The sequence below is a fragment of the Bacteroides sp. FSHCM14E1 genome (genome assembly GCF_019633785.1).
In the GTDB taxonomy this organism is placed as follows: Bacteria; Bacteroidota; Bacteroidia; order Bacteroidales; family Bacteroidaceae; genus Bacteroides; species Bacteroides hominis.
This window is the reverse complement of sequence record NZ_JADKYL010000013.1, coordinates 57672-115342: the sequence shown is the minus strand read 5'-3', so window position 1 is coordinate 115342 and position 57671 is coordinate 57672. Positions and strand designations below refer to the sequence as shown.

47 protein-coding genes and 3 tRNA genes (2 of these 50 cut by a window edge) are annotated in these 57671 nt (G+C 44.7%); 7 read left to right on the top strand and 43 right to left on the bottom strand.

The window, feature by feature from the left end; all coding sequences use genetic code 11:
- Positions 1–1392 carry the 3' portion of a M56 family metallopeptidase gene (locus ISX59_RS17675; protein ID WP_032531440.1) on the top strand. 330 nt of this gene lie to the left of the window's left edge, so 1392 of the gene's 1722 nt are visible here — the last part of the coding sequence; its start codon lies beyond the left edge, outside the window; the stop codon is at positions 1390–1392.
- Positions 1393–1431: 39 nt separating this feature from the next.
- Entirely contained in the window at positions 1432–3333 is a 1902-nt protein-coding gene (locus ISX59_RS17670) for a TlpA disulfide reductase family protein (RefSeq protein WP_220576114.1), read from the top strand.
- A gap of 90 nt (positions 3334–3423) precedes the next feature.
- On the opposite strand, the gene ISX59_RS17665 is transcribed toward ISX59_RS17670, so the two are convergent.
- From ISX59_RS17665 to mnmA, 8 genes are read right to left on the bottom strand one after another with little or no spacing between them, the layout of a single operon-like run.
- Positions 3424–4530, bottom strand: a complete 1107-nt coding sequence (locus tag ISX59_RS17665; RefSeq protein ID WP_005782459.1) for an Mrp/NBP35 family ATP-binding protein — start codon at positions 4528–4530, stop codon at positions 3424–3426.
- Between the two features lie 8 nt (positions 4531–4538).
- The gene (gene trmB / locus ISX59_RS17660; protein WP_005782457.1) at positions 4539–5297 is read right to left on the bottom strand and encodes a tRNA (guanosine(46)-N7)-methyltransferase TrmB; all 759 of its coding nucleotides are present in this window, start codon (positions 5295–5297) and stop codon (positions 4539–4541) included.
- Between the two features lie 9 nt (positions 5298–5306).
- A complete protein-coding gene (locus ISX59_RS17655) occupies positions 5307–6113 on the bottom strand; it encodes an MBL fold metallo-hydrolase (protein ID WP_005782455.1) in 807 nt (268 codons plus the stop codon).
- A gap of 11 nt (positions 6114–6124) precedes the next feature.
- Entirely contained in the window at positions 6125–7144 is a 1020-nt protein-coding gene (locus tag ISX59_RS17650) for a branched-chain amino acid aminotransferase (protein ID WP_005782453.1), read from the bottom strand.
- A gap of 45 nt (positions 7145–7189) precedes the next feature.
- Positions 7190–7402, bottom strand: coding sequence for an exodeoxyribonuclease VII small subunit (gene xseB / locus ISX59_RS17645; RefSeq protein WP_005782452.1), 213 nt, complete (start codon positions 7400–7402; stop codon positions 7190–7192).
- Between the two features lie 8 nt (positions 7403–7410).
- Positions 7411–8655, bottom strand: a complete 1245-nt coding sequence (gene xseA / locus ISX59_RS17640; protein ID WP_220576113.1) for an exodeoxyribonuclease VII large subunit — start codon at positions 8653–8655, stop codon at positions 7411–7413.
- A gap of 3 nt (positions 8656–8658) precedes the next feature.
- Entirely contained in the window at positions 8659–10014 is a 1356-nt protein-coding gene (locus ISX59_RS17635) for a S8 family serine peptidase (RefSeq protein ID WP_005811149.1), read from the bottom strand.
- Between the two features lie 23 nt (positions 10015–10037).
- Positions 10038–11126 (bottom strand): tRNA 2-thiouridine(34) synthase MnmA, encoded by a 1089-nt coding sequence (mnmA, locus tag ISX59_RS17630; RefSeq protein ID WP_220576112.1) that lies wholly within the window; start codon positions 11124–11126, stop codon positions 10038–10040.
- Positions 11127–12125: 999 nt separating this feature from the next.
- Between mnmA and ISX59_RS17625 the strand changes: the two genes are divergently transcribed.
- Positions 12126–12986 carry a hypothetical protein gene (locus ISX59_RS17625; protein ID WP_032536206.1) on the top strand — a complete coding sequence of 287 codons (861 nt, stop codon included), beginning with the start codon at positions 12126–12128 and terminating at the stop codon, positions 12984–12986.
- Here ISX59_RS17625 and ISX59_RS17620 read toward each other — a convergent pair.
- The 4 genes from ISX59_RS17620 to ISX59_RS17605 form a co-directional block, all read right to left on the bottom strand.
- Complete coding sequence (locus tag ISX59_RS17620; protein WP_220576120.1) at positions 12983–13948, bottom strand: metallophosphoesterase family protein; 966 nt, start codon at positions 13946–13948, stop codon at positions 12983–12985. The two genes, ISX59_RS17625 and ISX59_RS17620, sit on opposite strands and share 4 nt — an antisense overlap.
- 74 nt (positions 13949–14022) lie before the next feature.
- Positions 14023–14502, bottom strand: a complete 480-nt coding sequence (gene ispF / locus ISX59_RS17615) for a 2-C-methyl-D-erythritol 2,4-cyclodiphosphate synthase (RefSeq protein WP_005782445.1) — start codon at positions 14500–14502, stop codon at positions 14023–14025.
- Positions 14503–14541: 39 nt separating this feature from the next.
- Positions 14542–15156, bottom strand: a complete 615-nt coding sequence (locus ISX59_RS17610) for a fumarylacetoacetate hydrolase family protein (protein ID WP_005782444.1) — start codon at positions 15154–15156, stop codon at positions 14542–14544.
- A 3-nt stretch (positions 15157–15159) separates the two neighbouring features.
- Positions 15160–15822: a redox-sensing transcriptional repressor Rex gene (locus tag ISX59_RS17605; RefSeq protein ID WP_005811161.1), complete on the bottom strand. Its 663-nt coding sequence runs from the start codon at positions 15820–15822 to the stop codon at positions 15160–15162.
- 176 nt (positions 15823–15998) lie between these two features.
- On the opposite strand from ISX59_RS17605, the gene ISX59_RS17600 reads away from it, so the two are divergent.
- Positions 15999–16349, top strand: a complete 351-nt coding sequence (locus tag ISX59_RS17600) for a translation initiation factor (RefSeq protein WP_005782442.1) — start codon at positions 15999–16001, stop codon at positions 16347–16349.
- A 136-nt stretch (positions 16350–16485) separates the two neighbouring features.
- Here the strand turns inward: ISX59_RS17600 and tsf are convergent, their stop codons facing one another.
- The 4 genes from tsf to rplM all read right to left on the bottom strand — a co-directional run bounded on the left by tsf (position 16486) and on the right by rplM (position 19409).
- Positions 16486–17478, bottom strand: a complete 993-nt coding sequence (gene tsf / locus ISX59_RS17595; protein WP_032531434.1) for a translation elongation factor Ts — start codon at positions 17476–17478, stop codon at positions 16486–16488.
- Positions 17479–17600: 122 nt separating this feature from the next.
- Positions 17601–18437 carry a 30S ribosomal protein S2 gene (gene rpsB, locus ISX59_RS17590; RefSeq protein WP_005782438.1) on the bottom strand — a complete coding sequence of 279 codons (837 nt, stop codon included), beginning with the start codon at positions 18435–18437 and terminating at the stop codon, positions 17601–17603.
- Positions 18438–18554: 117 nt separating this feature from the next.
- Positions 18555–18941, bottom strand: a complete 387-nt coding sequence (gene rpsI / locus ISX59_RS17585) for a 30S ribosomal protein S9 (protein ID WP_005782436.1) — start codon at positions 18939–18941, stop codon at positions 18555–18557.
- Between the two features lie 6 nt (positions 18942–18947).
- A complete protein-coding gene (rplM, locus tag ISX59_RS17580; protein ID WP_005782434.1) occupies positions 18948–19409 on the bottom strand; it encodes a 50S ribosomal protein L13 in 462 nt (153 codons plus the stop codon).
- An 18-nt stretch (positions 19410–19427) separates the two neighbouring features.
- Here rplM and ISX59_RS17575 point away from each other — a divergent pair, with 18 nt between their 5' ends.
- Positions 19428–19664, top strand: a complete 237-nt coding sequence (locus tag ISX59_RS17575) for a hypothetical protein (RefSeq protein ID WP_005811169.1) — start codon at positions 19428–19430, stop codon at positions 19662–19664.
- A gap of 82 nt (positions 19665–19746) precedes the next feature.
- On the opposite strand, the gene ISX59_RS17570 is transcribed toward ISX59_RS17575, so the two are convergent.
- The 10 genes from ISX59_RS17570 to yaaA all read right to left on the bottom strand — a co-directional run bounded on the left by ISX59_RS17570 (position 19747) and on the right by yaaA (position 29344).
- Positions 19747–20235 (bottom strand): DUF4488 domain-containing protein, encoded by a 489-nt coding sequence (locus tag ISX59_RS17570; protein WP_005782431.1) that lies wholly within the window; start codon positions 20233–20235, stop codon positions 19747–19749.
- Positions 20236–20392: 157 nt separating this feature from the next.
- The gene (gene asnS / locus ISX59_RS17565) at positions 20393–21796 is read right to left on the bottom strand and encodes an asparagine--tRNA ligase (RefSeq protein ID WP_005782430.1); all 1404 of its coding nucleotides are present in this window, start codon (positions 21794–21796) and stop codon (positions 20393–20395) included.
- A 107-nt stretch (positions 21797–21903) separates the two neighbouring features.
- Positions 21904–23304 (bottom strand): pseudouridine synthase, encoded by a 1401-nt coding sequence (locus tag ISX59_RS17560; protein WP_005782428.1) that lies wholly within the window; start codon positions 23302–23304, stop codon positions 21904–21906.
- Between the two features lie 81 nt (positions 23305–23385).
- Positions 23386–24732, bottom strand: a complete 1347-nt coding sequence (gene purB / locus ISX59_RS17555) for an adenylosuccinate lyase (RefSeq protein ID WP_005821980.1) — start codon at positions 24730–24732, stop codon at positions 23386–23388.
- Positions 24733–24959: 227 nt separating this feature from the next.
- Complete coding sequence (locus tag ISX59_RS17550; RefSeq protein ID WP_220576111.1) at positions 24960–26846, bottom strand: beta-galactosidase family protein; 1887 nt, start codon at positions 26844–26846, stop codon at positions 24960–24962.
- 168 nt (positions 26847–27014) lie between these two features.
- A tRNA-Val gene (locus ISX59_RS17545) sits at positions 27015–27089 on the bottom strand.
- Positions 27090–27139: 50 nt separating this feature from the next.
- A tRNA-Val gene (locus tag ISX59_RS17540) sits at positions 27140–27214 on the bottom strand.
- A 29-nt stretch (positions 27215–27243) separates the two neighbouring features.
- A tRNA-Val gene (locus ISX59_RS17535) sits at positions 27244–27318 on the bottom strand.
- Positions 27319–28004: 686 nt separating this feature from the next.
- Positions 28005–28565: a sugar O-acetyltransferase gene (locus tag ISX59_RS17530; RefSeq protein WP_044301749.1), complete on the bottom strand. Its 561-nt coding sequence runs from the start codon at positions 28563–28565 to the stop codon at positions 28005–28007.
- Positions 28566–28570: 5 nt separating this feature from the next.
- A complete protein-coding gene (yaaA, locus tag ISX59_RS17525) occupies positions 28571–29344 on the bottom strand; it encodes a peroxide stress protein YaaA (RefSeq protein ID WP_220576110.1) in 774 nt (257 codons plus the stop codon).
- A gap of 121 nt (positions 29345–29465) precedes the next feature.
- Between yaaA and ISX59_RS17520 the strand changes: the two genes are divergently transcribed.
- Positions 29466–31685, top strand: a complete 2220-nt coding sequence (locus ISX59_RS17520) for a beta-N-acetylglucosaminidase (RefSeq protein ID WP_220576109.1) — start codon at positions 29466–29468, stop codon at positions 31683–31685.
- A 194-nt stretch (positions 31686–31879) separates the two neighbouring features.
- Here the strand turns inward: ISX59_RS17520 and ISX59_RS17515 are convergent, their stop codons facing one another.
- From ISX59_RS17515 to carB, 11 genes are all read right to left on the bottom strand, one after another.
- Positions 31880–32263 carry a hypothetical protein gene (locus ISX59_RS17515; RefSeq protein WP_220576108.1) on the bottom strand — a complete coding sequence of 128 codons (384 nt, stop codon included), beginning with the start codon at positions 32261–32263 and terminating at the stop codon, positions 31880–31882.
- 14 nt (positions 32264–32277) lie between these two features.
- Positions 32278–33936: a FimB/Mfa2 family fimbrial subunit gene (locus ISX59_RS17510; RefSeq protein ID WP_220576107.1), complete on the bottom strand. Its 1659-nt coding sequence runs from the start codon at positions 33934–33936 to the stop codon at positions 32278–32280.
- 35 nt (positions 33937–33971) lie between these two features.
- Positions 33972–36623 carry a BACON domain-containing protein gene (locus ISX59_RS17505; protein WP_186993687.1) on the bottom strand — a complete coding sequence of 884 codons (2652 nt, stop codon included), beginning with the start codon at positions 36621–36623 and terminating at the stop codon, positions 33972–33974.
- The gene (locus ISX59_RS17500; protein ID WP_220576106.1) at positions 36562–39024 is read right to left on the bottom strand and encodes a Calx-beta domain-containing protein; all 2463 of its coding nucleotides are present in this window, start codon (positions 39022–39024) and stop codon (positions 36562–36564) included. The genes ISX59_RS17505 and ISX59_RS17500 overlap by 62 nt, the downstream gene beginning before the upstream one ends.
- Before the next feature lie 23 nt (positions 39025–39047).
- Positions 39048–40898: an OmpA family protein gene (locus tag ISX59_RS17495; RefSeq protein ID WP_220576105.1), complete on the bottom strand. Its 1851-nt coding sequence runs from the start codon at positions 40896–40898 to the stop codon at positions 39048–39050.
- 24 nt (positions 40899–40922) lie between these two features.
- Positions 40923–41519, bottom strand: a complete 597-nt coding sequence (locus ISX59_RS17490; RefSeq protein ID WP_005811199.1) for a DUF3575 domain-containing protein — start codon at positions 41517–41519, stop codon at positions 40923–40925.
- Positions 41520–41548: 29 nt separating this feature from the next.
- Positions 41549–42460, bottom strand: coding sequence for a FimB/Mfa2 family fimbrial subunit (locus ISX59_RS17485; RefSeq protein WP_220576104.1), 912 nt, complete (start codon positions 42458–42460; stop codon positions 41549–41551).
- A gap of 112 nt (positions 42461–42572) precedes the next feature.
- Positions 42573–43826 (bottom strand): FimB/Mfa2 family fimbrial subunit, encoded by a 1254-nt coding sequence (locus ISX59_RS17480; protein ID WP_220576103.1) that lies wholly within the window; start codon positions 43824–43826, stop codon positions 42573–42575.
- A gap of 394 nt (positions 43827–44220) precedes the next feature.
- Complete coding sequence (locus tag ISX59_RS17475) at positions 44221–45165, bottom strand: Tsr15 family tyrosine-type DNA invertase (protein ID WP_005811206.1); 945 nt, start codon at positions 45163–45165, stop codon at positions 44221–44223.
- Between the two features lie 216 nt (positions 45166–45381).
- The gene (locus ISX59_RS17470) at positions 45382–45810 is read right to left on the bottom strand and encodes a polymer-forming cytoskeletal protein (RefSeq protein ID WP_005811209.1); all 429 of its coding nucleotides are present in this window, start codon (positions 45808–45810) and stop codon (positions 45382–45384) included.
- 198 nt (positions 45811–46008) lie between these two features.
- Entirely contained in the window at positions 46009–49230 is a 3222-nt protein-coding gene (carB, locus tag ISX59_RS17465; protein WP_005811211.1) for a carbamoyl-phosphate synthase (glutamine-hydrolyzing) large subunit, read from the bottom strand.
- Positions 49231–49553: 323 nt separating this feature from the next.
- On the opposite strand from carB, the gene trpS reads away from it, so the two are divergent.
- Positions 49554–50645 carry a tryptophan--tRNA ligase gene (trpS, locus tag ISX59_RS17460; RefSeq protein WP_220576102.1) on the top strand — a complete coding sequence of 364 codons (1092 nt, stop codon included), beginning with the start codon at positions 49554–49556 and terminating at the stop codon, positions 50643–50645.
- Positions 50646–50712: 67 nt separating this feature from the next.
- Here the strand turns inward: trpS and ISX59_RS17455 are convergent, their stop codons facing one another.
- The 6 genes from ISX59_RS17455 to ISX59_RS17430 form a co-directional block, all read right to left on the bottom strand.
- Complete coding sequence (locus tag ISX59_RS17455; RefSeq protein WP_005811214.1) at positions 50713–51900, bottom strand: OmpA family protein; 1188 nt, start codon at positions 51898–51900, stop codon at positions 50713–50715.
- 169 nt (positions 51901–52069) lie between these two features.
- The gene (locus ISX59_RS17450) at positions 52070–53389 is read right to left on the bottom strand and encodes an HlyD family secretion protein (protein WP_220576101.1); all 1320 of its coding nucleotides are present in this window, start codon (positions 53387–53389) and stop codon (positions 52070–52072) included.
- 2 nt (positions 53390–53391) lie between these two features.
- Positions 53392–55602 carry a peptidase domain-containing ABC transporter gene (locus ISX59_RS17445; RefSeq protein ID WP_220576100.1) on the bottom strand — a complete coding sequence of 737 codons (2211 nt, stop codon included), beginning with the start codon at positions 55600–55602 and terminating at the stop codon, positions 53392–53394.
- Positions 55603–55637: 35 nt separating this feature from the next.
- Positions 55638–56237 (bottom strand): hypothetical protein, encoded by a 600-nt coding sequence (locus ISX59_RS17440; protein WP_032536215.1) that lies wholly within the window; start codon positions 56235–56237, stop codon positions 55638–55640.
- Positions 56238–56249: 12 nt separating this feature from the next.
- Positions 56250–56915: a sulfotransferase family 2 domain-containing protein gene (locus ISX59_RS17435; protein WP_220576099.1), complete on the bottom strand. Its 666-nt coding sequence runs from the start codon at positions 56913–56915 to the stop codon at positions 56250–56252.
- 67 nt (positions 56916–56982) lie between these two features.
- Positions 56983–57671 carry the 3' portion of a glycosyltransferase gene (locus ISX59_RS17430; RefSeq protein ID WP_220576098.1) on the bottom strand. The gene runs 307 nt beyond the window's last position, so only the last 689 of its 996 coding nucleotides appear in the window; its start codon lies off the right edge, out of view; it ends in the stop codon at positions 56983–56985.

Genomic DNA, 57671 nt, shown 5'->3' with positions numbered 1-57671 from the left:
ATACGCTTCGTTGCCCAGTTTGCCAGTATTTTGCGGTTGCGTTTTCATTGTCAGAAAGATCAGATAGAAGGAATTCCTGTCTATTTGCTTGACAAAGAAAGTGGTCCGTTCTCTTTTTTCCATTGGATCTTCATTCATCCGCAAGCACATCCGCACAATGAGTTAAGCGAAATCCTTACTCACGAAGGAACGCATGCCCGGCAAAAGCACTCCATAGATGTTATCATCAGCGAACTGATGTGTATCGCCTGTTGGTTCAACCCGTTTGCATGGTTGATGAAACGGGAAGTACGGAACAACCTGGAGTACATGGCCGACAACCGTGTACTGGAAGCCGGGCATGATTCAAAATCTTATCAGTATCACTTATTGGGATTGGCCCATCAAAAAAGTACAATCACTCTCTCCAACAGTTTCAATGTGTTGCCACTGAAGAATCGCATCACAATGATGAATAAAAAAAGAACCAAAGAGATAGGACGGACCAAATATCTGTTATTTCTCCCGCTGGCTCTTGCCCTAATGATAGTAAGCAACATTGAAGCCGTGGCACGTACTACTAAAAACATCGCAAAAGAAATGATGCAAACAGTGGAAGAGCAGATTGAACAGAAAGTTCCGGCTGAAGAAAATACCCCATCCCATACGGCAGATGCTCCGCAACCTCAAACGGACAATACAGCCGGACAAACAACCTCCCAAAAACCAAAAGAACAAACTGTCTTTGAAGTAGTTGAGCAAATGCCGGAATTTCCGGGAGGAGTGACAGAAATGAAAAGGTTCATCAGCAGTCACCTCCGCTACCCCGCTATCGCTCAGGAAAACGGAATACATGGGCAAGTCGTTACCCAATTCATAATCCGGGCAGACGGAACGATTACCGACTGTACAGTAGCAAAAAGTGTGCATCCAATACTGGACGCCGAAGCATTACGTGTAATAAAAGAAATGCCTAAGTGGCGTCCCGGAAGACAAAGAGGAATAGCTGTAGCCACCAGAATGACCGTCCCGGTACGGTTTCACCTGATAGATGAGGCGCCCGATCCGGCAAGTACTTCCGATAAGAATCTTGAAAATAAAATTTTTGATGTAGTTGAACAGGCTACGGAATTCCCCGGTGGAATGAAAGCTTGTTTAGCATATATGTACAAAAATATAAAATATCCTACAGCTGCACAGGAAGCGGGCATACAAGGGCAGGTTGTCATACAGATGATTGTTGATAAAGACGGGCATATAAGAGACCCCAAAATAGTGCGGGGAGTATCGCCGGAACTGAATGCCGAGGCACTCCGCATAGTAAGCGGTATGCCCAAATGGATACCCGGGAAACAAAAAGGCAAGAACGTAGCGACCCGATTCACACTCCCCATCCGGTTCCGTCTGACCTAACCGTACTCCCAACCTGAAAATCACTTTAATAAAAATAGTATGAGAAAAATCACATTTATTGCCATTCTCTTGTTGTGCATCTGCAACCTTGCAAAGGCCAAAGAAAAAGTCATAGAACAGCCGCCATTCATAGCTTGGAGCAGTACCTCGATTCAAGTAGAAAAAGTCGTCCTCAGCGACACGGCTACAGTACTTTATATCAAAGCATTCTATCAACCCAAACAATGGATCCGGATTTCCGGACAAAGTTTCCTGAAAGACAATAACGGGGAAACCTACGTTTTACGTTCGGGGATCGGTATTAAACCCGACACGGAATTCTGGATGCCCGAATCCGGTGAAGCAGAATTCCGTTTAGTTTTTCCGCCAATACCGGCCTCAGCCACTTCTATCGATTTCTCCGAAGGGGACAATGTTCAAGGGGCATTCAAGATATGGGGCATTCAACTTAAAGGAAAAGCTCTTCCCGAACTTTTGTTACCCCAAGAAGCCATTGTGCAGAAAGTAGATATAAATAATACATTGCCCGAACCGAAATTCGAATACAAGGAAGCCACTTTCAAAGGAAAGATTCTGGATTATCGCCCGGGGCTCATCTCCAAAATAACACCGATTGTATTTGACCCGGTAAAGGGTGCCTACGAAGGAGCGGAAGTAAAAATAAACAATGACGGCACATTTGCCACTCAAATAAAAGTACCTGCCACTACTCCGGTCGCCCTCCGTATTTTCGGTAAAATGATTTCTTCCTACGTGGTACCGGGTGAAGAGAGCAGTATCATTATCAATACCCGCGAACTATGCCGGCAACAATCCAAGTTCCATAAGGACGACAAACCTTATGGCGAAGCTGTTTACTTTGGCGGCGCATTAGCCGGGCTGTCACAGGAATCTTTTAAATGTAACCTAAATCCTTCCGTTATGGATAATTACCGTCAACTATTCCGTGACATAGCAGGAATGGACGCCCAAGCCTATAAAGACTTTATTTATGGCAAACGGGCTACTATTCTTGAATCCATACAGAAAGCCTCAATCAGTCAAGCACTCAAAACGGTATTAATCAATCAGGTAGACGCCAGTACTGCCCAGGCTATCTCTTTAACGGAAATGGCCATCAAGCAGGCTTATGCCATGGAGCATAAAATGAAAAACGAAGAAGTCAGGGAATACTTTAAAACGACTCAAATAAAACTACCTGAAAACTATTATGCGGATGCTTTCAGACCACTTGGCTCCCTCAACACCATGGCATTACTTTACAATCCCCGGTTGACCGAACTGGTTCCGTATTACCTGCGTCATTGGAGAGATGAACTGGTTAAAGCATGGGGAACCGATAAAGGAGTTTATTTCGATATTAATAAAGCAAACGAACTCTATTCATCTATCAAAGACTTTACACCCCTGACCGCCGAACAGGAAGTCCTGCTTGCCACTCTTCCACCCGCTTGCCAAAATGAACTGCGGGAGGGCAATGAACAACTTCTGAAAACCATTGAAGCCAATAAAAAGAAAACCGGATATACTATTCATGAAGTAGGGGAAGTCAGTGATGAAAACCTGTTTACATCCATTATCTCTAAATTCCGGGGTAAAGTAATCCTGGCCGATTTCTGGGCAACCTGGTGTGGCCCGTGTCGCATGGCCAATAAAGCAATGCTGCCGCTAAAGGAAGAGTTGAAAGGAAAGGATATCGTTTACCTTTACATTACCGGCGAAACTTCACCCCTGAAAACATGGGAGAACATGATTCCGGATATCCACGGTGAGCATTTCCGTTTAACGGATGCCCAATGGAGTTTCTTAGGTGATAAATTCGACATAAGGGGCGTACCCACCTATCTCATCATCGATCGGGAAGGAAATGTCAAACACCAAAAGACAGGATTCCCGGGTGTAGCCCAAATAAAAGAGGAATTGATGAAAGTATATGATTAACCCTCCGGACAACAAACAATAAACAAAGAACGATCGGCTCCTGCCTATGGGACAAGGAACCGATCGTTCATCATTTAAAAGCGCTTATCGTTACTTATGCAACTCTACAATCTTCGTGGGAGCCATTTCCACATTCCGTTTGTCCACCTGTCGTACTACACTGGCAGCCAACGAAAGAAATGCACGGCCGGTAACCGTATTCTCATCCAAAGCAACAGGGGTACCGTTATCGCCGCCCTCGCAGATACTCTGTACAATCGGAATCTGTCCCAACAACGGAACATTCATCTCTTCAGCCAGCTTCTTGGCACCTTCTTTCCCGAAAAGATAATACTTGTTCTCCGGAAGTTCTGCCGGAGTGAACCAAGCCATATTTTCCACCAGACCAAGAATAGGAACATTCACCTTATCATTAGTGAACATGTTGATCCCTTTACGTGCATCGGCCAAAGCCACAGCCTGCGGAGTACTAACCACAACGGCACCGGTCAAGGCCAATGTCTGAACTACGGTCAGGTGAATGTCACTTGTTCCCGGTGGCAGATCGATCAGGAAATAGTCCAGATCTCCCCAGGCAGCATCTCCGATCAACTGCTTCAGCGCATTGCTCGCCATCCCCCCACGCCATAAAGTAGCTTGGTCAGGATCGACAAAGAAACCGATAGAAAGTAATTTTACACCATACTTTTCAACAGGAATAATCATATCGCGTCCGTCTATTTTTTCAGCGTACGGACGGGCATCTTCTACCTGAAACATTTTCGGCATGGAAGGACCGAAAACGTCGGCATCCAGTAAACCGACTTTATAGCCCAACTTAGCCAACGCTACAGCCAGATTGGCCGACACGGTAGATTTACCCACCCCTCCTTTACCGGAAGAGATACCTATGATATTCTTTACCCGGGGTAACAATTTACCGACTTCGGGACGTGCAGCCTGTACGGTTTTCACACTGATATTTCCAGCTATCTCCACGTCTTTGCTCACATGGGTAAGAATAGCTGTTTCAGCAGCCTTTATCACCGACTTCATAAACGGATCGGTCGGTTTTTCAAAAATCAGGGAGAATGAAACCTTCATTCCCTCTATACGAATGTTATCCTCCACCATACCGGCCTCCACAAGATTCTTTCCGGTTCCGGGATAACGCACTGTAGCCAGTGCATCGAGTATCAATTTAGGATAGATTGTCATAGTTTGTATTATTTAGATGTCTGCAATCCGCTCCGCTTGCTACGGTTATAGCTCCGGTACGAATCGAGTTCAATTTCAATATCCGGTTCTCTCAATTCTCCTTCCTGCGGTAACAGGAATTTGATGTATTTAATGCTTAAACCACGATCGAGCCATTGTTGTTCATAATAGGTCTTGATGCCCAGAATGTCATCAACGAGATCGGAGTGATAAAGATCTTCGGTGATAAACTCCACCGGCAGTTTGTTCTCCTCAATCATATATTTGGTATAAGTGAACATAAAGTTACTGTCTGTCTTCAGATGGATAATTCCGTTGGACACCAAAAACTTACGATAACGTTCCATAAAATAGGTAGAAGTCAGGCGTTTGGTCGCTTTCTTCATTTGCGGATCAGAGAAAGTCAGCCAGATCTCACTCACTTCGCCTTCCGCAAAAAAACGGTCGATGATCTCGATGTTGGTACGCAGAAAAGCAACGTTCTTCATACCTGCCTGAAGAGATTCGGTGGCCCCCGTCCACATGCGGGCTCCCTTAATGTCTACCGCAATAAAATTCTTATCAGGGAACATCCGTCCCAGTCCGACGGTATATTCGCCGCGCCCGCAACCCAACTCAAGTACAATCGGGTTATCGTTCTTAAAAAACTCTTTGTGCCATTTTCCCTTCATGTCAAAAGGCACATTGTCCACTGCCGAGTAAGGATACTCAAAAACATGCGGATAACTTGCCATATCGGCAAACTTCTCTAATTTATTTTTTCCCATTCAAAAAAGTTAAATCGTTTCTACCCAACCGGTATAGTTATAAAACACCCGGTCGTTAAATTGCTGGCGGAACAACGCATATTTGTCAATGCCCGTACAATGGCAGACTCCCAGACGTTTGGGAAGCTTCATGCCCAGAAAAGCGGAAATCACATTGAACTTTTCTATGCCTGCATTATGGATATGAAAGCCTCCCATCACCAGTTTCAGTCCCAATCCCGGAAATGCAGTCTGCACGGCACGAATAATATTGGTAATCCCCCGGTGCGAACAGGCGCTCAGCACTGAAAGGGATTTTTCACTCTTCAATATCAATGCCAGTTCATCTTCAAAGGTATCGGGACGCATCTCGCCTCCTATCTCCACGAAGAAATGCTCAAAGTGCGTGTCGTTCCTGTCTACTATCCTGACATCCGGAAACGCAAATACACCCGGTACAATCTCCGTAGTTTCGTCGATCAGCCAAAAGCGGGACTTATCCAATGCTTCGGGATGCAACATTCCGTTTTCACGTTCATTCTTGAACTTCCTGCGGAACACTTCTTGTTTACATACCACCTTTGCCCTGCTGTTCATTTTCAGGAAAGTATGCAATCCACCTGTATGGTCACGATGTCCGTGAGACAGTATTACAAATTCCACATCGGTCAGATCGACTCCCATCAAACGGGCATTCCGGATAAACAAATCCGAAGCACCGGTATCAAACAGCACCTTGTGTTCCCCCGCTTCAACAAGCAGGGAAAGCCCATGCTCTCCCTGTAATCCCTTACCGTAAACACTGTTTTCTGCGAGGGTTGTTATTTTGTAGTTCATTTATCGAACGTTTATTCTACAATGGTCACCCATCCGTGAGTGTCGGGCTCGTCACCGTACTGGATACCACGCAGCTTGTTGTAGAGTTTCTCACAAACAGGACCCGGCTTTCCGTCTTTCGAAATTACGTATGATTTACCATTCTCAAGGTCATCGATACGTTCGATCGGACTGATGACAGCAGCAGTACCGCAAGCTCCTGCTTCTTCGAAAGTGCTCAGTTCTTCTTCCGGTACAGGACGCCGCTCTACTTTCATGCCCATATCTTCTGCCAACTGCATCAGGCTCTTATTGGTGATGGAAGGAAGGATAGAAGTAGACTTCGGTGTGATGTATGTATTGTCTTTAATACCAAAGAAGTTGGCTGCTCCGCATTCATCAATGTATTTCTTTTCTTTGGCATCCAGGTAGAACTCACAGGAGTAGCCCAGATCGTGCGCTTTTTTGTTGGCACGCAGGCTGGCTGCATAGTTACCACCAACTTTGTAGATACCGGTTCCGTGGGGAGCGGCACGGTCGTACTCGCGGATAATGACATAAGGATTGGTAGAAAAACCACCTTTGAAATAAGGGCCTACCGGTGTGACAAACACGACAAACATATATTCATCTGCCGGATGAACCCCTACCTGGGCACTGGTTCCGATAAGCAACGGGCGAATGTACAAGGACGCCCCACTCTCATAAGGCGGGATGAAGCGTTCGTTCAATTTCACTACTTTCAGAATAGCTTCCTTAAAACGTTCGGTCGGCAATTCTGCCATCATGATGCCCTGACAGGTGGATTGCAGACGTGCGGCATTCTCTTCCAGACGGAAAATACGTACCTTACCGTCTTTACCACGGAAAGCTTTCAAGCCCTCGAAAGCCTCCTGGCCATAGTGAAGACAAGTGGCAGCCATATGCAGATTCAGCACTTCGCTGCTGCTTATCTCAAGTTCACCCCATTTGCCGTTACGGAAATTGATTCTCACATTGTAATCTGTCTTCATATAGCCGAATGACAGATTGGCCCAGTCTATTTCTTTCATATCGTTAGTTATTAGTTATTTTCGATTGAGCAACAAAAATAACCTTTATTCTTCAGATAGCCTCCTTTCTTGCAGTAATTTTTCAATTTCCCGATCCGCCTTTGTCAGCTTTCCGGCACAGAAAGCTATTATTTCATTGGCTTCTTTTATTTTTTCACTCAGTTCGTCAATCTCCAGTTCGTTACTGTCAATCTGGCGAACGATCTTTTCCAGACGTTCCATGGCCTGTGAATAGGTTTCTTTTTTCTTTGCTGGCATATTTATCATTATAAAGGAATACTTTCTACTTTCGATTTCACTTCACCTTCGTAAAGACGGGTAATCAACTCGTCTCCCGGTCGCAGACAGGCAGCATTTTTCACCACCTTCCCCTCTTTCAGCGTTATGCTGTATCCCCGTTTCAGTAGTTTTTGTGGTGAAGCATCCGCAATGCGGTTTTGTAAAAGTTCCAACCGATGATGCTGACGAGCCAATAAGGTCTCAGCAGCATGAGAGAGGTTGCTCTTTGCCATTTGCAACTTTATCCGCGATTCCGAAAGCTTGCGCATCACTTGTGAAGGAATGCGCGATTGTAACAGTGAAAGTCTCTTTCGCTCTTGCTCCAGACGGTGATAGATGCGGGCATGCAATTCTCCGGCCAACTCTTCAAGCCGATCCGCGGCCTCTTCCATCCGGTTGATTAACAATTCGGCCGCAGCTGTCGGAGTTTTCACCCGGGTATGTGCTACGGAATCGAGCACGGTATCGTCCCGTTCGTGCCCGATTCCGGTTATAACAGGCAGCGGAAACTGGGCACAGGCAGCGGCCAGCAGGTAGGTGTCGAATCCGGAAAGGTCGGAAGTTGCCCCTCCCCCACGAATAATGACAACTACGTCGAACTCTTCCATCCGGGCATTTACTGCATCGAGAGCGGCCAATACGGACTCTTCCACCTGATTGCCCTGCATCAGAGCGGGGAAAAGTTCCGTATTGAAGTAAAATCCACGGGAGTTGTGCTGCAATTGATGGCAGAAGTCACCATACCCCGCAGCCGTAGCCGAAGAGATGACCGCAATGCGTTGCGGCAGCAAAGGCATTTCCAGTTCTTTGTTCAGCGTCAACACTCCTTCTTCTGCAAGTTGCTTGAGTATTTCCCGGCGCCGGCGTGCCATATCCCCCAATGTATAGGTAGGATCGATGTCCTGCACAGTCAGACTGTAACCGTACAATTCATGGAAAGCAACGGTCACTTTAACCAGCACCTTAATGCCGGAAGTAAACGACTGCCCGGTGGCTTCTTCGAAATAGGGCTTCAGCAGCCGGTAGATATTGGCCCAGATCGTTCCCCTCGCTTTGGCTATCAGATTATTGCTGCGGGGATCTTTCTGGACAAACTCCAGATAGCAATGTCCCGTACTGTTTGTACGGACATCGCTCAACTCCGCCTGTACCCAGTATTCATCGGGCAGGCACTGTTCCAGGCTCCGCCGGACCAAAGCATTCAGTTCGTGAAGAGAAAGGGTGTCTTGCATACTTTATTTTTTCTTAGAAGCAGATTGATAGGCCTTCCACAGATCGGGCACTCCGTATCCATAGATGTTATCGGGAAAATCCACCCGGTCGCCGGATTGACGCACCAGTTCGATGATTTCCTTAGCAGTCAGTTGCGGACAAGCTTGCCACAGGCAAGCCACCATGCCGCACAGGATCGGTGAAGCAAACGAAGTTCCGCTCGCTTTGCGCAAATTACCGTTTGTCCCCATCACATCCGAGTTCAGTCCCACGGCAACCACATCGGGTTTCACGCGATTATCGGCTGTGTTGCCGATAGAAGAAAACGAAGCCAACACACCTCTACGGTCGATAGCACCTACCGTCAGCACATTCTCCGCATCACCCGGTGCCGTGATCTTCTTCCAGGAGGAGGCGCCCGAGTTACCGGCACTGCATACCAGTACGATTCCTTTATCTGCCATTTTCGACGCCTGGCGGGACATCAGTGCATGGTGTCCGTCCAGGTCACGATATTTATAGTTCTTGGTAGAATCATCGAAAGTGAAATATCCCAGCGAAGTATTCACCACATCCACTCCCACACTATCGGCAAACTCTACGGCCGCCGCCCAATAGTCTTGCTCTACCAGGTGTTCGGACGCTTCATCTTCACTGCGAAGCAGCCAGTAGGAAGCTTCGGGAGCCGTACCCACCATCACGTAAGGTTCGTTCATTGCCATGCAAGACAAAACGGCCATCCCATGCGAGCCTTTGGCATAGATATCGCTTCCCGGTTCGACAAAGTCCTTTGTACCCAGGATACGGATATTCTTCATCGCATCAATCTTGTCTACGTTATGGTATCCGGCATCGATCACGGCGATGGTCATGCCTTGCCCCTTGAATCCGGCCTCATGCAGTTTCTCTCCATTGCTGGTCTCTATTTGCCGGAAAGCGGGACCATAATAGGCTTCGCTCCTGGCCGGACTGTTCACCAGAGAGTCGCGTTTATCTTCCGCAGCAGGTTTCGACGGGGCAACCCACACCTTCTCCGTGGCGCGCACAAAAGGCAGCGCAGCTATTTCGCTTATCACAGTACTGTCGTTGCAAGATACGGTGACGAAATTATCCCATTTTCCGGTGACTACGATTTTCACTCCCTTGTCGCGAATGGCATCCACATACTGACGACATACCGGCAAATCGGTCGAATCGATGGGCAACTGTTGACGTTGGCGGCGGGCAATCGCCTTTTCTGACAGAAACTTCTCGGGATGCTTCAGTGAGTAGGTTGTGGCAGCCTTATCTTTCAGGCTGATGCGATACTTCAACGTATCCTGTTGTGCGGATGCCTCCAAGGCTACGAAGGCTAAGGCAATAAGTGCTAATTTTTTCATTTCGTATTTTTATTTTTCCGTATTTATTCCCAGTTTTTGTTTTGTTCTATCACCAATCCGATGCCGCGTTGCGAAGCGATAAATGCTCCACCTATCACTCGCCGTCCGTCATAGAACACGGCCGACTGTCCCGGAGCAATCGCCGAGGCTTCTGCGAGAAAACGAACAAAAAGGCGTCCGTCTTCAAGCCTTTTCACCCGGCAAGGAATCGGACGGCTGCGGTAACGGATACGTACTGCGAGTTCCGGGCACGAAAACAGTTCGTCCTCATCCACAATATTATCTTGTTCCGCCACCATATATCCGGCTTTCAACTGTTCGGCATCCCCCAGCATGACAGTGTTCTTCTGCGGATTAATTTTCAAGACATAAGCCGGTTTGCCCAGTGCGATCTCGAGTCCTTTACGCTGGCCGATGGTATAATAAGGAAAACCCCTATGTTGCCCCAGCTTCACGCCTTCGGAACTGACAAACCATCCCGGACCGATCTCCGCATCAAGTTCCGGGCACTGTTCACGAAGAAAGTCCCGATAATCACCTTTAATGAAGCAGACTTCCATGCTTTCCCCCTCTTTCGACTTGGCTTCGTAACCTTTCTCACGCAGATAGTCGCGCACAGTCTGCTTGGTGTAGTTGCCCAAAGGAAAGATACAGCGTCGCAGGACGTCCTGCCCCAATCGCCAGAGGAAATAGGACTGGTCTTTCTTTTCATCATCACCGGCAACAATATAGATGTACCCGTTCCGTTCTTCCAACCGGGAGTAATGTCCGGTGGCTATCCAATCGCAGCCCAGTTTGTCAGCCCATTCTATCAACATGCGGAACTTAAATAACGGATTGCACATCACGCAAGGGTTCGGCGTACGTCCCTGCCGGTACTCGTCTACAAAGTTTTTGACAATAGTATCTTTAAAAGGAACACGTTCGTCGGCCACATAATGTTCTATCCCCATACGTACCGCCAACTCTCTGGCGTCCTGCGACTCATCGCCCCAGACACGCATGGTGACACCTACTATCTCGTATCCCTGCTCTTGCAGCATCAGGCAAGTGGCGGTACTGTCTATTCCCCCGCTCATGCCGACAAGAACACGTTTATTGGATTCTTTCATATTCATTCTCTTTTTACGAAGAATGCAAATGTACGAGATTCCCGGCAGAATACAATCAATTGGACAAGTTAGTATACAAACTTTAAAACTAAAGGATGTATAATCGATGCGATTACCATGAGGATGTGTCGAAACTTCTTTCACCACGGAGTAACACAGAGTATCACAGAGTCTTTTTATTGATAATCAACAACCTAAAATCATCTCTGTGTACTCTGTGGTGAGTTTTGACACAGTCCCCTTTTGTCTGTTTGTCAAATTGATAACAGAACCTCTCCACGTTTCAGTTTTTCGAAGCTCCGGCAAGGTTCATGGAGAAAAACGGCTTATTTCCGGTTAGGAGATTATCCTTTTAGCAGGGAATCAGGAAAGAGATAAGCCCTGAGACAGAAAAAGAAATAAAACCGGAACATAAGGACAGTGTAACAAGAGATACAGGTTCTTTTTATTACTTCAGTAAGCTCTCTTTTCCACTGACAACCAGAGAAGATTCAAACACTTCGGAGGCCAGATTCCGGCACAATAGGAGTTATTAGGAAAAACATATAGAGATATTTGGAAAACATATAAGCATTTTCGGAAAATGTAACCGTCTTTTGGAAGAAATGCTTCCTTCTTTTCCGGAAAACCAACCGTCTTTTACCCCCAAACCCCGGCTTTCCGTCATCAAAAGCACCGTTCTTCCGCCCCGTCCCCTCCAGTTTGCAGTTCCGGAAGGAAAGGGCTGTTAGCAAAAACAGCATTATCATTACTTTTTGCACACAAAACAGGCTGAAATATATCAAAATCACAATTTCATTTAATCAGCGCAGACAATGGTCCTCTTCTCCGTCATTTCCATCTGTCACTGCCGGGAAGCTCCAAAATGTTATTACATCGTCTTCACTCTTTCCGCAATAATAAAAGAGATACAAGAAATACGAAGAATAAAAAAAACAGCTAAAACCATTTGCTTTCTTCAAAAAGAATCTGTATATTTGAGTAATAAGAAACTCAGATATGGCAAACCCCAAACTACCGGGAATACCCGAAGCTGAACAAGCTCTGTTGTATGCCAAGCTGAATGAATACAACCGGGGCCGCATGTCCTACAAAGAGGCAGGAGCCTACTTTGTGGTTCTGCCGAGACCGGGACATCCCACCTATTCGGTTTGGGTTTACTCTCCCTCACTTGAAAAGAACAGACTTCTGTTTATCCACGAGCTTTCCGCCGACATCAACGAATCATTACGGATGGCAAGTACGCTGTTTTTCTTCTCCAGACGCTGTCTGCTGATCGTGGAATACAATGAAAAAAGAATGCAAAACAATGGAGACGACATTATATCGTTCGGCAGATATCACGGACATTATTTACACGAAATCCTGAAAATCGATCCGGCTTACCTGAGTTGGATAGCCTACAAATACACTCCTAAAATCCCGAAACAGGAGCGTTTTGTTGCAATCGCACAAGTATACCACTCGGTGCATCTGGACATCATGCAACGAAAAGCACGCCAAAAACGCGAAGCCAGCCGCTTTCTGGGTAACGAAGGGGAAAAGTTAGAGAGTCTGAATCTCAAAGTAGTGAAGGTACGGCTTGAAGACGATCCATATAAAACAAGGGTCGTGGGAAGCGCCGTTCAGTTCTTTGTACGGCAGATAGTGACACTGACCGACCCATCGGGAAATCTGGTGATCATGAAGATTTCCTCAAAGACACCCAGTCCTGTATCTTGTCAGCTCCCGGCCCTGGAACATGAGTTCCGTCCGGGTGAAATAGTCCACATCGCCTCGGCAAGGGTAGCGCGCACTTACGAAAGTTACGGCTCAAAGTATACACGTTTGAGCCATGTGAAGTTTCGTCAGGTAAGTTAACGCTTTGTCCAGTCGTCTTTTACATAACTGGACGGATAGGAAGTAGAATCTACTATCCCGCCTTTCTGACGAATCCAGGTATCAAACGTACGGCTATCTTCGTTCAACACAATAATGCGCGCACCATTAGGCAAATGATTGTACTCTGTATTACCACCGGTAAAACGACCGTAGGCCAAAAGGATGTTCTTCCACATCACAGCATAATCGTTATCGTGATCGTGTCCTACGAAAACACCCATCACATCACCCGCCTCTTTCATGGCAGCAAACATACCGGTATTCAATTTCGGTGCGCAGGCTTTCTCCATACGGGTACCACGAAGAATGGCATTTTCATTGGCAGCAGCTTCATTATACTCCGGAAGGGGAATATGGAAAAAGGCCAGTGCCGGATAAGGTTTACCACCGTTCTGCGCTGTATAAGCGGCGCTTTGATCACGATACCACGAGATCTGACCGAAAGTCAGCCATGCATATCCGTCTACATCCTTGAGTGAAGAGTAAGAATGTGAGTCCATACAATAGAGCAATGCGGCATCCTTTACGGCATCGGCAGAGGATTTCACTGTCAGTACATAGTCGGGCGAAGGAGAAGCGCCACGATCGGGCAACAAATTGCCGGGTACACCACGAATCAGGTCATAGAGTTCGGCACGGGTCTTTCCCTGTTCATTATCATGGTTGCCAAAAGTAACAACGAACGGAAGCTTACGGCGTTCCACTTGTTCAAGTACCTGGAGCATACCTTTATCGGCAGGAGAAGAATAAACAACATCACCGGTGAAAATTACGAGATCGGGATGTTCGGCATCCAACACTTCCCCTATACGCTCAAGGGCTATATCTGAGGCCGGGTTGCCATACTTAAAATGTACATCGGTAAACTGGACGATTTTAAATTTACCGTCTTTATTGAATCGTAAGACGGAACTTTGGGCAACACCATCATTTATTGCCATGAAAGAAAACAAAACGGCCAATAAGGTCCCAAGAATCTTTTTCATACTATATTACGTTTAGGAGTTGAATTTAATCACACGCGATTGATCAGCACGGTTGCATAAGCGGAGATGCCTTCTTCCCGCCCGGTAAAACCGAGCTTCTCGGTAGTAGTGGCTTTAATCGAGATATCATCCGCATCAATGCCCATCACTTCGGCAAGCACCTGCTGCATAGAAGGGATATGGGCTTTTAGCTTAGGACGCTCCGCACAGATCGTTGCGTCGATATTACCTATTTGGTACCCCTTGGTGGCGATCAGTTCCACTGTTTTCTTCAATAAAATCTTGCTGTCTATATTCTTATACTCACCGGCATTGTCGGGGAAGTGATAGCCGATATCGCGCATATTGGCAGCACCCAGCAAGGCATCGCAAATAGCATGTACCAGTACATCGGCATCCGAGTGTCCTAACAACCCTTTTTCATGTTCCAAAAGAATGCCCCCCAACCAAAGTTCACGCCCTTCTACCAGTTGGTGGACGTCGAAACCAAAACCTACTTTTATTTTCATAAGAGTTATTTTTATAGATGAATAAAGGAATTCCCGGATTTACCGGATATAGAAATCGAGCAACTTCTCTGCTTCAAGATACCCCTCCAAGTGCTGGCCGACACTGACCGGACCCACTCCCACAGGAGTCCCGGTAAAGAGCAAATCACCGATTTTCAGGGTCACAAAACGACTGACATAAGCAATAATATCATCTATCTTAAACAGCATATCAGCCGTATCCCCTTGCTGCACGGTGTTTCCGTCTATATCCAGATGAAAACGGAGATTCTGCACATCGGCAAAGCGTTCTACCGGTACAAATGTACCAATCGCAGCGGAACTATCAAAACCTTTGCACAACTCCCAAGGATTGCCGGCTGCACGGAACTGACGCTGCAAATCCCTCGCAGTGAAGTCGATACCGACCGTTAGTGCATCGTAGTAACGATGAGCGAAGCGCGGAGCAATATTCTTCCCCAAGCGGTTGATACGTACCACCAGCTCGGTTTCATAATGCACTTCATTTGAGAAATCGGGAATAAAGAAAGGCTTCCCGTCTTTGAGGATAGCCGAATCGGGTTTCATGAAGATTACCGGCTCTTTATTCTCCAACGTATGTCCCAGCTCTTCGTTGTGCCGGGCATAATTCATTCCAACAGCTATAATCTTCATGATCTATTCTGTTTCATTAAAGTTCAAACGGTTAAACATGACAGCAAGATGGGCATAAAGTGACGTATTCTGCACCACAATATCTTCCGGGACGCGAATACGGAAGGGAGTAAAATTCCAGACGGCTTTAATACCACCGGCTACCATCGTGTCCGTAATGCATTGGGCAATCTCGATGGGCACAGTCAGCACACCGATGTGTACACCATACTCTTTCATCTTCTCCAGAAAATCATCGGAATGGAAAATCGGAATGCCATTAAGCGTAGTACCTACCAATGTCGGGTTCACATCAAAAGCTGCCACAATCTCCAGACCGAAATGGCTAAGACCGGAGTCACGTAGCAACGCTCCTCCCAGACTACCCACACCGAAAAGGAAAGCCTTGTGCATATTCGTAAAGCCAAGAAAATCTTCCAGAACAGCAATCAGCGCATCTACCTCATAACCCACACGAGTACGGCCGGAAATATTAACATACGACAAATCTTTCGCAATCTGTGAAGCATCGATGTTTATTTCTTTAGATATCTGAGTGGAAGAGACATAGCGTTCGCCTTTCTGCTTCAGCAACTTTACATTCGAAAGATACCAAGGCAACCTACGTAAAGTAGGCTCCGGAACCTTTGTACTGTCTTTATGCTGTATCTGATTATTCATAGTCACTTCATTCTGCTTTTACATTAGCGATTGACAAAATTACACTATTTTTTCCGAAATGCCATAAGGATGTCATAGAAGCTTAACATAATTTCTACATACAAAAACGCCCGGGGACACTTAAGAGTTTGCAAGGTTCGGAACAATATATTATTTTTGAGCTTAATTAATAGACTGGAAAAATGAAGAACAGCGATTGGAAAGACCGGCTGAACGTGGTTTACTCCACTAACCCGGATTATAATTACGAAATGGATGATGACGAAGAGCAAGTAACCTTGGAACCGCCACAACAGAACTTACGGGTACAGTTGGACCGGAAGAACCGGGGCGGTAAAGTCGTGACCCTGATTACCGGCTTTGTCGGCACCGAGAACGATCTGAAAGATTTGGGAAAACTCCTCAAGACGAAATGCGGAGTAGGCGGATCGGCCAAAGACGGAGAGATGATCATACAGGGAGACTTCAAACAAAAAATAGTAGAACTGCTGAAGAAAGAAGGGTATACGAAAACAAAAGCAGTAGGAGGATAAATCCATTCACTTTATGTACAAAAGCACTGTCCCGGATTCTGTATAAACAGAGAACCGCAACATTATGGACAGCTACAAAAAAACGGCCGCTACAGAGTTTCTGTGCGGCCGTTTCTATATACTTGATTCCTTGAGATTATTCAGCTCTCAAAGTGAAACGTTTGAAGTCAACGACTTTCAATTCAGGATCAGCTTCTTTCAACACTTCTCTTACTGTCTTCTTGGCATCCATGATATCTTCCTGGTTCAGCAAGCAAACTTCCTTTAAGAACTTGCCCAAACGTCCTTTAGCAATGTTCTGAATCATTTGTTCAGGCATATTTGCAGCCTTTTCAGCAGAAACAGTAGCAATGATTTCTTTTGCCTTCGCAACATCTTCGGCTGTAATCCAGCCTTTAGCCATATTGCTTTCCATGTGGTCTTCGCTGTCCACATGAGTCGGATTGATATTAGCTTTCTTCAAAGCAGCTTCTACAGCCTTCTGTACCTGTTCAACTTTTGTCTTCTCAATGGCAACTTCGATTTCCTTCTGCTTCACTTCTTCAGAAACACCATCCTCGTCAACTGCAATCGGATTCATAGCGGCAACCTGCATAGCCACTTGCTTAGCCAACTGTTCGTCAACATTCTTATTGAAAGCAACCATAGTGCAAAGGCCGTTTCTGTTCATATGGTTGTAAGCAGAAATTGTAGCACCTTCCAAAACCATGTAGCCATCCAGTTCCATCTTTTCACCGGTAATACCGCTTCTGTCTGTTACAGCCTGAGCAACAGTAGCGTCACCCATCGGAAGAGCCAAAACTTCTTCCAGAGTTTTGCACTTGTTAGCTACAGCAGCGTCCAGAATATCCTGAGTAAGTTTCACGAAATCAGCATTCTGAGCAACGAAGTCGGTTTCGCACTTCAAAGCGATGATAGCACCAAAGCCATTTTCAACTTTTACCAGAACACAACCTTCAGAAGCTTCACGGTCAGAACGTTTTGCAGCAACTGCCTGTCCTTTTTCGCGAATAATCTTCATTGCTTTGTCGAAATCGCCCTCAGCTTCAGTCAACGCGTTCTTGCAGTCCATCATACCAGCACCGGTCATTTTACGGAGCTTGGTTATATCAGCCATTGTTACAGCCATAATATCTTTTATATTTTAAAATGAATAATCGTTTGAATAAACAAAATGTGCCAATCTGCCAATCAAAATGCCAACACCCTTACAGGTGCACCGGCACATTAGCAAATTGGCACATTATTATATTAAGCCTCTTCGTCTTCCTTCAGGAAAGCAGCAGCTTTAGCTGCATTAATTGCTTCTTCGTCAGATTTATCGAGTCTTGCCTTAGCTGATTTCTTCTTGCCTTTGTTAGCAGGAGCTTCACCGGCAGCTTCCATATCGATCTTCTCAGCTTTTCTTTCTTCCAGACCTTCGATCATTGCAGCGCAGCAAGCATCGAGAATAACTTCTACTGATTTAGTAGCGTCATCATTTGCCGGAATAACGAAGTCGATGTTTGTAGGATCTGAGTTAGTATCAACGATACCAAATACAGGGATACCCAAACGGTTAGCTTCGCGAACAGCGATATTTTCTTTCATTACGTCGATAACGAACAGCGCAGACGGCAGACGAGTCAGATCAGCGATAGAACCCAAAGTCTTGTCCAACTTAGCACGCTGACGAGAAATCTGAAGAACTTCTCTCTTAGACAAGTTTGAGTAAGTACCATCAGCTGTCAGCTTGTCGATTGTAGTCATCTTCTTCACTGCCTTACGGATAGTAGGGAAGTTAGTCAACATACCACCCGGCCAACGTTCGATAACATAAGGCATGTTTACAGATGCAGCTTTTTCAGCAACCACCTGTTTAGCTTGTTTTTTAGTAGCAACAAAAAGGACTTTCTTGCCTGATTTTGCAATCTGTTTCAAAGCTTCTGCAGCTTCGTCAACTTTTGCAACAGTTTTGTGGAGGTCAATGATATGGATACCATTGCGTTCCATGAAAATATAAGGAGCCATTGCAGGGTTCCACTTTCTTTTAAGGTGTCCGAAGTGGCAACCGGCTTCCAGTAATGTATCAAAATTTGTTCTTGACATCTTGTTTTTTCTTTAAATCGTTTACTTTCTTTTTTGTTTTTTCTAAACCAACCGCCGGGTAGCCTGTTTAAGAGTCCCGGTAGTTTAGATACTAAACATATTCCGTCAGACAGCCCATTAACGCTTGCTGAACTGGAATCTTCTACGAGCTTTCGGCTGACCCGGTTTCTTACGTTCAACAGAACGCGGATCACGTGTCATGAAGCCTTCCGAACGAAGAGCTGACTTATCTTCAGCGTTGATCTTAACCAGTGCACGGGCAATAGCTAAACGCAAAGCCTGAGACTGACCAGTGAAACCACCACCACACAGATTAACCTTAATGTCATACTTCTCAGCAACACCAAGTTTGTTCAATGGTTGTTTAACAACATACTGAAGAATAGTTGATGGAAAGTACTCTGCAAGGTCTCTCTTGTTAATAGTAATCTTTCCTGTACCTTCGCTTACGAATACGCGTGCAATCGCACGTTTACGTCTGCCTAATGCATTTACTACTTCCATTATATCTTATTTAAGTGAGTTTATATCAATTGCTTTCGGGTTCTGAGCGTCGTGCTTGTGTTCGCTACCAGCGTATACATACATATTGCTCAGCAACTTAGCTCCCAATCTGTTTTTAGGAAGCATGCCCTTCACTACTTTTCTCAGTAATCTGTCTTCACCGTTAGGTTTGGCAATCAAACGAGCAGGAGTCATTTCTCTCTGACCACCGGGATAGCCAGTGTAAGACAAATAAACTCTGTCATTCCATTTATTACCACTTAATTTTACTTTGTCTGCATTGATGATAATAACGTTATCACCGCAGTCTACATGAGGAGTAAAGTTTGGTTTATACTTTCCTCTCAACAGTTTCGCAACTTTTGCTCCCAGACGACCTAATGTTTGGTCTGTAGCATCAACGATAACCCATTCTTTGGTTACAGTTGCCTTGTTTGCAGAAATGGTCTTGTAACTTAAAGTATCCACTCTTAATTTGTTTTTTAAATGTTACTACTAAAAATTTTCTTCACCACTTATCAACCTTCCCCGGACAAAGGAAGATTAACTTGCTATGAATTAATCTCTTATCCTTTTGAGATAATAATCGGCTTGCAAAAGTACGGCTTTTCTTTGAATTGGCAAACTATTTCTGCCTTTTTTTGGATTTATCCGATTGATAACGAGCACCAAGCTATCGACTATGAACAGCAGCCGGCAGACAAAAAAAGAGACTGCAAGTAACAATTCACCACTCAATCAACGCCACAAGGCATAATCGGCAGCTTGCTACCTGCAGTCCGTAAATCCGTTGTTATAATCTGAATTATCTTACAATATCATCCGGGAATTTATCAGGCATCTCAATGCGTTTCCAGGTTTCATTATACCAGCAGTTCAATTCATTGCCATTCAGGTCCTTCTCTATAAAGTATTTAAGATGCAAGATTTTATCATCGATAAGTTCAAAAGTAAGAACGTTATCCTGATTATCGAGCATCGGCAAATGAATATTCTTTTCAATACTTTCAGCATAAGTATGGTCTGACAACTGTTCATAGTTGCCATAGCCGGTTATAATAGCATCCGATCCCGGACGAATCGTAAAGTTCACAATTCTTCCATCATCACTCAGCACTTTGAAAGTGTTACTCGGTTTAAGCACTCCCGGAGCATCCGGACTCTCTGAAACATAATGGCACAATTGCCAGATTCCTTTCAGATTAGCAGGTTTAAAGTTACCCTTTTGTGCCATCACATTCGTTACCGCAAACAGCATTGCCGCCAGCATGGTAAAAAAATAAAGTTTTTTCATATCTGTACGATTTTAGTTAACACTTTAATTCGTCTGTCTGTCACAAATATAAAGATTTCTTTTATAAAATAAGCAATCTTAAGACATAAAAAAACTCGCATAATCAAAAGAATATGCGAGTTTCTTATCATTTGTATGAATATTCAGGTATGATTCATCAAAAATCGGCATTACGCGGAGTACGCGGGAATGGAATTACATCACGGATATTAGACATCCCGGTTACAAAGAGCAATAAGCGCTCAAATCCCAGTCCGAATCCGGAGTGCGGACAAGTACCGAACTTACGGGTATCCAGATACCACCACATATCCTTCATCGGAATATGCATCTCTTCGATACGTGTCATCAACTTATTGTAATCCGACTCACGCTCCGAACCACCGATAATCTCCCCGATCTTCGGGAAAAGCACATCCATGGCGCGTACAGTTTTGCCGTCTTCATTCTGTTTCATATAGAATGCCTTTATTTCCTTTGGATAGTCGGTCAAGATCACCGGACGTTTAAAGTGGTCTTCCACCAGATAACGTTCATGTTCAGAAGCCAGGTCAACTCCCCAATAAACCGGGAACTCAAACTTATGTCCTTTGGCAACAGCTTCTTCCAGGATCTTGATACCTTCCGTATATGGCAAACGCACAAAGTCTTCTTTCAGTACACCTTCCAGACGTTCTATCAGCCCCTTATCGAACATATCGTTCAGGAACTTCACATCGTCGGCACAGTTATCCAAAGCCCACTTCACACAATATTTAATGAACTCTTCAGCTAAATCCATATTCTCCTGAATTTCATTGAAAGCCACTTCCGGTTCGATCATCCAGAACTCGGCCAAATGGCGCGGAGTGTTAGAATTTTCTGCACGGAAAGTAGGACCGAACGTATAGATGGCTCCGAGAGCAGTGGCAGCCAATTCGCCTTCAAGCTGACCAGAAACAGTCAAGCTGGCCTGTTTGCCAAAGAAGTCGTCATCGTATATGATAGAGCCGTTTTCATCTTTTTTCAGGTCATACAAGTTCATGGTAGTCACTTGGAACATCTGTCCTGCACCTTCACAGTCAGATCCCGTAATGATGGGGGTATGAAAATAGAAGAATCCCTTTTCATGAAAGAATTTATGGATGGCAATAGCCATATTATGACGAATACGGAATACTGCTCCAAAAGTATTGGTACGTGGACGCAAATGAGCAATCTCACGCAAGAACTCCATTGAGTGACCTTTCTTCTGTAGCGGATATGTATTGTCACAAGCACCCAGCACTTCAATCTCACGAGCTTGCACTTCAGCCTTCTGACCGGAACCTACCGACTCCGTCAACACACCGTTCACGCTCAGACAAGCACCGGTAGTGATTTGCTTCAGCATCTCTTCATTAAAGTTTGCCAGATCGACTACGACCTGCACATTATTTATTGTAGAACCGTCATTCAGTGCGATAAAGTTAACTTGTTTGCTACCTCTGCGGGTGCGAACCCATCCTTTCACATTGACCATAGCGCCAAAATCTTCACGCTTTATCAGGTCGACAATTTTTGTTCTACTAATCTTTTCCATAAAACTATTTTATATACATTATTATATATAGTAGTCAGAAGCCAGTAGCTGGAGAACAACAAACACCAGACTATCGGCTTCCGACTACCATCTTTTAAATTCCTTTATTATTCAAAAGATCCCATCCGGAGGAAGTTTACTTCCTGTTCCGTAAGGTAACGCCACTCACCGCGACGCAATCCTTTCTTAGTCAGTCCGGCAAAGAATACACGGTCGAGTTTCACCACCTTGTAGCCTAATGATTCAAATATACGGCGTACAATACGGTTCTTTCCCGAGTGGATCTCGATACCCACCTGATCGCGTTTCACTTCATCGGAATAGCTGATAGCATCTGCATGAATCTCGCCGTCTTCCAACTGGATACCGGCTGCAATCTGATCCATATCCGCCTTTGTCAGGTTCTTGTCCAGATATACATGATAAATCTTCTTCTTCAGGTATTTCGGATGTGTCAACTTCGATGCCAAATCACCGTCATTGGTCAGCAGCAATACACCTGTTGTGTTACGGTCCAGACGTCCTACCGGGTAAATACGTTCAGCACAAGCTCCTTTCACCAGATCCATAACAGTCAGACGAGCCTGAGGATCATCCGAAGTAGTCACACAATCTTTCGGTTTATTCAGCAACACATACACTTTGCGTTCAATACTGACTGTTTCGTCATGGAACTTCACCACATCGGCACGCTTGATCTTTGTACCCAATTCTGTAACGACTTCGCCATTAACAGAAACCACACCTGCTGTGATAAACTCATCTGCTTCACGACGAGAGCAAACTCCCGCATTGGCCAGAAACTTATTCAGACGAATCGGCTCATTCGGATCAACAAACTGTTCTTTGTATTCAATCTGTTTCTTCTTACTGTATTTAGCATTCGGATCGTAATCTCCCGTACGGCGCACCGGACGTGAGAACCCTTGCGATCTGTTATCGTTATTGAATCTCGGACGATAAGGACGGTCGCCACCTTCACGATTGTATGAAGGACGTTGCGGACGGTCTCCATAAGAACGCTGCGGACGGTCGCCACCTTCGCTGTTAAAGCGCGGACGGTAAGGACGGTCGCCACCTTCACGGTTGTATGAAGGACGTTGCGGACGGTCGCCATAAGAACGCTGCGGACGGTCACCACCTTCGCTGTTAAAGCGCGGGCGATAAGGACGGTCGCCACCTTCACGGTTGTATGAAGGACGTTGCGGACGGTCGCCATAAGAACGCTGCGGACGATCACCACCTTCGCTGTTAAAGCGCGGGCGGTAAGGACGGTCACCACCTTCACGGTTGTATGAAGGACGTTGAGGGCGGTCGCCATAAGAACGCTGCGGACGATCTTCACTATTACTATTAAATCTCGGACGATAAGGACGGTCGCCACCTTCACGATTGTATGAAGGACGATTGTATCCACCTTCTCTGTTATAACTTCTGTTACCATCACGGCCGGCGTCTGTATTCTCGCTCTTGGAGTCTTCGCGCCATTCTTCGTTTTCTGTGCTCATTTTCTTATTCGAATAAAAATTAAACTTTTGGCCTCACGGCCTGATTTCAAACACTTATATTATATATAACAATAATCACCCTTAAATTCCCGTATACGAATGGGGAGTGATTACTCTTAATTCTTTTTTTATTTCTTCACTGACATCCAGTCCTTCGATAAACTCCTTGATCGAAGCTTCTGTAATAGCCTGATTGGTACGAGTCAATGCCTTCAGGGCTTCGTACGGATGCGGGTAAGCCTCACGACGAAGAATAGTCTGAATAGCCTCAGCCACTACACTCCAACAGTTATCGAGGTCACGGCAGATTGCGGTCTCGTTCAGCAACAGCTTGCGCAATCCCTTCAACGAACTCTGGATAGCGATCACAATATGTCCGAACGGAGTACCTACATTACGCAATACGGTAGAATCCGTCAAGTCACGCTGCAAACGTGATACGGGAAGTTTCACTGCGAGGTGTTCCAGAATAGCATTAGCCATACCCAAGTTACCCTCCGCATTTTCAAAGTCAATCGGATTCACCTTATGCGGCATTGCGCTCGATCCTACCTCTCCGGCCTTGATTTTCTGCTTGAAATATTCCATTGAGATATATTGCCAGAAGTCACGGTTCATATCAATCATTACCGTATTAATACGTTTCATGGCATCGAAGATAGCCGACAGGTTATCATAATTTGAAATCTGTGTTGTATATTCTTCGCGTTCCAATCCCAGTTTCTCTGCAACAAAGCGATTTCCGAATGCTTTCCAATCATATTCGGGATAAGCCACATGGTGTGCATTATAATTTCCGGTTGCACCACCGAACTTAGCTGTTACAGGACATGCCTTCAGAGTTGCCAACTGGCGTTCCAGCCGGTAAACAAAAACCATGACTTCTTTACCCAAGCGTGTCGGAGATGCCGGCTGACCGTGAGTTTTGGCAAGCATCGGAATAGTTTCCCATTCGGCAGCATATGTCTTCAACTGAGCAATCAGTTCCTCAATCAGCGGATAATAAACCTGCTCCAACGCCTCTTTGATAGAGAGAGGAATTGAAGTGTTGTTAATATCCTGCGAGGTCAGTCCGAAATGGATAAATTCCTTGTATTTGTCCAACCCGCCTAACTTATCAAACTCTTCTTTCAGGAAATACTCTACGGCCTTTACATCGTGATTAGTCACACTTTCAATATCTTTAATGCGCTGTGCATCGGCTTCCGTAAAATTACGATAGATATTGCGTAATGACTCGAACACACTCTTATCAATTCCTTTCAGTTGCGGCAACGGAAGTTCACACAAAGTAATAAAATACTCTACTTCTACCTGCACGCGGTATTTAATCAACGCATATTCGGAAAAATATGCCGCTAAAGCTTCAGCCTTGCCTCTATATCGGCCGTCAATCGGAGATATGGCCGTAAGTAAATCAAGTTTCATATTGTCGTTTAGATAATTATCAGGTTGCAAAATTAACTCTTTTTCCTGAGTTATAAGGCATAAGGAGTGAGAAAGTTTGTATAAAAGAGACTAAAATAACGATGAGTGATCTATGACAAACGGTGAACAGCCCGCATTATAATATTGCCGCAAGCAATTCACCGTTCCTCATTTATCGTTGATCACTTATTATTCCGTGTCGATCACAGTCCGTCAATCATTCATCATCAATTATTCAGTTTCATCAGCACCGGTGTCTTCACCGTCTTCACCTCGGCCTGAGGAACTTCATTCAATTGTTCAAAAATAACAATCTTATTTGTTCCTTTCTTCAACCACACTCCCGGGATATAAAGGGTTTGCTGCGGTCCCACCTTCCAATAGCGCCCGATGTTGACACCATTTACAAAGATGATACCTTTTCCCCAATTTTCCATATCGATAAATGTATCTCCGACGTTATCCAACGTAAAGGTCCCTTCATAAAGCACCGGACAACCTTTCAGTTTTGCGGCCTCAGCAGGCACATTCGCATGTGCATCAGCTTTCAGTTTTGCCAGGTCGGGCATTTCGCTCATCGGCAACTGATACATATCCCACTCACCTGTAATTTCCTTACCCGCTATCTTGACCGGACTAATGATACCCTTGGTATTATGCACAATTTCACTACCATAATTAATACGTCCCATATTTTCAACCAGTATCTGCAAAGTAGCATTAAACGGCACCTCAATCTCCATTGAATAAGTCTTGGTATTCCGGTTCAACACACCTACCTGCTCTCCATCCACATACACAACCGCATAGTCACGCAGTCCCGGTATCTCAAGCGTTCCACTGATAGGTTGATTAAAATGACGGGTATATAACACATATCCATACCCTTGATTCAACTGCTCAAAAGTCAAAGGAGTATCGGCCGACACCGGCTTTTGCTTTTCGGTGAATGCCAATACATCAGCAACTTTGGTCAATTTGATAGAGGGGATCTCAATAACCGGATTTGGAGCCGGAGCCTCGGGGACCGTGTATTTAACGTATTTTCTGATCACGTTACGGATTGAATCATACTTCGGAGTCACCCAACCAGCTTCACTGATAGGAGCATCATAATCATAACTGGTCAGATCCGGCTGAATATCACGTTTCTTATCATAATTAGCACCACTTGTAAAGCCGAAATTAGTTCCTCCATGCACCATATAGAAATTGAAAGATACGTCATTCTGCAGATATTTCTCGGTCTGACGTGCAATTCCGGAAGCACCCACCTGTGGAAACGGTTCCGCCCAATGCGACAACCAACCCGGATAGAACTCAGCAACCATATACGGTCCCTTACCATCATGATATTGATTAACCACCTTTTTCAAGTTCTCAATATCACTTTCGCCATTCGCTGTAGGCAAGGCACCCGGTGTAGCTCCGCCTTCAAAAAGCCAGCTGCCATCAGAGGTAAACAAGGGTACATTAAATCCTGCGTCAGCCAATTGCTGTTTAATTTTGGCATTATAAGCACGATGCTCTTCCAAAGGTATATCTTTTCGTTGGGCAACGTACGAACCAAACTCGTTCTCACACTGCACCATCACGATCGGGCCACCTTTTGTGCACTGCAAATCGCCCACTTCCTTATAAAGCCGGTCAATATATGCCTTTGTATATTTCAGAAACTCCGGATTATCTCTCCTGATTTCCATTCCTTTCACATTCTGCAGCCACCAGGGATAGCCGCCAAATTCCCACTCGGCACAAACATAAGGGCCGGGGCGTAAAATAACCATCATTCCCTCTTCACCGGCTGTTTTTATAAACTCGGCCAAATTCTTGTCACCGGTAAAATCCCACTTCCCCGGCTCCGGTTCATGAAGATTCCAGAAAACATAAGTCGCAACCGTATTCAACCCCATACCTTTCATCATCTGTAAACGATGACGCCAATATTGATGAGGGATACGGGCATAGTGCATTTCACCAGAAAGAACAGGTGTCACTTTTCCATTACGATAGAAATGTCCGTCTTTGATTTCAAACGCAGACTTTGACTGCGAGAATGCACATAATGGCATGATAGCCAATAGCAAAAGTAAATAAATAGATTTTGTTCGCATGGTAGCATTAATAGGTTTGTTGATGAAGCAAAGTAAAGAAATAAATCACTTTTTCACCAACTTTCCCGTCGTTTTCTTATAAAAAATAACTTGAATTAATACACCGCAACCAGATCAGCCATAAAAAAGAAAGTCCTCACAGAAATATTCTGCAAGGACTCTATGTTGTGGGCGTTGACGGATTCGAACCGCCGACCCTCTGCTTGTAAGGCAGATGCTCTGAACCAGCTGAGCTAAACGCCCGATGTATCTTTCTCAAAGAATATATAGCAAAACTGAATCTCTTTTCAATGTGGGCGTTGACGGATTCGAACCGCCGACCCTCTGCTTGTAAGGCAGATGCTCTGAACCAGCTGAGCTAAACGCCCATATATTCTTCTTCGAAAGTGTTCGGCTGTGGGCGTTGACGGATTCGAACCGCCGACCCTCTGCTTGTAAGGCAGATGCTCTGAACCAGCTGAGCTAAACGCCCGTACACTTTCCTTTTAAAAGCGATGCAAAGGTATCGCTTTTCTCGAAATCTACAAATTATTTACGATCTTTTTTTTCAAAAAGTTTCCAACATCATCAGTAAGTCTCTGTTTTTCAAACAATAGAATCCATTTTGTTTTACTTCGTTTGTTTTCTCAGTAACTATAGGATTCTTCTTCAAATTAGGTGGTAAATTCTTTATTTCTTTATTTTCAAGTTGATAATTGTCCTTTTTGCTTGCTTTAATAGGAAAAAACAGACACCGGCTGAATAAGATTGCTCAAGTCTCGGAAGTGAATTTACGCCGTCCGGACCGGTATCTTCATCCTTATACCTTTCTTCAATTAACATTGTTAACTCCTTTTGCAGGTTGTCAGGTTCTTATGCGTAAATAACAAGTCTTTTGCATTTAAAGAACTTGTTATTCACATCCAAAGAACAAGCTTTAACTCTGTGTTAAAACAAAGTTTTTGAGGATAGAAATCTTACTTTTTAAAGATATTGATTTTCAGATGGTTTATTCTAAAATTCGCTTTTTCATCTCACGGATGGACTCTTCGGAGGAAAGCCGGGATACTTGCTTTTTTATCAACTATAAACGAGGGCTTACACTTCCGAAAACTGAATTAGATTTCCATGAGTAAAAGAAAACTTACTACCAAATTTTGAAGAAGAACCTAACTTAGGTTATCCGTCCGATGCCTGCCGCCGAATAACACGTGCGGGATTGCCTACCGCCACACAATCATCCGGTATATCTTTTGTAACCACGCTACCGGCTCCAATCACGCAACGGTCACCTATCGTCACCCCAGGGCAAATGACCGCTCCGCCCCCAATCCAGCAATCTTCACCAATAGTAACCGGATAAGCATATTCCTTGGGATTACGGCGTTCCAGATAGTCCATCGGATGATGTGGAGTATAGATTTGCACACACGGACCTATCAGTGTATGACTTCCGATAGTGATGAATGCTCCGTCAAGGAAGGTACAATTGGCATTAACAAATACATGTTCGCCCAGACGGATGCCGTCACCATGGTCACAATGAAAAGGCGGGCAAATAACAGAGGTAGGCGGAAGGTCGGGCACCAGCTCCTCAAGTAACTCCCTGTAAGTATCGTCATACGTACTCAGTCCCCGCATCCGTGCCAATAACTTTTTGGCATGCTCGAACCGTACCTGCAACTCGGGTGCTGACATATCAGCCAGTTCGCCACTACGCATTTTTTCTATTTCAGTCATTTGGATTATTCTGTTTTTCCGTTCGTAAATACATATTTCTTTTCATCCGAAAGCTGTTCGTTGAACTCAAATCCTTCCCAGGCAAATGTTTTCAACTGGTCAACGGATTCTATCCGGTTTTTCAGGATGTAACGGGTCATCTCTCCCCTCGACATTTTAGTGTAGACCACTACTGTAGCCAGTTTCCCGTTTTTCCAGACGTGAAACTCAGGAGTCACCACACGGACCTCTCTCTCCACCCGTTTCCAATCAAAAAGTCCCCGCATCTCGTCACTCGCCAGATTACAAAGTATCCCACCGGCTTTTTTAATATCTTCTATAAACAAGTCGGTAAGAACCGGCTTCCAATACTCAAACATGGTTCGGGTACCGGGTTCGGGCAATCGGACATCTCCTTCGAGCCTGTAAGGTCGAATCACGTCGAGAGGACGCAGCAGCCCATAGCAAAACGAAGTCAACCTCAAATGGTCCTGAGCATATCGGAAATCTTCATCCGAAAAACCTTTGGGAGAAAGTCTTTTAAAAACAATCCCGGTATAAGCCAACAGCGCAGGCAGCTCCCGAGTCGCTTCGGAATGAAAGTCCTGATAGCGCTTATAATTCTCAACAGCAATCTTAGGATTTACCCGCAACAGGCGCTCCAACTCTCCGACAGAGAATTGAGACATTTGCAAAGCGACCTCCGCTGCCTCCTTCCGGAAGCGGGGAAATGTAGTGAGAGGCGTTTTCACTTTCGAAACGTCACTCATGGTTTTGGCGCAAGATAAAAGTATCAGCATAGACTTCTTTCCTTATTTCAATGTTTCAAAGGAACAAAATTAATAGAAAAACGGGAGTATACACTTTTTTTCTTACTTTTGTACTGTCACTAAAACCTGAAAAACTAACATTTTACCTAAAATGAAGATTAAACGACTCTACTTACTGGGAGCCTGGCTCCTTTTGGGCGTCAGTGCTTCGGCCCAGAACACAAGTATTCAACCACAACCACAACAGATTCTTTCGGAAACGCAGGCTCTGAGTCTGCCGGATACCTATCTGATTGTCGGAGAAACAGAAGCAAACCCGCATGCCGTCAGTGCACTGAAAGCTTTACTTGCCGGAAAAAAGACAGATAAGGACGGAATTCGCATCTATATCGGTGAAAAAGGGGATAAAGCTATCCGTAAATTCGCCCGGCAAATTCCCAATCAGAAAGAAGGATATTATTTAGCTGTCAACGACAAAGAAATCGTATTGGCCGGACAAGACGAACGGGGAACCTTCTATGCTTTGCAAACCCTATCACAACTGCTGAACAATAACCAATTGCCTGTAGTTGAAATCAAGGACTATCCTTCCATCCGCTTCCGCGGTGTAGTCGAAGGATTCTATGGAACTCCATGGAGCCACGAAGCCCGTCTCCGTCAGTTGAAATTCTACGGAGAAAATAAGATGAATACCTATATCTATGGTCCTAAAGACGACCCGTATCACAGTTCCCCCAACTGGCGTTTGCCTTATCCGGAAAAAGAGGCGCTTCAGTTACAGGAGTTAGTAAAAGTGGCCAATGAAAACGAAGTGGACTTTGTATGGGCCATTCACCCGGGACAAGATATCAAATGGAATCAGGAAGACCGTGATCTGCTGCTGGCTAAATTCGAGAAGATGTATGATCTGGGAGTACGTTCGTTCGCAGTATTCTTCGATGATATTTCGGGGGAAGGAACCAACCCGAACAAACAGGCTGAACTACTGAACTACATTGACGAGAAATTCGTAAAGGCCAAACCGGACGTTACCCCGCTGGTCATGTGCCCTACCGAATATAACAAAAGCTGGTCGAACCCGAAAGGTAATTACCTGACTACTTTGGGTGAGAAACTGAACCCTTCTATCCAGATTATGTGGACGGGCGACCGTGTGATTTCCGACATAACCAAAGATGGTATTGCCTGGATCAACAAGCGCATCAAGCGCCCGGCGTATATCTGGTGGAATTTTCCGGTATCCGATTACGTACGCGACCATTTGCTGCTCGGACCGGTTTACGGCAACGACACCCAGATTGCCGATCAGATGTCAGGCTTCGTCACCAACCCGATGGAACATGCCGAAGCATCTAAAATAGCAATTTACAGTGTAGCCAGTTATGCATGGAATCCGGAAAAATATGACAGCGAACAGACATGGAAAGATGCCATACGCACCATTTTGCCGAGTGCTGCGGAGGAACTGGAATTCTTCGCAGCACACAACTCTGACCTAGGTCCGAACGGACATAAATACCGCCGGGACGAATCGGTTGAATTACAGCCTGTAGCTAAGCTTTTTCTCGACAGCTATCTGAAAAACGGCTCGTATACCGAAGCAGACTTCAACTCCTTGAAAGCAACCTTCGGCAAGATGACAGAGTCCGGTGATATTCTGATGACCAACACCGAAAACCAACCTTTGATTGCAGAAATGATGCCTTGGCTCCGTCAATTCAAATTATTGGGTGAAACCGGACAAGAAGTATTGTCTATGGTCAAAGCTTACAAAGAAGGCGACAACTCACTTTTTATCCGGAAGTACCGCCATGTGAAAGCACTGCAACAACAGATGTTCCAAGTGGACCAGACTTATAACCAAAACCCTTACCAGCCGGGTGTAAAAACAGCAACTAAAGTGATCAAACCACTGATCGACCAAACGTTCACTACGGTGACCGAATGCTATAACAAGCAAAACGGTACACAGCTGGATGCCGCAACGGACTATATGCCTCACAAACTGACGAGTGACGTAGAGCAACTACGCAATCAGCCGTTACAGATCAAAACAAACCGTATATTGGTATCGCCTGCCAACGAAGTAATCAAATGGGGAGCGGGACGTACGTTGACCATCGAACTGGATCAAGCCTATCCGGGACAGAGCCTGGATATAGATTTCGGCAAACCGGATGTAGCCGCCTGGGGACGACTTGAAGTTTCAGCCGATGGCAAAGAATGGCAAAAAGCTGACTTCAAACAGGAAAAGAACCGGATCACGCTTAACCTGAAACAAGCTCCGGTGAAAGCTGTCCGTTTCAGCAATACCGGCAATACGGAACAAGAAGTTTATCTTCGCCGTTTTATCATTACTCTGGACAAATAAAAACTTATTCAATCTGTGTAAAAGGCCCCTTCCGGTATTTTCGCTAAAATACGGAAGGGGCGCACACAAACAAAACAAACAATAATTCATCAACAGCCTTCACAGGCTATACCGATGAATATCACTAAAGATAGCATACAAAGAGTATGCTCGTGAAAAAGCTGCCTTTTCAAGGCTACAGAGGATAAGATTAATCATTCAGCATGTCCATTTACCTTCGTACAAGAGCTTTCTCTTTCCTGTAATACACGAAATTTCATTTGCTGCTGTTCCCGCCAGTAGTAAAAACCTCCACACGAAATTTTGCATAAAACAACATATTCAGTTTTACGCTTCCGCATCAGACGCAATAGAGGTGTACATAAAAACTTATCCGGTTCGGAAACACGCACCCTGATTGTTTTTCGTCCGGAAGTAGTTCCGTCCGGACAGGGCAACCAGTCTATATCAAGTATGCCCAGAAGAGAATAACAATAAAAGGCAGAATGTTCATAGGCATACCATGCTCCTTCTTCCTGATACAGGAAAATACAATCAACATTCTGTGCTTCTATTTGCAATATCTCTTCCAGGGTCATACTACCGCAACGTTCTATTGAATAACTACTATCTTACGGGCTACAGTTTCCCCGCCGGAGGCGGAAGTCATCAGTACAGTCCCTCTCCTGTTCGCTCCGAAAGCTACGTGCAAATAAGCATGCGAACTATATTTGCTACTGAGTTCCGACACCATACCGTCTCCCGGAAATGCTCCGGGAGATGCGGCGGATGGGTGCAGAAAGAGCCAGCCGGCAGACGTCGGATTCAATACCCGGACCGTCCAGTTACGGTCGGTTGAACCAACCAAATCGAAAACAAACGAATCGGTATCTTTCTGGTCCGATATAATGGGATTCCAACTGACACGAACCGGCTGAGACAGATTATCACACGTCATAGTCAAGGTTGTAGATACGGCACTATTGGCCGGTGAGGTAAAATCCCCTGTTATTTTATACTTATTACTTCCTAAAGCTTGTGCAGACAGATTGGTCAGCCAATTACAATCGGCAGGTAGGGTCAGAACCGGCTGAACACCACGGCTGGAATATACGGTACAAATATCTACGCCCGTCGCCGATGTAGTCACACCTGTTTTTCCATATAGGCTGAATACATTATTAGACGATGCCATACGGTATTCACCGTCGGCCACAATACAGGGCAAATCCGTGTCTTCATCCGTCAACTCCACTTTCAGAGCATTCGAAGGTGCAGAAGCCACAGCAATATCCGGATTTTCATATCCCGGACCATTGACGCCCACCACCGTAACAATATAACGGTGGTTACGTACAATGTTCAGAGGAGCTCCGTTGTTACCGGTCATTACTACCTTATAATAGCCTTTTTTTCCCTTATACCGGGCTGCAATGACTACTCCCATATAGTCGGAAGCCGAACAATTGCGCTCATAAATGTATAAAGATGGTTCCGCACCATTAACCCAACCCTTACGATAATCCAGATAGGTTCCACCGGTAACCGGATTTGCGGTAACGGGAGTGTTAACTTCTCCTGTGCAATCGGTCGGAGCCAGGAAGCCATGACAGGCTCCCTGATGTACGGTAATTCCTTCGATGACAAAATCATCCAGTCCGGTATTTACACCCCCACTACCCTTCTTCACTTGTATACAGGCAGTGGAACGCAACAGTTTCACACCCTCTGCTTTCGTCACGATATTGATTCCGTTGAGAGCAAAACGTCCCCACATGACCAAAGGCATCACATGGTTTAGCAATGTGCTCTCTCCTTCATTCACATGTTCGAGCGAGGCTGTCTGCAAAGAAGAGATAGCCGCATTTTCTGCCATACCCGGAGTTATATCACCAAAGTTCAAGCGATCCGAAGTGCCATCAGCACTCCGCCCATTTGCAACCAGATGAATGATACGCCGTTCCGAAGTGGCATCCAAACGGACTGTGAAATTAATCCCCGTTCCGGTAACAACCAACCTGTCATTCTCTACTTTGACACGCTCCATAAACTTTGCGTCTTTGTCGAATATCAGCAAGTCTACGTTCTTAATATCGGTATCCGTATACGGGCCACCGGCACGAGTAAGCGTATTCACTGACTCCGGCTGCGGCAAGGTTACCGAAACAGCAACATCTATCTTCCCATAAGCGGGTTTCTGTTCCTCTTCCTCATGACTACACGAGACAAACAGAAGGGCAACCAGTATACCTATTATATATTGTATTTTCATACTATAGCTCTTAATTTTCATTATACACATTAAAGCTACCTCCTTTCTCCTCGATAATTATTAGAGTAAGTATCAACTACTGTAGGAGCCCAATAAGGTTTCTGAGTCTCTTCTACACTTCTCATTGGAACCCGTACCGAACGAGTACCTGTCCACACAGTTCCTTTCCAATTTATTTTTGCAGTGTGTTTCTTACGGTCATATACAATATCACAAATATGGTCATATTGCTTAGAACCGGAAGCCTGCACACTAAACTTATTTGTAGAAGTGTAAACCAGTGTTCCACCTTGATTGACAAAATTCGTACCGACATGACTCATAGTACCACCCAAATAAGCATAGATATTACAAGTCATCGGGATACCACCTCCTCTATACCATCCGGCATTTACCTGCAAGGTTACTGTACGTGGCAATAACCCCGGAGCATTCGGTTCTATGCCATGTTGACCGGGATAAGGTGCAGAATTAATTACCGGAGCATTAAAGAATGCAGTTTCTCCTTGTCCAGATTGAGCATCACCACCCCATTTCAATAGCTCCTTACTATCATAGTTAACCACACTACCTTGACTCCAGCCAACCCACTGATTCTGGAATGCATCTACCGAACTTGTATTGTAAGTAATGCCATTTACCACAACAGATGTAGGATTTCCTGTGAACCCAACTTTTACATCTACGTCATTCGAATCCCAAACAAACTGTACAACAAAATAATTAAACTCTGGGATACGAACAATTATAGCTTGAAGCACTGATACTTTAACTGTATAATCAGGATCATCAATATGTCCAAGAGTTATTTCTCCATAACGTTCTTCTTCATTTGGTTCACGATCGCAGACAAAAGTAAAAATACCGGTTGCAGGATTGTAATCCGTCTCTGGTGCGGGATGTATCCAATCTGGCTTATTAATGATAGTCAAATCACGAGTATCTCCACCATATACTTTCACATTGTTTACAGTACATGTAGTATCCGGATGCACAGTAGGCTGTGCAACCTCAATCAAATCATCGATAATACCTATAAATAAATTACTTAAATGGACAGTATCCGTATCAAGAGTCGTCATATTTTTAAAAACCGCCTGTCCTTCTCCATAATATTCATCATACAATGAATCATCACTGGTAGAGGTTCTTGTAAAAGTTACAGCTGTACTCCCTGTTGCCCCTTGGGTAGTAGCAGCAGTCGCCTTGGAACTTTGAGCCAGTAATTTCCAATTTCCACCAACAGACTGAACATTAAGTGAAGCAGTTGGATGTGGAGGACTAAATTGTAGTTTGTTGACACTAACTTTGATAGTACCTCTATCCGGTCTTTGTGTAACCGGTATTTTCTTGGTCACATTATTTGCTTTAATGGTAATATACGAAGTACGCGGATGATTATCCACATAGCTATCCAGGTCAGCAGTAATTTCCACCGCATTCCCATCCAACTTTTTCACCGAAGTAATCCACGTGGCCTCAGGTGCCTTCTCCACTGTATATTCCCGGGCATTGGTATTTACATGTATCGTGTCTTTGAATGCCAGCCCAACGGAAGCTTTATCCGTATAAAGCTGGGTCTGTGACAAATCGGCTTCCAACTGTGTATCTTGCCAGTTCAATATCTCAGTAGAGACATCGAGCTTTCCACCAAGGAAAATGCGTACCAACAAAATTCCGTTTACTCGTGGAACCCGAGGAATTACCACATCCGTCTTCTCGAAACGTGTACCTCCTTCACTGGCCAGATCGACACTCAGTTTAAGATGGCTGGTAGTCGTGTCTGTCGGAAGCGCATTCAGATAATCAGTTCCTTTATGGGCCGGCACAATAAACCGAAGCGTATCACTATACTGATGACCCGCCATTGCAGTATTATTATGTATAGTAAAGGTACCGGTCATAGGTTCCGCACTCACAGTAGGGTTGTTTTTATTGGGGTATAACCCTCCTTCCCAATTAAGAGTCGTAGGCACGTTGCTCAATTTCATGGTGTGGGTACCATTGATATCCAGTCCTCCGGCATCAGCTATCACGACTTTGACCAATGCAACGTTCCGTGAAAGTAATGCTGTTTCGGAAGCGACATTATCCTGACCGGCAATAACCTGCTGTCCGGTAATATAAGCCGTACGCAACTCAGGCATAGACGGCAAATTTCCACCGGAGGAACGGGTTTCCCACATTTTCAGTGATGAACGCCCCTGGCCACGGACAGGCTGAACCAATTCACTGTTTATATCCCTGTCGGCACTGACCAACGTAATATCCCACGTACCTGCCGCAACCGGCATGGTAAGACGGTCTGCAGCGTAAGTCACATCCGGCACTTTCTGCCTGAACTGTCCGGCAGCAGCCCCATCTCCATCAAACAGATAGACTTGCGTATTATTGATAATATCAGCAGAAGCTCTCGTCATCCTGAAAACCAATGAAGGATTACCATTGGTTCCCCCTGGCGATTCCCTGTCATCCGTACAAGCAAACGCCAGAAAAAGCAGCAAGCCCATCAACCCTGTATATATTCTTTTTCCTGTCATAGTTCTTTTTTCATCCATTTTCTTCTGAGCAGACAAGAAGACCTTGCATTTGAAATGCAAGGCACTCTTATCCCTAAGAATCATTTTATTTCCGGATCGTAAACTCTGCCATACGTTCTGCGTCAGACACACTGATCGGCTGTGCACCCGTAGGCTGGTTTACAGATTTGATTTTCAGTTTCACCTGTTTTTCCAAAGCATCCGTACTGAACAATACTACTCCATTCACATTAGCCGAACTATGGTTGCCGTCTCCACTGATGCGTAGGTCATGCAGGTTGGTAAAGACAAAGTCTTTTCCTTCTTTTGCCGTAGCATCGGGCAATGTCACACAGTTAACAATAATATCACTACCTGTGGCATTAGTCAGTAAGGCTCCGTCTGAAGCACGCAACAGCGAAACGGTGAAGAAGCCCGACACCACATTATTATTTACTCTGTGGTCGCCAAGTGAAGTTATGGCCAAGCGCGCCGGCTGATCAACAACAATTCCGCTGCAACTCAGCAATTCACCATCAAAAGCGACATTGGAACCACTCAGGCTATGTACTTTATTGAAATTCACCACCACGGTTTTAGGAAGTTCATAGCGGGTATCCTCCAATGTTCTGACATTAAAAGATGACTTTTGCGAACCATTGGCAAATATCACTCTCGGCGTCAATCCCATATCGAAATCAAGCGCATCGGCTGTGCCTTCCCCATAAATGCCATCCACTATAATATTGGCTCCCGTTGCATTAGTCAAAGGAGTTCCGTCGGTCTTAAATAATCCCAGTTCATATAAAATATCTTTGGATCCCTCTTCTCCGCGCTCCGTACGTACCAACTTTACAACCGCCTGCTGATCTTCGATAACCGCTTTTCCTACAGGCTTCACCAGATAACTCTGCTGAACATCCGACAATAGCAATTCAAAGTCCTTCACACCTTCGATCAGATCATTCGCCTTTACCGGAACCTCAATATCCTGTTTCACCAGATAGCGGTCAGCCGTTCCGCGTGAGGGAGTGAAAGAGAGCTTTCCCTTTACCGGAGTAAAGTTATTGGCCGTTGTAGCCGATGCTTCGCGAGTGGCATAACCTACACTCACAGGAACAGGCGCTCCCTCTTTCGTGGTGGCATATCCGGTCAGTGTCACAGTAAACACAGCGGTGGCTGTTCCGTTTACCGGCTTGGTTATTTTCACGTCCGAGACATAGAGTCCATGTCCGAGCTTGACAAGACGGCTACCACTACCCAGAAAAAGCAACTCCCCGGATGATGCAGTCAAGGCCTGACGGTAAATGGTAGGTTTATTATCCGTCACATAACGGTCAAACTCTTTCTCACCTGTAGCAGAATACATACAAACCCGGCCCTCATCCGAAGACAGCAGCAACACTTCACCGTTGTTAGTCACCTTAATCTTATCAAAGTTACCATCAATCGTTCGGTCAAACTCAGCTTTTCCTGTCGGCAATATACGGACAAATGTTCCTCTGCGTGCGTTGACGTCATAAGTGGTTACCACTGATTCGCCGGTAGTCCGGTTCATACCCACACCTCTCACACTTCCGTTCGAAGTACCCGAGTACAAAGCTGTTCCGTCATTTCGCAATAAAGCGTAATATCCTTTATTACCACTGCCTCCTACTAATATATTGCCATTGCGGGCCACCCGTAGATGGTTGAGCGTTGCCAATCCCTGGTTGGCAGGTATCAGTGTTTTAGCAAAAACAATATCACCTTCCGGACGAATCTTATAAATAATACCTCCATCTGTCGATGAATTACCGGTAACAATCACCGAACCGTCATTGATATTGGCGTTCAGGCCTGTCACTATAAATCGTTTAGCCGGAATGGCAGTCACATAATAAGGTTTCCCTTTATCATCTAACCGGACCACCACCGTCTGTTCTTTTTCTCTGTCTCCGGAGAAAGCCGCACAGATATATTCAGTCGTGTTGCCCAACACCTCAAACTGGTCACAATAGCCACTTCCGGTGTTCTTATACTGATAAATCACTCTACCCGATTTATCTACTTTCAAGAGAATACCTTGCCGACCGCTTCCTCCTTTCGGCTCCATACCGGAAAGTATCAATGATCCGCTTCGTAGCAGGGCACCTTTCAGAAACTCGCTTCCTTGTCCTCCCGCATAAATATTGGTAACAACATGACCACTACGGTCTAATATGACCGCCCGTCCGCTCAGCGTCACATTATCCTTTCTGCCTTTTGTATTCATCACAGCAGATTGTCCGACAAGCAGGATACGATTGTCCTCCAACTCTGTCAGCTCATTAACAGCAGTAAACCCGGCCAACGGTAACGAAAAGAGTACCTCACCTTCTCTTCCTATCCAGGTCAGATTGTACTTCTGTCCCTCTTTGCCTACCATAGCCACTTCGTCACCGGCCAACGGGCATACCAGTTGTATCTGGTTCTTATCGCCATATTTCTTATCGAAAACCACCGGCATATATTGGGCTCTTACCTGCAGACAGGCCATGATGCTCAGCAGGAACAGTATCCACACTCTATGAATTCTTGTCTTCTTCATATATCGTTTACTTTTTTATATTTCTACCTCTTATTATATATTTCGACACGCCTTGCCCGACGGTTCACTTGTATCCAGTCGATACCTCCCTCCGGCCAGCGATGATACTCAATTTCCTCTTTCACCTCTTCCGGAGAAAGTTTTATCCTACCATGGGCCTGTATACCGAAACGTACATTTAAACCATGATTGCGCAGGAACTCTGCAACACTCTCTGCCCTTCGTTCTGACAATGAATAGTTATAACTGTCACTTCCTATCTCATCGGCAAAACCATCGAACCTCAGTTCCGAAAACTGGTAGGTACCCATTTCATTGATAAACTGCTCAAGCCTCCGTACAGATTCATCGGTCAGTTCATCCGAATCGAAATCAAAATAAAGAGTCATCAGCAAACCTTCAGGTGCATATTGCTTCAATGCAACAGACTCCGGAGAAACTGTTTCCGTAGCTCCGTTCAACAACAAAGCGCCACCCAAAATCGCATTCTCCTCACTCATCCCGTAAAAGGGCATCCCCTGCTGAGTACCTAAATCTTCTACCGTACGGAGGTAATAAATATCATCTCTTGAAGCCATCTCACGATCGGATACGAAATAAGCTGTTCGCAAATCGAGCGGACACATATAATAATCGTTGAAGACGGAATTTACCGGATAGGGAAAATGACTGATACTGCCCGGCACTACCCCATCCTTATCATAATAAGCACTGAACAGGTCATAACCACCGAATCCCGGCAGCCCGTTAGACGAAAAGATGAGACGTCCTTTATAGATTACAGGAAAGATCTCATCACCTTCCGTGTTGACATCTGGTCCCAGATTTACAGGGGTTCCCCATGTCCGGGCCTCGTCATCCCAATGAACAACATACAAGTCGAACCCTCCGTATCCTCCCGGCATGTCGGAAGTGAACAATAATGATTTACCTTCATTGAATAAGTAAGGATGGGCATACGAAGACATCTCCTCCTGTGGAAAAGCCGGAACATACTTCGTAAACCGTTTCTTTTTATTCTTTAGCACAGAATAGAACAACTTTGTACGGAAAGGGCGTAGTTTCCGGTCTGCCATCTCCACTGTTGTCTTCTCTTTATCGTACTCAATGACTGTAGCTACCATTGACTTCATATCCGGCGAAAAGGTCACCGGACCATTCTGCAAGTCAGCAGGTATCTTCCGGAAATATCCATAATATCTCGGAGGTTTCTGAGCCTCGGCACCGGGTTCACCGGTTTCGTCAAGTGCATAATAGTGAGTACGATGAAAGAACAACTTTCCCGGATCATTGAATTTACTGTAGCTAATGGCATAAAACGGCTGCTCACCATAATTTCCAACCCAAAATTCAGCATTCGGTGTATTCAGTGATAAACGTTTTGCCGAAAATCCGGGGTCTTCCTGAACCGAATGGCGCATGGCAAGTGCCTCTAACGTATTCTGATAACGCTGATAGCGACTATATATATCCTTATAGGCATTATCCAGGCAGATAGCTTCTGCTTTGCGGGCCTGTCCCTGAAAGCGCAAGGCATCTATATAGTCACAGACATCATCTACCCCGAGCAGATCCGGACGCAACCCCATTGCTTTATCATAATGTTCTGAGGCGCGACCGTATTCCCTCACCATGAAATACAAACGTGCTGTTTTGAGATGAAGCGCAGCCTGACTGTCCTCATCTTTTTCACGCCTGATAGCCGTTTCGTACTGGGCCATCGCTTTATCAAATTTCTGCCTGATAAAATTACGGTCTGCCCGCCGTTCTATCCGCCCTATCTTCCGCTCCTGCGCAACGGAAGGCATAGTTCCTCCCATTAAAAAAAGGAATGCGGCAGCCGACAGGAGAATCTGTATCTTCTTCTTTCTCATTTCAGCAACTTTTTATCAGTAACATTAGCGGAATATATTATAAGTAAGATTTACACCAAACTTAGTCGGACCAATCCATCTCTTGGTTTTCTTACGTTCCAAAGGGAAATTTACATACTCTCCGCCCAAATAATATTTATTATATTGGAGGTGCGCATATCCCAGCCCAATATTCAGATCCAGCCCCCAACGAGAGTTGAAAGCAAATTTATATCCGGTTGAGATACCACCTGACACTCCCCAGCCTTTACGACGATAACTCTGTAACGGATCATTATGCTTCAACAAACCAATATTAAAGTTACCGTACATGGCATAAGGACCTATGTAAAATCCATCCCACGAATCGTTAGTATAGAAGTTACGCGGATTCACATAATAGCGCAATTCAACACTGCTCTGGAGTGCCCGAAACACTTCTTCATGTTTCTTGAATAAATACGGCATCCATAGCACTTCACCGTTCACCGTGAGTTGTCTCGTCAATGTATACTCAAAGCCAACGTTAGGCGAACCGGTCAGCCAAAAAGGAATATTCACTTTGACACTTTGTGCCTGTACTCCGCTGATTAAGCAAAATAAAACGGCGACACTCAAAATATGTCGTATAACTGATTTCATTCTAATTCTCTTTTATATGTATATATGTATCATTCCATGTCCGTATCTCCACTCTCGATATCTTCGTTCCATCCTACAACCGATATCTTAATAACGGTATAAGATTCGATTTCAATAATTATACGTTTACCATGCAATAACCGTAACGGCAATCCTGTCTCCCTTTCCGTAACTTCCACGGGCAAATGGTTGACAACTGCTCCATTTTCATCGAGAAATGTATAATTCAACCTCATCTGTTCATTCTCCACAGAAGGAATAAAACGATGATCTACCTCTAATACATCGGCTTTCTCCTGTACGGGTAATGTTCCGAAATGAAACATTTTATCCTCGGGAGTCAATCGGCCGGTCAGAGTATCATTTTTGAGGTATTGCATCACAGGTGCTCCTTCCGCAAGCAATTGTACCTTCTTTATATGCGATACATCACCGGGAAATTTCTTAAACCGAACCGTTATACGTCCGGTATAGCGTTCCAATGCTGTGGTATCGGTCTGTAAAATGCCCGGATGTACAATTGCGGGTACGAACTTCTGGAATAATATATCCGAAGGCTGTACATATCTGTTCGGTCCGGTAGAACTGCTTTTCAGAATAAAAGCAGAAGCATCCAGATGTTGCCCGTCCACAAACGTAAGACTGTCCGTATTGGTATAACAGTATACTTTATATTCGCCGGGAGTTAACCTAAAACTAAACAAGCCCGCCTCCATGCGCGGATCTTTATCCCATGGAGAGGTTGCATAACGTGCGCCGACCAATGTTCCGGCATCGTTATAGACCAGCACTCGACAATCACTGACAGTCTTGTTCAGAACCTCGGGTACAAAAACCTGATAATTCGTTTCATCTTCAAAATAATCATATGTACACGACGCAAGCGAAAGTAAGACTGCTACACCAGTAAATAATACTATGAGAAGTCTGTTTTTTCTCATGTTCTATAGTTTATTTCATTATCCTCCCCCCCGAGGCTCTCGGGAGCAGCAAGCGTTTCTGCCTATTCTCTGCTCCCGGACCATGATTCCAAGGGGAGTAAAAAGAAAGTTTTTACATTATAATATCTGAATTTACAATATTGCTATCCCAAGGTGTAGGAGCTCCTACAGTAATTGTCAGGCCACCATATTCCGTAGGAGTTACAGGTACAATCGTACTTCCGCCGGTACGTAAAGTCAGGTTTACTTCACGAATCACATTCGGTACAAAATTCTCTTTAACCACTCCGGACCAATAAACGGTAGCATCACTGGGAAGTGCAGTACCATCTCCCAAAATATGTCCGGCTTTACCACGTCCTGATACCACTATAAAATACTGACGCTGTCTGTCAGCCGTACCGGTAGTTGCAGAATCATTAACACGTCCACCATTATTGGGGAATACAACCACATCTCTCCACATCGTGAAGTTTCCGTTTAAAATCGTTCCTCCAGGGTTATAACCGAATCCGGGCTCAGCCGTTTTAAAGACTTCACCATCTGAAATAGACAATATGTTAGTAGCAGTCGAGGTAGCACTGACTCCTCCGTCATTCCCTGCCATCACTTTCAGATAATCCGGCAAGCGATAAATCATAATAGAAGCGTCTTGTGTAAAGTCAACCCCTTTGGCGGTATTCTCATTATTCGTATTTCCTTCTTTATCCTTTACGTTCAGACGGACACGCATCAAAGAGACTTCACGTTTCAAAGCAATCGGAGATGGAGTTGCAGTAGCATCCGAAGAAATGACTACACCTGAAACAGCTCCCATAAAAATCTCGGCAGGTTCCGTATAGGCCGTATTGCCTGCCAAGGCAGCAGAACAAAAAGTAGGGAATGCACCTGGCTTATATTTCATCACCATGTTCTGCACCTGTTTCTGACGTACATTCCACATTCCCCATTCTACAGGAGTTGTGCCCCCATCCAAATAGGTATTGATAGCATCCGCTGAACTTTTCGCATTTGCTATAGCAACCATCGTATATGTACCAGCAGGCACATCTGTATAAGTAAAAGTAGTATTCCCGTCTGTTGGATTAACTACATCTGAAAACCGCACGATATTGCTTGCGTCATACAGCAAAATCTGCACCTGACGGATTTTACTCCACGATGTTTCCGGCACTGCAGTAGATTGCGCAGCTCTCGTCTTACCTCCTTGTTCCATACTTGTTCCTTCAAAGTTCAACTTAACTATAAAGTTAGCCTTCGAGTTCCCACCAGGAACTTCTCCTGAAGGAAGTTCATTGTGCTCTGAACAAGCACTCATGGCCATTGCAGCGAGCAAAGACCATAAAAACACAGATTTCTTTTTCATAAATAATTCACTTTAGTTTCTACTTAATATTTGATTCAGACAGAATGTTGGTTTCTTATCTCAATCGATCTGCCCGTTACTTCGTAGGTAACGGGTCTACACAAATTCCAAGACAAAGAGGCGTCTTTCAAGGAGTTGTTTTTACTAAAATGAATCTTTACGGTCTCAAAAAAGACAATAAAATCCTTTCCCATCTTTCAACCTGAAAAATGGAAGAATCTTTTGTTGTCTTTTTCGAAGAACAACCCAATAAAAATGTTCAGTTATTTAATATCTATTGCAAAAATAATTGTTTTATTATGCGTATTTCAAAAAATATATTTAAATTTGCCGCCGATATCACCTTCCGTTACCTACGAAGTAACGGATAATATTTCAACTAATAATCAACTGATTAGCTTCTAATATTTTTATCTATTCCTCTTTTCTTCTTCGATAAAATATATGTAATAAGAGAACGATTCATCCGGTTTACCTCATCATCCCTGTAAGGTTGAAAATAAGTCTCAGTCACTTTCACCGAAGAATGCCCCATAGCATTACAAATCAAACTTGAATTATAATTCTGCCGGAGTGCCGTAGTCGCCCAGGTATGACGTGCCACATAAGTACTTAGCCGTTCCCTGATTCCCAAGGTATTTGCCACCTGTGTCAGGCGATGGTTCAGAAGACGCAACATACGGGTATATTGCCCATATTCATTCTCACCGGGATTTTGGATAATAGGAAAAAGATAAGGTGAATCCGGAATCGCATACATATACCTCCGTATAATTTCCATTGCCTCTTTGCCCACCACCACAGTCAGTTTACGACTGGTTTTGCGCCGGTGATACGTAATTACATTTCCCTGTAAATCGCATCTGCGCAAAAAAGCAAGATCTACAAACGGCATCCCGCGAAGCAGAAACAAAAGAACAAACAAATCCCGGCTGAAAGCTAATTTTTCCGGCAATGGTTTCTGGTCCGTCATCAGTTTACATATCACCTCCGGCGAAACAGCCCTTTTTACGGGACAGTCAATTCCGGTATGCACTTTATTGAAAAGACGTGGCACATAAGTTGCCACTCCCCGCTCCAGCGCCTGATTATACACAGATCTCAGCATACGCATGTAAGTAGAAATAGTGTTCCATTTAAGTTGATCAGCCAGCAGTTTCTGTTCAAACAAAGCTAACCATTCGGGAGTCAGTTGGCTAAAGGTGATTTCACGTCCGTTCATAAATTTTTTCAGTCGATTTAAAGTGCTCTGATATACATGGGCAGTACCATTACGTTGCTCTTTTTTCAGTTCGACTATTCGCTTCTCCATAAATCGAGTCAAAAGTTCTTTTTTCATTTTAAGTCTGTTAAGATTACAAATTAGATTATTGCAAGCTTTTGCTTATCCATTTCATATATCAGACTGATATTTCAACAAATTGCAAAAAGCGTAGTGCCATAACAAACCAACTGCATAATTATCTCTTTTTTTTAGATAACTTTGCAGCCTTCGAAAAACTTTTAACCACAATTGGAATAGACAAAACCGGTTCTTCTCAAGAAGCCGTTTCAATCATTTCTCAGTATTCACAGTCTCAGGCTTCGCAACCTGACTTGTCACAAGTGTATTTTTCTCAGTAGTATTACAAGTACCGTTAAATCTGGCTTTCGATTCTATTTCAAGTTTACATGTATAAACATCGCCATTCATTGTACATCCCGATTTCATAACCAAATCTTCTGCCACCTGAATATCTCCCTGTAACATCCCGTGTAACACAGCACCGGTACACGTCACATTTCCTTTGATTCTTCCCTGAGGACCAATCACTACTTTCCCTTTACAGGAAACATTTCCTTCTATTATTCCATCTAAACGCAAATCCCCTTCTACCGTGATTGCTCCTTTCACCATTGTTCCCAATGCTATTGTAGTCAGTTTATCAATACCGACTTTCACAGTCTTTACAGAATAATCTTCATTCTTTTTCTTTCCAAACATATTAAAATCTGAATTATGTAAATTAAAAAAGGACGAACATTCTTCTGATACCAAATATTAAGTAGATTACAAATATAAGTTAATTATAAGACAGGCAGAAGAAAAAGACGAGAAAAAGACAACAGGTCACTATAAAAAGGGGAGAAACTGTTTCCAAGTTTCCCCCCTCTCCCTTATTATTTATCGCTACGGACAGTACTATTTATATTCCTGCCAGCTCTTTATCTGAATATCTTCAAGCTTCAAATCACAGAATGCTTCGATAAATGCACTCGCCAGACGCGCGTTGGTTATCAATGGGATATTATGATCGATCGCACCACGACGGATACGATAACCATTTGTCAGCTCACGTTTCGAATGATTCTTGGGAATATTCACAATCAAGTCGAACTTATGGTCGGCAATCATCTTCATCACATTGTTCTCAGCCCCCGGTTTTTCATCCGGCCAGTAAACCGGAGTAGTATCTACACCATGTGCATTCAGAAATGCAGCAGTTCCGGCTGTTGCATAAATCTTATATCCCTGGTTGAACAACATGCGGCTTGCTTCCAGCAAATCGACTTTCGACTTCATTGCACCTGAAGAGAACATCACTCCCTTTTCAGGAATTTTAAAGCCGGTAGCAATCATTGCATTCAGCAGTGCTTCAGAAAAGTCGTCACCAATGCAGCCCACCTCACCGGTAGACGACATATCTACACCTAAAACCGGATCGGCTTTGTGCAAACGTGAGAAAGAGAATTGAGAAGCTTTCACTCCAATCCAGTCGATATCAAATGCCGACTTATCGGGACGGCTGTATGGAGCGTCGAGCATAATGCGGGTAGCAGTCTCAATAAAGTTGCGTTTCAACACCTTAGAAACGAACGGGAAACTACGTGAAGCACGTAAGTTACATTCGATAACTTTAACTTCGTTGTTGCGAGCCAGGAATTGAATATTGAACGGTCCCGAAATATTAAGCTCTTTCGCAATCTGGCGACTGATTTTCTTAATGCGGCGCGCTGTTGCAAAATAGATTTTCTGTGCCGGGAATACCAGCGTAGCGTCACCCGAGTGCACTCCGGCAAACTCGATATGTTCTGAGATAGCATATTCTACCACTTCTCCATTCTGTGCCACTGCGTCGAATTCAATTTCCTTGGTATTTTCAAGGAACTGAGAAACAACTACCGGATACTCTTTCGATACCTCAGCAGCCATCTTCAGGAAGTTCTCCAACTCCTCGTCATCATAGCAAACATTCATCGCAGCTCCCGAAAGTACATAAGACGGACGAACCAGTACCGGATAGCCCACTTTCTCTACAAAACCTTTCACATCTTCCAGACTGGTCAGCTCCTGCCATGCCGGCTGGTCGATACCCAACTGATCAAGCATTGCAGAGAACTTATTACGGTTTTCTGCCCGGTCGATAGAAACAGGAGAAGTACCCAATACCGGAACAGACTGACGATACAGTTTCATGGCAAGGTTATTCGGAATCTGTCCACCTACGGATACAATCACACCGCGAGGTTGTTCCAGATCGATCACGTCGAGCACACGTTCGAACGAAAGTTCGTCGAAGTACAGACGATCACACATATCATAATCAGTAGACACCGTTTCGGGATTATAATTGATCATAATCGATTTATATCCCAGTTTGCGGGCAGTCTGCACAGCATTTACCGAACACCAGTCGAACTCAACCGAGCTACCAATGCGATAAGCACCCGATCCTAACACAACTACTGACTTTTCATTTTTATAATAGTTCACATCATAACCCTGAACCGCATAAGTCATATAAAGGTAGTTTGTCAGTTCCGGATGTTCGGAAGCAATGGTATTGATGCGTTTCACGGCCGGAAGGATACCCAGTTCTTTACGACGGGCACGTACCATCAGGTTCTCTTTCTCCATATTTCCTGCCGGATTCAACACAAAGCGCGCAATCTGGAAGTCAGAGAAGCCCAGCACTTTGGCCTCCCTCAATACGTCTGCAGGAATATCCTCTACCTTATCATAAGCAGACAACTTCGCTTTATAGTCAACGATATTTTTCAGTTTGCCCAAGAACCACGGGTCAATCTTTGTCAGTTCATGGATACGCTCTATCGTATAGCCATCTTCCATGGCCTGAGCCAGAGCGAAAACACGTAAATCCGTCGGGTGAGAAAGCTCCTTATCCAGATCCTCAAAATGCACATCGTCGTTACCGACAAACCCATGCATACCTTGACCGATCATGCGAAGACCTTTCTGGATAATCTCTTCAAACGAACGGCCTATCGACATGATTTCACCAACCGATTTCATGCTTGAACCGATCTCACGAGATACACCGGCAAATTTAGTCAAGTCCCAACGAGGAATTTTACAAATATAGTAATCAAGTTGCGGAGCCACATATGCCGAGTTGGGAGTGCCCATCTCACCTATCTGATCGAGTGTGTAGCCTAATGCCACCTTAGCGGCCACAAATGCCAGCGGATAGCCGGTTGCCTTCGAGGCCAAAGCCGAAGAACGGCTCAGACGTGCATTCACCTCAATCACACGATAATCATCCGTATCCGAATTGAATGCATACTGAATGTTACATTCACCTACAATACCCAGATGGCGGATACATTTAGTTGAAAGTTCCTGCAACATTTTCAGTTCCTTGTCATCCAATGAGCAAGTCGGAGCTACCACGATCGATTCGCCGGTATGAATACCCAGCGGGTCAAAGTTTTCCATGCTTGCTACCGTAAAACAGTGGTCATTCGCATCACGGATCACCTCAAACTCAATTTCTTTCCATCCTTTCAACGACTCTTCCACCAGAATCTGTTTAGAGAAAGCAAATGAGCTCTCAGCCAATTTGAGGAATTCCTCTTCATTGGCACAAATACCACTTCCGAGTCCTCCCAGCGCGTAAGCCGAACGAACCATCACCGGATAACCAATGCGACGTGCAGCAGCAATAGCATCTTCCATGCTTTCTACAGCCTGGCTGACCGGAGTTTTCATATCAATCTCATTGAGCTTCTTCACAAACAGGTCACGGTCTTCCGTATACATGATAGCCTCAACCGAAGTACCCAATACTTTCACACCATATTTATCCAGAATACCTTGTGTATAAAGCTCTGCACCGCAGTTCAAGGCAGTCTGTCCGCCGAATGCAAGAAGAATGCCGTCGGGACGTTCTTTCTTAATAATCTCCTCTACAAAATAAGTAGTCACGGGAAGGAAATACACCTTATCAGCAATTCCCTCGGAAGTCTGAATGGTTGCGATGTTCGGATTGACCAATACCGAATTGATGCCTTCTTCTTTCAAGGCCTTCAGTGCCTGTGAACCGGAATAATCAAACTCTCCGGCTTGTCCGATTTTGAGTGCGCCTGAACCCAAAACAAGGACTTTTTTCATTTCCTTTTCCATTTCTTTTATTGTCATTATAAGTTGTTATTTCTACGTATCCGCACAAAAAAAATGCGTTACCCTCAATAAAGGACTAACGCATTACCAAAGAACTAAATATCGTTTTTGGAGAAAAGAGAAGAAGTAGGCTGATTCCGGGTGAAATACACTCGAACGGAGATAATACTTGCTTCTGATTTCCTGTTGATTCATTGCTATTTCAAAGTTTGTGCAAAGTAACGACTTATTTCTATAATTACAAAGGAATCTGGTAAGAATATTCGTTTTATTTGTTACTTCAGCTGATTCTGACTATCTTTGTCCTTCGATTAAAAATAAAAATAATGGGAAAAGAAAAAATCATATTGACAGGTGACCGTCCTACCGGAAAACTCCATATCGGACACTACGTAGGTTCACTGAAACGAAGAGTCGAACTACAGAATACCGGCTTGTTTGACAAAACTTTCATCTTCATCGCCGATGCGCAGGCATTGACCGATAACATCGATAACCCCGAAAAAGTACGCCAAAACGTAATTGAAGTAGCCCTCGATTATCTGGCTTGCGGACTCGATCCGGAAAAGTCGACAATCTTCATCCAGTCCCAGATTCCGGAACTGTGCGAATTGACATTCTATTATATGGATCTCGTCACCGTATCACGCCTGCAACGTAACCCTACCGTGAAGACGGAAATACAGATGCGCAACTTCGAAACCAGCATTCCTGTAGGTTTCTTCACTTATCCCATCAGCCAAGCTGCCGATATCACTGCCTTCCGTGCCACTACAGTACCGGTAGGTGAAGATCAGGAGCCCATGATCGAGCAGGCCAGAGAAATTGTCCGCCGTTTCAATTATATCTACGGAGAAACATTAGTCGAGCCGGAAATCCTTCTACCGGACAACGCAGCCTGCCTGCGCCTGCCGGGTACCGATGGAAAAGCCAAAATGAGTAAATCGTTAGGCAACTGCATTTACCTTTCCGAAGAAGCGGACGAGGTACAGAAGAAAGTAATGAGCATGTTCACCGACCCCGATCACTTACGGGTGCAAGACCCGGGCAAAATCGAAGGTAATACCGTATTTACATATTTGGATGCCTTCTGCCGTCCCGAACATTTCGAACGTTATCTGCCCGACTATCCGAGCCTCGATGAACTGAAAGCTCACTATCAACGCGGCGGCCTGGGAGATGTAAAGGTGAAACGCTTCCTCAACGCTATTATGCAAGAAGAACTGGAACCTATCCGTAATCGCCGGAAAGAATTTGAGAAAGACATTCCTGCCATCTACGAAATGTTGAGAAAAGGCTGTGAAGTGGCAAGAGCTGCCGCTGCCGATACGTTATCCGATGTTCGTAAGGCCATGAAGATAAACTATTTCGATGATGCCGAACTGATCAACGAACAAGTAAAGCGATTCAATAAATAAAAAAAGAAACGCCCTGTTACCAGTCCGGCAACAGGGCGCTTTCTTTTAAAGAAGGTTGAGTCTGAATTTATTTAGCAGACTCTACTAATACAACGCGGTTTAGGTAAATAGGTTTACCGAATTTATCCACACCACCTCCGGCATCAACTTTCAAGCGGCTGGAATCTACTCCGTATTTCTTAACCAATGCATTGACAACAGCCTGAGCACGTTTCTGGCTCAACTCCTTATTGAATGCAGGAGTACCGGTTGCCGAGTCAGCATATCCGTATACGGTATATTGTGTATCCGGGAATTCTTTCATCTTAGCAGCCAGATAAGACAAGTTCATCTCTTCACGCGGAGACAGTTCAGAAGAACCGATTGTGAAGAATACAGTACGCGGAGCAATATTAGCATCCGTTACAACTACTTGTTCGGCAACTTCTGCCACCGGCTGGTTCTGTGCATCAACCAACTGCTGTTGCAGTGACTGGTTGGCAGCAGCCATTTCATTCATCTGGCGACGCATATTGGCCAATTCTATTTCAGAGATAATCTGTGGCATCGGACGGGCAAATCCACGGGCCGGGAAGCGGTAAGTCAGACCTGCAGTCAGGCTGGCAACGCCATCATACCCATGTTTTCCACCAATTTCTCCGTCAAACTTATCTTCAGCCAGCATACCACCGATTTCGATATTGATATCTACCGCACTCGATACGCGGAAACGGTTGATAATACCTGCGTTCATAGCAAATGCCTCACGATGAGGTTTAGAGTATGAATGAGTAAAACCGGCTCCCAAATAAGGGATAATTTCATATACACGGTGAGAGTTGTATCCGCCAAACAGAGCATTCAAATTGAACATCACGTCACCGTGAAGATTCATATAGTTGAATTTCTGTTTATAATACCCATTGGCCAGTTTACCACTCTTCACAAAATCGGCTGTTTCCGAATGGGCAAAGCCGCGCCCCTGCAAGCCACTGTACTGCAATCGCAATCCCAACCCGGGAGTAAACCATTTACCGACAGCCACATTCAATGTCGGACTGATACGGTCTCTGAACTTTCCGGCATGGTCGTTGTCACCAAACATGGCTTCGGCACCGCCACCGATAGAAAAGAACCAGTTATCCCAGAAGGAGTTAGTGATTACTTGATATTTGTCTTGTACCTGGATAACTTCGTATCCCGTAATCGTAGTTTGTTGCGCTGAAGCAACAGATGTAACGCCGGCTAAAGCCAGCAGCATTAGAATCTTTTTCATATACCTTAATAGTTAAAGTGGTTATTACAAATCTTCCTATTTATTATTGAAACTATTTAAATAACACCAACGAAACTAAAAGGTTTTGGATAAATGAAAATTTCCGAAGCATTTTCTACAAAGATCCGGAGATACACCTTATTATATATAGCTCCAAAGCTACTTTGACCTATTTTTGTTCCATGAAAATTTTTCGTAGCGGCATAATCAATCTTTCCAGCAGCCGAAGATCGTCCGTGATAATTTCCGCACTTCCCTTCATCTCACGAGTCAACGGCAGCATCTTTCCATAGTTGGTTGTCAACCCATCCGGCAAAGCAATATCGACCACATACATGCCTTCCGCCGTCGGCAGAGGCGAAACACTTCTCACCTCCCCCCTTACATAACCAAACTCCTGATCCGGATAATTATTCAGACGCAAATTTACACGCTGTCCGGCCTTTACTTTACCCGATCCCTGTAAAGGCAGCAATGCCGTCCCTACAGGCAAGGATTCCTCTTTCGGGGCAACCACAAAAACGGTAGCCCCCGACTCCACATACTGATTCACGCTCCACACATTCAGAAAAGTAACTTTTCCTCCGACCGGACTTCGAAGCAGGTAATGTTGTTCCCACGCCGCAAGCTGACCCAACAACTGATCCGTAGCATTTCTCAGATTCACCTCCTGCGTCTGCTGCTCTTCAAACGCCTGTTTTTCCAGATCAAGCAATGTCTCTTCCGATTGCTCTATCTGCATATCTACCTGAGTCAACTGCATACGGGCCGATTCCTTTGACTGAAGACTCTGCAGATAGCGACTGCCGGACTGTTCAAACTCCGTAATAATCATTGCCTTACGATGATAAAGAATCGAATCTCTTGCATATGAGGCATGAGCTAAAGCATATTCTTTCTCTATCAGAAAATATTGCCTCCGAACCTGATCATAATATTTCTTCTGTGTAGCCAGCAATTCTTTCTGTGACTGCAACTTCTTTGCATAATATCCCAACTCTTTCATACGAACCACCTCGGAGAGGGTACTCACAAATCCTGCATAAGCCGACTGTATCTCACCCAGCCGCCAGCGGTCGGTCTCCGAAAGCAGAAAAAGACTTTTCCCCGATTCCGGTGTATATCCTTCCTGCTTCCACTTCTGCATCTTCCCCTTCAAAGAAAACACATCCACCGCACGAGCCGTATTCTCTATTACACCCAAATTCATATCCGGCTTCACCTCCTGGCCGTTCTGTACATACAGGTCCGCCAATCTACCGGCCGAACGTGCCATTACATAAGATGGAGGCTCCTGTGTACTCACCGTCACCTCTGCAGTTATCACATCCGGATATTTAAACCAATAGCTGCCTGCCACCAACACCACTACGATGATAAACAATACCGTAATGCCACTACGCAGAATCCACGCCGGAACACGGTTCATCACCTCCTGTACCTCTTCACTGCGAAGCTCGATTTCTTTATGTGTGTGCTCCTTTTCCATACCTAACTTCCTAACTCCAGCTGATTCTTCACCAACTGATAATACAATCCTTTCTTCTCCGTCAGTTCCCGGTGAGTGCCCTCTTCAGCCACAGCACCTTTATCCAGCACCACGATCTTATCCGCATCACGAACCGTACTCAAACGATGTGCTACCACTACAACCGTCTTACCCCGATAGAATGTATGGAGGTGTTCCATAATCTCACGCTCGTTATTGGCATCCAGTGCATTCGTCGCCTCATCGAAAAACAGGAACTCCGGATTCTTATAAACCGCACGGGCTATCAGCAGGCGCTGTCGCTGTCCCTGACTGATGCCGTTCCCCTCCATTCCGATCTTCGTATTATAGCCCAAAGGAAGAGAATCGATAAAATCACGGATATTGGCAACCGTCACAGCATGGCGCAAACGTTCCACATCCACCTGTTCCTCACCAACAGCAATGTTGTTCGCAATCGTATCAGAGAAAATAAAGCCATCCTGCATCACCGAACCACTCTTCGCACGCCAGAGATGCGGATTCACCACATCCAGAGGAGTCTCACCTATTTTGATATCCCCCTTATTCGGAGTATAAAAACCGAGCATCAACTTAATCAGTGTAGTCTTACCACTACCACTCGCCCCCACGATCGCTGTCACTTTATGTTCGGGTATATCCAGATTCACATCCTTCAGCACATAGTCACGGTCCGCCCCGTCATAGCTAAACGACAGATTTTCAATACGAATATCACGCCGATCCGGAAGAACCGTCAGTTTTGAAGTGATATCCTGTTCTTCATCTTTCTGACCGTGAATCTCGTTCAAGCGTTCCAGACTGATCTTTGCATCCTGAAGTTGTTGGGCAAAGCCGATAAAAGAGCCGATGGGGCCACTCAGCTGACCGATGATATACGTCAAAGACATCATCATACCCAGAGTCATATCCCCTTCCACAACCGATTTGGCAGCAATAAATGAAATTACGATATTCGTTGTCTGATTAAAAAACACAGAACCCACTTGCTGAACCTGCCCCAATGCCAGTCCCTTCACGCTGATCTTGAAAAGCTTCACTTGAATGCGTTCCCACTGCCAGCGCTTTTGCTTCTCGCAGTTGTTCAGCTTGATTTCCTGCATGGCAGTCACCAGCTGAATCAAACTGCTCTGTTCGCCCGCCGCCTGGGCAAAACGCCGGATATCCAGTTCACGCCGGTACTTCATGAACACAAGAATCCAGCAGATATAGAGTGAATTGCCTACCAGAAAGATGGCAAGAATACCCAGATTATAATAAGCCAGCACAAAAGCAAAAATAAAGAAGTTTACGAAAGAGAAAAGCGTACTGATGGACGAGCCTGTCAGAAAGCTCTCGATACGTCCGTGGTCACCGATACGCTGCATAATGTCACCGATCATCTTCGTATCGAAATAATGGAGCGGTAGTTGCATCAACTTTGCCAGGAAGTCAGAGATCAGCGAGATGTTGATACGTGTGTTCATGTGAAGCATGATCCAGCTACGGATAAACTCGACCGAAAGTTGCGAAACGGAGATCACCAGCTGTGCAATCAGGATCAGAGTGATAAAGTTCAGGTTACCGTCACGGATACCCACATCCACCAACGACTGTGTCAGAAATGGGAAGATAAGTTGCAGCAAGCTCGCTATCAGCATTCCCAGAACGAGCTGTATCAACTGTTTACGGTAAGGAGACAAATACTTAAGAAAAAAACGAAGACTGCGACTGCCGGACTCTTCCTCGTCCCCCTGCCCTTGGAATTCCGGGCCCGGTTCAAGCGCAAGTGCAGCTCCTTTCTCTTCTCCATTCACCTTGGTAGACAACCAACACTTTTTAAATTCTTCCTCACTGTACGAAATCAACTGACGTGCCGGATCAGCGATATAGAAACGGTAGCCACTGCGCTTCTTCTTTATATCATAACAGACCACAAAGTGGTTCTGGTTCCAATGCAGGATGCAAGGCAACGGTACGTCCTCTTTCAATTGCTCCAAAGAGATACGGACCCCCGAAGTACGGAAACCGATGGATTCCGCCGCATCACTGATGCCCAACATGGAAACTCCTTCACGGGTAATAAAAGAACGTGCACGGAGGGTCTGCAGGGAATAGCTCTTACCATAGTACTTCGCAATCATGCGAAGGCAGGAAGGGCCGCAATCCATAGCGTCCAACTGGAGGTAATGAGGAAAAGAACTTAGCTTCATTTATTCATAATATTAGTCTACGTAGCAAAAATACATCACATATCCGGAATATAATGCGCTTCTCCCGGAATTTGTGAAAAAAATTCCCTGAAAGGATAATTTATCTGTTTCCCGTTCAGAAAATTCAGCAGCAAAAGCATGCCCTTATACTGCCTTTTCTTTAAAACTCTTTCGCAAGCATTGCTCAAATCAAACAAATAGGTTTCTTCTCTGATCCGTACACATTTATCCCCCGAAGACAATCGAAGCAGGACATACCACGCAATGCCCTCCAGTCCCGTAGCTAAAGAGTAGTCATCCAAACGCCTGACATCATATTCCATCACTTTCTTATCAATCTTATTCCGTTCTTCATTGCCGGCATCTTCCACAAATCCGTACCGGACAAGATATTCTACCCCCCAACCTATGCCAGCCCATCCGAAAGACAGACCGACCGGCATACCCAAGCGAACATACTCCATCACTTCATCCAGCAACTCTTCGGCAAATTCTCCAAAAATTCGCGATTCGGCAACATGAGAATAATGAAAAAAGAAAAGACAATATCCCATCTTTCCATAAAACAGCCCTATGTCAGTTTGTCTGTAGGAGAAATAAAGTGATTTTGCTATCTTTTCTATCTGTGCATCCATAACATTTCTTTTTTAATAACTGACAGGTATTTCATAGTCGAGGCGATAAAGTTCTTTTATCCGTGCTATCTGTTTCTCATCTCTCAGTTCAAACTGAACGGATGTCGCATTCGACCTCTCCTCAGGTATATCAACTCCTTTCTCTTCTAAGAAACAGTTTAATTTACTGAGTGGTACGATACAGTCCACATCAGCAGAAGTATAAAAATCAGATTGCCTGCGTATATGTTCATCCTGCCACAACGGATTTGTCTTCCCCAATTCAAACTCAACAAACGAAAGAAAGCGTTCAAAAGAATGATCCTGATAAAGATTACACATATACATATAACGGTTAAAAGTACGTTCAAGTATAAAATATTTATAAGCAGAAATCAGTCTTTCCACCGGATCCCTCCAAACCGCTACCTTCAAATACGATTTATGCTCCTTTTCATAACCGGACATCTCAGAAACCGGTACCAAAAAACGTTCGGGTTTTACCCGGGCGATATAAAAATGAGTCTGATCTTCCGTATCAGGAATCATACCTATAGACGCATAGATAGCTATATTCTCCAAAAAAGTGAGTCCACATTTCGAGATAAGGACAAAAGCCATACGATGCTTCTCTACAAGACAAAAATTACATCCGAAGAAGTCTAATGGTGCTTTGTTTAGCATTGCAATATCTTTCATGATATACTACGATTTTCGATGTCCAACATACATACAATAAAGTGATTCAGTTCCCTGCCATAGCCCCTTATCCTTCCATCGTCTGGAGCCGGTCATAGTACAGTTTCATCCTGTTCAGTATCTCCTCACTATACCATCTTCCAAGAGACTCTTGCCGACTGAGTTCCTCACAAACACGAAGCATTTCTCCCGCCCTATCGTACAAAGTAGTATAAGTTCCGTCCGGATGCAATGTACAGGCGGTAGAATATATCTGCAGCAACCTTACATAGAGCGCTTCTTTTGCCTCTCTATGTTTTTTCTCAAACAAATGTTTACGGCTATATTCCAGTAACTTCTCAATAATCAATTGAATGGAAGCAATCCGCCTACCCGCTGCTGTCGCTGTCATAATCGATCCTTCCCGTTGCCGGTAATAATAAAAATCAATATCGGCAACCGTCATTTTCTGAGCGGTTGTCAGCACCTGCGGAGTCCATAATTCATCCTCATGAATCAGCCCCGGCTCAAAGCGAAAACCGTTTTGCTCAATAAAATCTCTCCGATATAAATAGTTGTACACCATAGGGACATAACATCTGCAATCCATCACTCTTGAGAAATACGTACTTCCAGACACCACGGTTCCCGCCGCAAACAACTCCCTGCTCCTTCTTTCCCAACTTCGCACCTGCCCATCCGGATGTACCGCCAATGTATTTCCTGAGACAATGTCTGACCGGGTCTTCGCAGCTATAGTACAAAGCACCTGCAAAG

Excerpts from the sequence above, each read along its gene's own strand:
- tsf (WP_032531434.1), bottom strand. The coding sequence starts at position 17,478 with ATGGCTGTAACAATGGCTGATATAACCAAGCTCCGTAAAATGACCGGT.
- purB (WP_005821980.1), bottom strand. The coding sequence starts at position 24,732 with ATGAAACTTGATTTACTTACGGCCATATCTCCGATTGACGGCCGATAT.
- ISX59_RS17575 (WP_005811169.1), top strand. The coding sequence starts at position 19,428 with ATGTTACTACTAAAAATTTTCTTCACCACTTATCAACCTTCCCCGGAC.
- ISX59_RS17515 (WP_220576108.1), bottom strand. The coding sequence starts at position 32,263 with ATGACCCTGGAAGAGATATTGCAAATAGAAGCACAGAATGTTGATTGT.
- ISX59_RS17520 (WP_220576109.1), top strand. The coding sequence starts at position 29,466 with ATGAAGATTAAACGACTCTACTTACTGGGAGCCTGGCTCCTTTTGGGC.
- ispF (WP_005782445.1), bottom strand. The coding sequence starts at position 14,502 with ATGAAAATAAAAGTAGGTTTTGGTTTCGACGTCCACCAACTGGTAGAA.
- ISX59_RS17550 (WP_220576111.1), bottom strand. The coding sequence starts at position 26,846 with ATGCGAACAAAATCTATTTATTTACTTTTGCTATTGGCTATCATGCCA.
- ISX59_RS17650 (WP_005782453.1), bottom strand. The coding sequence starts at position 7,144 with ATGAAAGAAATAGACTGGGCCAATCTGTCATTCGGCTATATGAAGACA.
- ISX59_RS17490 (WP_005811199.1), bottom strand. The coding sequence starts at position 41,519 with ATGAAATCAGTTATACGACATATTTTGAGTGTCGCCGTTTTATTTTGC.
- ISX59_RS17665 (WP_005782459.1), bottom strand. The coding sequence starts at position 4,530 with ATGACAATCTATCCTAAATTGATACTCGATGCACTGGCTACAGTGCGT.
- trpS (WP_220576102.1), top strand. The coding sequence starts at position 49,554 with ATGGGAAAAGAAAAAATCATATTGACAGGTGACCGTCCTACCGGAAAA.
- rpsB (WP_005782438.1), bottom strand. The coding sequence starts at position 18,437 with ATGTCAAGAACAAATTTTGATACATTACTGGAAGCCGGTTGCCACTTC.
- ISX59_RS17510 (WP_220576107.1), bottom strand. The coding sequence starts at position 33,936 with ATGAAAATACAATATATAATAGGTATACTGGTTGCCCTTCTGTTTGTC.
- ISX59_RS17455 (WP_005811214.1), bottom strand. The coding sequence starts at position 51,900 with ATGAAAAAGATTCTAATGCTGCTGGCTTTAGCCGGCGTTACATCTGTT.
- mnmA (WP_220576112.1), bottom strand. The coding sequence starts at position 11,126 with ATGAAAGAATCCAATAAACGTGTTCTTGTCGGCATGAGCGGGGGAATA.
- ISX59_RS17600 (WP_005782442.1), top strand. The coding sequence starts at position 15,999 with ATGAAGAACAGCGATTGGAAAGACCGGCTGAACGTGGTTTACTCCACT.
- yaaA (WP_220576110.1), bottom strand. The coding sequence starts at position 29,344 with ATGCTGATACTTTTATCTTGCGCCAAAACCATGAGTGACGTTTCGAAA.
- ISX59_RS17620 (WP_220576120.1), bottom strand. The coding sequence starts at position 13,948 with ATGGCAATAAATGATGGTGTTGCCCAAAGTTCCGTCTTACGATTCAAT.
- ISX59_RS17610 (WP_005782444.1), bottom strand. The coding sequence starts at position 15,156 with ATGAAGATTATAGCTGTTGGAATGAATTATGCCCGGCACAACGAAGAG.
- ISX59_RS17475 (WP_005811206.1), bottom strand. The coding sequence starts at position 45,165 with ATGAAAAAAGAACTTTTGACTCGATTTATGGAGAAGCGAATAGTCGAA.
- ISX59_RS17480 (WP_220576103.1), bottom strand. The coding sequence starts at position 43,826 with ATGAAAAAGAAATCTGTGTTTTTATGGTCTTTGCTCGCTGCAATGGCC.
- ISX59_RS17445 (WP_220576100.1), bottom strand. The coding sequence starts at position 55,602 with ATGAAGCTAAGTTCTTTTCCTCATTACCTCCAGTTGGACGCTATGGAT.
- ISX59_RS17530 (WP_044301749.1), bottom strand. The coding sequence starts at position 28,565 with ATGACTGAAATAGAAAAAATGCGTAGTGGCGAACTGGCTGATATGTCA.
- ISX59_RS17625 (WP_032536206.1), top strand. The coding sequence starts at position 12,126 with ATGGCAAACCCCAAACTACCGGGAATACCCGAAGCTGAACAAGCTCTG.
- rpsI (WP_005782436.1), bottom strand. The coding sequence starts at position 18,941 with ATGGAAGTAGTAAATGCATTAGGCAGACGTAAACGTGCGATTGCACGC.
- ISX59_RS17450 (WP_220576101.1), bottom strand. The coding sequence starts at position 53,389 with ATGGAAAAGGAGCACACACATAAAGAAATCGAGCTTCGCAGTGAAGAG.
- carB (WP_005811211.1), bottom strand. The coding sequence starts at position 49,230 with ATGGAAAAGGAAATGAAAAAAGTCCTTGTTTTGGGTTCAGGCGCACTC.
- ISX59_RS17500 (WP_220576106.1), bottom strand. The coding sequence starts at position 39,024 with ATGAAGAAGACAAGAATTCATAGAGTGTGGATACTGTTCCTGCTGAGC.
- trmB (WP_005782457.1), bottom strand. The coding sequence starts at position 5,297 with ATGGGAAAAAATAAATTAGAGAAGTTTGCCGATATGGCAAGTTATCCG.
- ISX59_RS17485 (WP_220576104.1), bottom strand. The coding sequence starts at position 42,460 with ATGAGAAAAAACAGACTTCTCATAGTATTATTTACTGGTGTAGCAGTC.
- ISX59_RS17670 (WP_220576114.1), top strand. The coding sequence starts at position 1,432 with ATGAGAAAAATCACATTTATTGCCATTCTCTTGTTGTGCATCTGCAAC.
- ISX59_RS17435 (WP_220576099.1), bottom strand. The coding sequence starts at position 56,915 with ATGAAAGATATTGCAATGCTAAACAAAGCACCATTAGACTTCTTCGGA.
- ISX59_RS17635 (WP_005811149.1), bottom strand. The coding sequence starts at position 10,014 with ATGAAAAAATTAGCACTTATTGCCTTAGCCTTCGTAGCCTTGGAGGCA.
- ISX59_RS17470 (WP_005811209.1), bottom strand. The coding sequence starts at position 45,810 with ATGTTTGGAAAGAAAAAGAATGAAGATTATTCTGTAAAGACTGTGAAA.
- ISX59_RS17655 (WP_005782455.1), bottom strand. The coding sequence starts at position 6,113 with ATGAACTACAAAATAACAACCCTCGCAGAAAACAGTGTTTACGGTAAG.
- ISX59_RS17570 (WP_005782431.1), bottom strand. The coding sequence starts at position 20,235 with ATGAAAAAACTTTATTTTTTTACCATGCTGGCGGCAATGCTGTTTGCG.
- ISX59_RS17440 (WP_032536215.1), bottom strand. The coding sequence starts at position 56,237 with ATGGATGCACAGATAGAAAAGATAGCAAAATCACTTTATTTCTCCTAC.
- ISX59_RS17495 (WP_220576105.1), bottom strand. The coding sequence starts at position 40,898 with ATGAGAAAGAAGAAGATACAGATTCTCCTGTCGGCTGCCGCATTCCTT.
- asnS (WP_005782430.1), bottom strand. The coding sequence starts at position 21,796 with ATGGAAAAGATTAGTAGAACAAAAATTGTCGACCTGATAAAGCGTGAA.
- xseA (WP_220576113.1), bottom strand. The coding sequence starts at position 8,655 with ATGCAAGACACCCTTTCTCTTCACGAACTGAATGCTTTGGTCCGGCGG.
- xseB (WP_005782452.1), bottom strand. The coding sequence starts at position 7,402 with ATGCCAGCAAAGAAAAAAGAAACCTATTCACAGGCCATGGAACGTCTG.
- ISX59_RS17560 (WP_005782428.1), bottom strand. The coding sequence starts at position 23,304 with ATGAGCACAGAAAACGAAGAATGGCGCGAAGACTCCAAGAGCGAGAAT.